General features: G+C 63.3%; 49 protein-coding genes and 5 tRNA genes (2 of these 54 only partly in view). 35 read left to right on the top strand and 19 right to left on the bottom strand.

From position 1 onward, the window contains the following. The 6 genes from C8J36_RS05090 to exoR form a co-directional block, all read left to right on the top strand. On the top strand, positions 1 to 90 hold the final stretch of the coding sequence (locus C8J36_RS05090; RefSeq protein WP_132533205.1) for a protein-L-isoaspartate O-methyltransferase. 570 nt of this gene lie to the left of the window's left edge; the window shows 90 of its 660 coding nt (coding positions 571-660); its start codon lies beyond the left edge, outside the window; its stop codon occupies positions 88 to 90. Between the two features lie 317 nt (positions 91 to 407). After that, entirely contained in the window at positions 408 to 1766 is a 1359-nt protein-coding gene (locus tag C8J36_RS05085) for a TolC family outer membrane protein (protein WP_132533203.1), read from the top strand. Between the two features lie 164 nt (positions 1767 to 1930). Then, positions 1931 to 2911 (top strand): DUF2497 domain-containing protein, encoded by a 981-nt coding sequence (locus C8J36_RS05080; RefSeq protein ID WP_132533201.1) that lies wholly within the window; start codon positions 1931 to 1933, stop codon positions 2909 to 2911. Between the two features lie 212 nt (positions 2912 to 3123). Then, positions 3124 to 5967 carry a valine--tRNA ligase gene (locus C8J36_RS05075; protein ID WP_132533199.1) on the top strand — a complete coding sequence of 948 codons (2844 nt, stop codon included), beginning with the start codon at positions 3124 to 3126 and terminating at the stop codon, positions 5965 to 5967. Between the two features lie 475 nt (positions 5968 to 6442). Further along, positions 6443 to 7699, top strand: a complete 1257-nt coding sequence (locus C8J36_RS05070) for an OmpP1/FadL family transporter (RefSeq protein ID WP_132533197.1) — start codon at positions 6443 to 6445, stop codon at positions 7697 to 7699. A gap of 616 nt (positions 7700 to 8315) precedes the next feature. Further along, positions 8316 to 9113 carry an exopolysaccharide production regulator ExoR gene (exoR, locus tag C8J36_RS05065; RefSeq protein WP_132533195.1) on the top strand — a complete coding sequence of 266 codons (798 nt, stop codon included), beginning with the start codon at positions 8316 to 8318 and terminating at the stop codon, positions 9111 to 9113. A 67-nt stretch (positions 9114 to 9180) separates the two neighbouring features. On the opposite strand, the gene xth is transcribed toward exoR, so the two are convergent. Beyond that, a complete protein-coding gene (gene xth / locus C8J36_RS05060; protein ID WP_132533193.1) occupies positions 9181 to 9987 on the bottom strand; it encodes an exodeoxyribonuclease III in 807 nt (268 codons plus the stop codon). A gap of 221 nt (positions 9988 to 10208) precedes the next feature. Between xth and C8J36_RS05055 the strand changes: the two genes are divergently transcribed. Then, the gene (locus tag C8J36_RS05055) at positions 10209 to 11672 is read left to right on the top strand and encodes a phospholipase D-like domain-containing protein (protein ID WP_132533191.1); all 1464 of its coding nucleotides are present in this window, start codon (positions 10209 to 10211) and stop codon (positions 11670 to 11672) included. 81 nt (positions 11673 to 11753) lie between these two features. Here C8J36_RS05055 and erpA read toward each other — a convergent pair whose 3' ends face one another. Beyond that, positions 11754 to 12086, bottom strand: coding sequence for an iron-sulfur cluster insertion protein ErpA (erpA, locus tag C8J36_RS05050; RefSeq protein ID WP_132533189.1), 333 nt, complete (start codon positions 12084 to 12086; stop codon positions 11754 to 11756). A 198-nt stretch (positions 12087 to 12284) separates the two neighbouring features. Here erpA and C8J36_RS05045 point away from each other — a divergent pair, with 198 nt between their 5' ends. The 13 genes from C8J36_RS05045 to C8J36_RS04985 all read left to right on the top strand — a co-directional run bounded on the left by C8J36_RS05045 (position 12285) and on the right by C8J36_RS04985 (position 27642). After that, positions 12285 to 13502, top strand: coding sequence for a deoxyguanosinetriphosphate triphosphohydrolase (locus C8J36_RS05045; protein ID WP_132533187.1), 1218 nt, complete (start codon positions 12285 to 12287; stop codon positions 13500 to 13502). Positions 13503 to 13607: 105 nt separating this feature from the next. After that, entirely contained in the window at positions 13608 to 15368 is a 1761-nt protein-coding gene (argS, locus tag C8J36_RS05040) for an arginine--tRNA ligase (RefSeq protein WP_132533185.1), read from the top strand. A 127-nt stretch (positions 15369 to 15495) separates the two neighbouring features. Beyond that, positions 15496 to 17982, top strand: coding sequence for an SPOR domain-containing protein (locus tag C8J36_RS05035; protein ID WP_348631350.1), 2487 nt, complete (start codon positions 15496 to 15498; stop codon positions 17980 to 17982). Positions 17983 to 18141: 159 nt separating this feature from the next. Next, positions 18142 to 19158: a beta-N-acetylhexosaminidase gene (gene nagZ, locus C8J36_RS05030; RefSeq protein ID WP_132533181.1), complete on the top strand. Its 1017-nt coding sequence runs from the start codon at positions 18142 to 18144 to the stop codon at positions 19156 to 19158. Between the two features lie 84 nt (positions 19159 to 19242). Further along, a complete protein-coding gene (locus tag C8J36_RS05025) occupies positions 19243 to 20055 on the top strand; it encodes a ScpA family protein (RefSeq protein WP_132533899.1) in 813 nt (270 codons plus the stop codon). After that, the gene (locus C8J36_RS05020) at positions 20048 to 20752 is read left to right on the top strand and encodes an SMC-Scp complex subunit ScpB (RefSeq protein ID WP_132533179.1); all 705 of its coding nucleotides are present in this window, start codon (positions 20048 to 20050) and stop codon (positions 20750 to 20752) included. Before C8J36_RS05025 ends, C8J36_RS05020 begins: the two co-directional genes overlap by 8 nt. A 253-nt stretch (positions 20753 to 21005) precedes the next feature. After that, on the top strand, positions 21006 to 21263 hold the full coding sequence (locus C8J36_RS05015; protein ID WP_062596470.1) for a twin-arginine translocase TatA/TatE family subunit: 258 nt from the start codon (positions 21006 to 21008) through the stop codon (positions 21261 to 21263). 63 nt (positions 21264 to 21326) lie between these two features. Beyond that, entirely contained in the window at positions 21327 to 22151 is an 825-nt protein-coding gene (tatB, locus tag C8J36_RS05010) for a Sec-independent protein translocase protein TatB (protein WP_132533177.1), read from the top strand. Next, complete coding sequence (gene tatC, locus C8J36_RS05005; protein WP_062596469.1) at positions 22148 to 22966, top strand: twin-arginine translocase subunit TatC; 819 nt, start codon at positions 22148 to 22150, stop codon at positions 22964 to 22966. Before tatB ends, tatC begins: the two co-directional genes overlap by 4 nt. A gap of 106 nt (positions 22967 to 23072) precedes the next feature. Beyond that, positions 23073 to 24359 (top strand): serine--tRNA ligase, encoded by a 1287-nt coding sequence (gene serS, locus C8J36_RS05000; protein ID WP_132533175.1) that lies wholly within the window; start codon positions 23073 to 23075, stop codon positions 24357 to 24359. A 60-nt stretch (positions 24360 to 24419) separates the two neighbouring features. Then, complete coding sequence (locus C8J36_RS04995; protein ID WP_062596467.1) at positions 24420 to 25073, top strand: protein-L-isoaspartate(D-aspartate) O-methyltransferase; 654 nt, start codon at positions 24420 to 24422, stop codon at positions 25071 to 25073. A gap of 207 nt (positions 25074 to 25280) precedes the next feature. Continuing rightward, complete coding sequence (locus C8J36_RS04990) at positions 25281 to 25931, top strand: biotin biosynthesis protein BioC (protein ID WP_245506464.1); 651 nt, start codon at positions 25281 to 25283, stop codon at positions 25929 to 25931. A 139-nt stretch (positions 25932 to 26070) separates the two neighbouring features. Continuing rightward, a complete protein-coding gene (locus tag C8J36_RS04985) occupies positions 26071 to 27642 on the top strand; it encodes a peptidoglycan DD-metalloendopeptidase family protein (RefSeq protein ID WP_132533173.1) in 1572 nt (523 codons plus the stop codon). Between the two features lie 102 nt (positions 27643 to 27744). Here C8J36_RS04985 and C8J36_RS04980 read toward each other — a convergent pair whose 3' ends face one another. Further along, complete coding sequence (locus tag C8J36_RS04980; protein WP_132533171.1) at positions 27745 to 28629, bottom strand: ATP-binding protein; 885 nt, start codon at positions 28627 to 28629, stop codon at positions 27745 to 27747. 245 nt (positions 28630 to 28874) lie between these two features. Between C8J36_RS04980 and yajC the strand changes: the two genes are divergently transcribed. The 5 genes from yajC (at position 28875) to C8J36_RS04955 (ending at position 33713) form a co-directional block, all read left to right on the top strand. Then, positions 28875 to 29210 (top strand): preprotein translocase subunit YajC, encoded by a 336-nt coding sequence (yajC, locus tag C8J36_RS04975; protein WP_062596464.1) that lies wholly within the window; start codon positions 28875 to 28877, stop codon positions 29208 to 29210. Positions 29211 to 29270: 60 nt separating this feature from the next. Beyond that, entirely contained in the window at positions 29271 to 31799 is a 2529-nt protein-coding gene (gene secD, locus C8J36_RS04970; RefSeq protein ID WP_132533169.1) for a protein translocase subunit SecD, read from the top strand. Further along, positions 31799 to 32185, top strand: coding sequence for an Mth938-like domain-containing protein (locus C8J36_RS04965; protein WP_132533167.1), 387 nt, complete (start codon positions 31799 to 31801; stop codon positions 32183 to 32185). Before secD ends, C8J36_RS04965 begins: the two co-directional genes overlap by 1 nt. Before the next feature lie 13 nt (positions 32186 to 32198). Continuing rightward, positions 32199 to 33077 (top strand): phytoene/squalene synthase family protein, encoded by an 879-nt coding sequence (locus C8J36_RS04960; protein ID WP_132533165.1) that lies wholly within the window; start codon positions 32199 to 32201, stop codon positions 33075 to 33077. Positions 33078 to 33299: 222 nt separating this feature from the next. Beyond that, positions 33300 to 33713 carry a hypothetical protein gene (locus tag C8J36_RS04955; protein ID WP_132533164.1) on the top strand — a complete coding sequence of 138 codons (414 nt, stop codon included), beginning with the start codon at positions 33300 to 33302 and terminating at the stop codon, positions 33711 to 33713. A 39-nt stretch (positions 33714 to 33752) separates the two neighbouring features. On the opposite strand, the gene trmFO is transcribed toward C8J36_RS04955, so the two are convergent. The 3 genes from trmFO to C8J36_RS04940 form a co-directional block, all read right to left on the bottom strand. Then, on the bottom strand, positions 33753 to 35186 hold the full coding sequence (gene trmFO, locus C8J36_RS04950) for a methylenetetrahydrofolate--tRNA-(uracil(54)-C(5))-methyltransferase (FADH(2)-oxidizing) TrmFO (protein ID WP_132533162.1): 1434 nt from the start codon (positions 35184 to 35186) through the stop codon (positions 33753 to 33755). A gap of 160 nt (positions 35187 to 35346) precedes the next feature. Next, the gene (locus C8J36_RS04945) at positions 35347 to 35490 is read right to left on the bottom strand and encodes a DUF1127 domain-containing protein (protein WP_082477357.1); all 144 of its coding nucleotides are present in this window, start codon (positions 35488 to 35490) and stop codon (positions 35347 to 35349) included. A 288-nt stretch (positions 35491 to 35778) separates the two neighbouring features. Continuing rightward, positions 35779 to 35922 (bottom strand): DUF1127 domain-containing protein, encoded by a 144-nt coding sequence (locus C8J36_RS04940; RefSeq protein WP_082477356.1) that lies wholly within the window; start codon positions 35920 to 35922, stop codon positions 35779 to 35781. A 335-nt stretch (positions 35923 to 36257) separates the two neighbouring features. Between C8J36_RS04940 and C8J36_RS04935 the strand changes: the two genes are divergently transcribed. Together C8J36_RS04935 and tig are read left to right on the top strand one after the other, a co-directional pair. Continuing rightward, positions 36258 to 36342 (top strand) — tRNA-Leu (locus C8J36_RS04935). 150 nt (positions 36343 to 36492) lie between these two features. Continuing rightward, on the top strand, positions 36493 to 37977 hold the full coding sequence (gene tig / locus C8J36_RS04930; RefSeq protein WP_132533160.1) for a trigger factor: 1485 nt from the start codon (positions 36493 to 36495) through the stop codon (positions 37975 to 37977). A gap of 174 nt (positions 37978 to 38151) precedes the next feature. Here the strand turns inward: tig and sthA are convergent, their stop codons facing one another. From sthA to phaC, 4 genes are all read right to left on the bottom strand, one after another. Next, positions 38152 to 39561, bottom strand: coding sequence for a Si-specific NAD(P)(+) transhydrogenase (gene sthA, locus C8J36_RS04925; RefSeq protein ID WP_062596459.1), 1410 nt, complete (start codon positions 39559 to 39561; stop codon positions 38152 to 38154). Between the two features lie 165 nt (positions 39562 to 39726). Next, the gene (radC, locus tag C8J36_RS04920) at positions 39727 to 40545 is read right to left on the bottom strand and encodes a DNA repair protein RadC (protein WP_132533159.1); all 819 of its coding nucleotides are present in this window, start codon (positions 40543 to 40545) and stop codon (positions 39727 to 39729) included. Then, positions 40545 to 41375 (bottom strand): type I methionyl aminopeptidase, encoded by an 831-nt coding sequence (map, locus tag C8J36_RS04915; RefSeq protein WP_132533157.1) that lies wholly within the window; start codon positions 41373 to 41375, stop codon positions 40545 to 40547. Before map ends, radC begins: the two co-directional genes overlap by 1 nt. Before the next feature lie 274 nt (positions 41376 to 41649). Further along, positions 41650 to 43500, bottom strand: coding sequence for a class I poly(R)-hydroxyalkanoic acid synthase (gene phaC / locus C8J36_RS04910; protein WP_245506463.1), 1851 nt, complete (start codon positions 43498 to 43500; stop codon positions 41650 to 41652). Positions 43501 to 43646: 146 nt separating this feature from the next. Between phaC and C8J36_RS04905 the strand changes: the two genes are divergently transcribed. From C8J36_RS04905 to recJ, 4 genes are all read left to right on the top strand, one after another. Then, on the top strand, positions 43647 to 43997 hold the full coding sequence (locus C8J36_RS04905; protein ID WP_244481269.1) for an SHOCT domain-containing protein: 351 nt from the start codon (positions 43647 to 43649) through the stop codon (positions 43995 to 43997). Positions 43998 to 44308: 311 nt separating this feature from the next. After that, positions 44309 to 45526 (top strand): LL-diaminopimelate aminotransferase, encoded by a 1218-nt coding sequence (locus C8J36_RS04900; RefSeq protein WP_062596454.1) that lies wholly within the window; start codon positions 44309 to 44311, stop codon positions 45524 to 45526. Positions 45527 to 45613: 87 nt separating this feature from the next. After that, positions 45614 to 46939, top strand: coding sequence for a homoserine dehydrogenase (locus C8J36_RS04895; protein WP_132533155.1), 1326 nt, complete (start codon positions 45614 to 45616; stop codon positions 46937 to 46939). A gap of 63 nt (positions 46940 to 47002) precedes the next feature. Next, on the top strand, positions 47003 to 48805 hold the full coding sequence (recJ, locus tag C8J36_RS04890) for a single-stranded-DNA-specific exonuclease RecJ (RefSeq protein ID WP_132533153.1): 1803 nt from the start codon (positions 47003 to 47005) through the stop codon (positions 48803 to 48805). Positions 48806 to 48920: 115 nt separating this feature from the next. Here recJ and C8J36_RS04885 read toward each other — a convergent pair. From C8J36_RS04885 to C8J36_RS04870, 4 genes are all read right to left on the bottom strand, one after another. Next, positions 48921 to 48995 (bottom strand) — tRNA-Glu (locus C8J36_RS04885). 175 nt (positions 48996 to 49170) lie between these two features. Further along, a tRNA-Glu gene (locus C8J36_RS04880) sits at positions 49171 to 49245 on the bottom strand. Positions 49246 to 49379: 134 nt separating this feature from the next. Continuing rightward, a complete protein-coding gene (locus C8J36_RS04875) occupies positions 49380 to 50468 on the bottom strand; it encodes a D-Ala-D-Ala carboxypeptidase family metallohydrolase (RefSeq protein WP_245506462.1) in 1089 nt (362 codons plus the stop codon). 313 nt (positions 50469 to 50781) lie between these two features. Beyond that, positions 50782 to 51222, bottom strand: a complete 441-nt coding sequence (locus C8J36_RS04870; protein ID WP_062596451.1) for a VOC family protein — start codon at positions 51220 to 51222, stop codon at positions 50782 to 50784. Positions 51223 to 51418: 196 nt separating this feature from the next. Here C8J36_RS04870 and C8J36_RS04865 point away from each other — a divergent pair, with 196 nt between their 5' ends. After that, a complete protein-coding gene (locus C8J36_RS04865) occupies positions 51419 to 51997 on the top strand; it encodes a cold-shock protein (protein ID WP_062596450.1) in 579 nt (192 codons plus the stop codon). 10 nt (positions 51998 to 52007) lie between these two features. Then, positions 52008 to 52496 (top strand): DUF192 domain-containing protein, encoded by a 489-nt coding sequence (locus C8J36_RS04860; protein WP_132533149.1) that lies wholly within the window; start codon positions 52008 to 52010, stop codon positions 52494 to 52496. 113 nt (positions 52497 to 52609) lie between these two features. Here the strand turns inward: C8J36_RS04860 and C8J36_RS04855 are convergent. Beyond that, positions 52610 to 52686, bottom strand: a tRNA-Arg gene (locus tag C8J36_RS04855). Between the two features lie 45 nt (positions 52687 to 52731). Next, a complete protein-coding gene (locus C8J36_RS04850) occupies positions 52732 to 53037 on the bottom strand; it encodes an ETC complex I subunit (protein ID WP_062596449.1) in 306 nt (101 codons plus the stop codon). Between the two features lie 200 nt (positions 53038 to 53237). Here C8J36_RS04850 and C8J36_RS04845 point away from each other — a divergent pair. Then, positions 53238 to 53314: transfer RNA gene (locus C8J36_RS04845), tRNA-Pro, on the top strand. Positions 53315 to 53410: 96 nt separating this feature from the next. Here C8J36_RS04845 and C8J36_RS04840 read toward each other — a convergent pair. Beyond that, the gene (locus tag C8J36_RS04840) at positions 53411 to 53800 is read right to left on the bottom strand and encodes a response regulator (protein ID WP_132533147.1); all 390 of its coding nucleotides are present in this window, start codon (positions 53798 to 53800) and stop codon (positions 53411 to 53413) included. Continuing rightward, positions 53800 to 55260: an HWE histidine kinase domain-containing protein gene (locus tag C8J36_RS04835; protein WP_165914959.1), complete on the bottom strand. Its 1461-nt coding sequence runs from the start codon at positions 55258 to 55260 to the stop codon at positions 53800 to 53802. Before C8J36_RS04835 ends, C8J36_RS04840 begins: the two co-directional genes overlap by 1 nt. A gap of 248 nt (positions 55261 to 55508) precedes the next feature. Here C8J36_RS04835 and C8J36_RS04830 point away from each other — a divergent pair, with 248 nt between their 5' ends. Then, positions 55509 to 56603: a hypothetical protein gene (locus tag C8J36_RS04830; protein WP_132533143.1), complete on the top strand. Its 1095-nt coding sequence runs from the start codon at positions 55509 to 55511 to the stop codon at positions 56601 to 56603. A 27-nt stretch (positions 56604 to 56630) separates the two neighbouring features. Here the strand turns inward: C8J36_RS04830 and C8J36_RS04825 are convergent, their stop codons facing one another. Next, positions 56631 to 57671 carry the 3' portion of a PLP-dependent aminotransferase family protein gene (locus C8J36_RS04825; protein WP_132533893.1) on the bottom strand. It continues 345 nt past the right edge of the window, so only the last 1041 of its 1386 coding nucleotides appear in the window; its start codon lies beyond the right edge, outside the window — the gene reads right to left on this strand; the stop codon is at positions 56631 to 56633.

The following is a 57671-nucleotide window of genomic DNA, read 5'->3' as shown; positions in this document are numbered from 1 at the left end:
GAGGGCGGCAAGGCGGCCGAACGCAAGGCCTTCAATACGGCCGTCAAGCCGCTGCCGGGCTTCCGCGTTGCCAAGGAATTCGTCTTCTGAGCATTCGTCGTCCGACGAATGATCGTCTGATCTGAGGATTTTGCAGAGCCGGGCCGCTGAGATGCGGGCCGGCTTTTTCGTGTGGGCGGGCTGACCGCGCCCTCCGCTCCCGGAAAGCGTGGAAATGGTCAGCCCGGCGCCACATTGACCAATTAGACCCGTCTTGGAGACCGGGCCGGGTCCTGCGCACACTGCGATGCAGCAAGTGTGCGGCAGTGTTCGGATGTCGTGCCGATGATCGGCAGGATGTCGCGCCGGGAAGCCATATCGAAGTGCGGGTGCCGGAGTGCTGGGTCCTGTCATACTGGAGGCATCGCATGAAAATGCTGCGCACCACCGTCGTGCTCGCTCTGGCTTTGGTCTCGCCTGCCGCTGCCGATACCATCACGGACGCCATGGCGAAGGCCTACGTCAACAATCCCGACCTGAACGCCGCACGCGCCGGTCTTCGCGCCGTGGACGAATCGGTCACGATCGCCAAGTCCGGTTACCGGCCCCAGGTTTCGGCCGTGGCGACCGCGACACAGACGCGCTTCGACAGCGAATTCCAGCGGCGCCCGCAGAACTTTCACCAGGGATCCGCCGGCCTGACGATCACGCAACAGATCTTCGATGGCTTCCAGACCTTGAATGACGTGCGTGCCTCCGAATCGACCGTCCTTTCCAGTCGCGAGAACCTGAAAGCCAACGAGATTTCGATTCTCCTGTCGGCTGCGGAATCCTATGCCAATATCGTGCGCGACCAAGAGGTGGTCGGCATTCGCCGCCAGAACCTGGCCTTTCTCAAGCAGCAGCTGAAGGCCGCCAATTCCCGCCTGACGGTGGGAGAGGGCACCCGGACGGATGTGAGCCAGGCCGAGGCGGAGCTTGCAAACGCCAAGGCGCTGCTGGCCACCGCCGTCTCCCAGCTGAAACAAAGCGAGGCGGTCTACGTTCAGGTCGTCGGCGATGCGCCGCGCAACATCAAGGCGGCGTCGCCCGCCAAAAACGGCATGCCCCGCAACATGGATCAGGCCGTTGCCGCAGGCTTCAGGGATAATCCGCAGATCATCGCGGCCGAATATGCCGTGGATGCGGCAGGCTACCGGGTCAAGCAGGCCGAGGGCACCATGCTGCCCGGCGTGACGATCCAGGGCTCCGTCAGCCGCAACACCGGCGACGCCGCGAGCAATGGCGGCATCGACAATACGTCAGGCTCAATCGTCGCCCGCCTTCAGGTGCCCTTGTATCAGGGCGGCGCCGAATATGGTCAGATCCGTCAGGCCAAGGAACGGGCGGGACAGCAGCGCATTGTCGTCGACAGCGTCCGCCTCGATGTCCAGAAGACCGTCATCAGCGCCTACGCCCAGTTGGACGCCGCCCGCGCCTCCATCGCGGCGAACAAGGAGCAGATCCGCGCCGCCAACCAGGCCCTGGCCGGCGTTATCGAGGAGCGCAAGGTCGGGCAGCGCACGACGCTCGATGTGCTCGACGCCCAGCAATCCGTGCTCATCGCCCGCGAAAGCCTGGCCGCATCGCAGCGAAATGCCGTGGTCGCAAGCTACTCGCTTCTCGCTAGCATGGGCGCGCTGACGGTTCGCGGTCAGAACCTCAAGGTTGCCGAATACCGGCCGGAAGCGCACTACGAAGCCGTGAAGAACAAGTGGTTCGGCGTAAGCCCGCCTCAAAACCGCTGAACCGCGTCCTCGCCTCGATGCGTCGGACAGGATGACGGGAGAAACAAATCTGTGCATCATCCGGGGAGGATGATTCGCGGCATTCCGCCAACCGGCCAAGTCGCTTAAGGATCATCAGGCTCTGCGTGTCGCGGCGCGCGCGTTGAATGAAACGAGGATCTGCAATGGCACAATCGAACCTGGCGCGCGAACCGTCTATGGACGAAATTCTGGCTTCGATCCGCAAGATCATCGAAAGCAACGAGGCGACCGGTCCGGGGCTTCCCGCCAATGACCACGGCCCGATGTCCGACACCTATTATTCGAGCGACCGCGCCTATCTCGATGAGGAACAGGCGGAAGAGATCCAACTGACGATCGACGATACGGTATTCCCGGATTTCGACACGACGGAAGGCGGCTCCGAGCATCAGCCCGCCTCGGCATCGGTTCCGGCCTATCCGGGTGAGGAGGCCGCCCGCGCGCCCGCCTCGGCTCCGCTTTCGCTGGCCGATGTCGCGGCCCGTGTTCGTGCCGCGTCCGAGCGTCAGACGATGCCGCGCGACCCTGTCGCCGCGGCCCGTGACGTGCAGGCGAGGGCACCTCAGCCCGCATCGCGACAGGAGCGCGCGCAACCTCTGCCGCAGATCGACGCCACGACGCCCCAGCGTCCGGAGCCTGCGGCCAGCGCAAGCTATCGCGAACCCTCACCCGTCGAAGCGCCGAGCGAGCGCGATCGTGCGCATCAGGCGGAGGTCGAGGCCTCCATCCGCGCCATGGCCCGCGATGTCGTTGCGCCTCATCTCGCCGCGCCGCATATTCCTCTGGACGAACCGGCTTCAGCCGACATGTCCCATCCCGGAGCTGCCGTGACCACCCAGCCGGAAACACCCGCCGCCGCTCCTTCTGTAACGGACGCACCGTCCGAGGCGCGTGGCAAGGATGTCTCCGCGATCCTCTCGGACGCCGTGAGCGAACAGGTTTCGCGCTCGTTCGGTGAATTGGCGCTGGCGATCGACAGCAGCCCACGGCGCTCCTTCGACGAGATCGCCGAGGACATGCTGCGGCCGATGCTGCAGGAGTGGCTCGACGACAATCTTCCGACGCTGGTTGAGCGCCTCGTCCGCGAGGAAATCGAGCGTGTGGCACGCGGTCCTCGGCGCTAGGAACGCCTGCAGACAGTGGCGACAGGCCGGAGCCGCTGTTTTTCTCTCGTTCTGACGGCTGGCTGAAACGCCAGTCCACCCGCCGGGACGCACCGGTGGGCTTCGTTTGCATCCTTGAACCACGCCACCCATATTCACGGGGCGGAATGTTGCGCGCTTGCGCCGTTCCGGTTTACAAGCCTCCCACATCCACCAGCATGTTTGGCTCCGAAATGCTTGACAAAACCTATGATTCCGCTGCGGTCGAACCGCGTATCGCCAAGCTTTGGGACGATGCCGACGCATTTCGCGCCGGTGCGGGCGCCAAGCCCGGCGCCGAGCCGTTCTGCGTCGTCATTCCCCCGCCGAACGTGACCGGCTCGCTGCATATGGGCCATGCGCTCAACAACACGCTGCAAGACATCATGATCCGCTTCGAGCGGATGCGCGGCAAGGACGTGCTGTGGCAGCCCGGCATGGACCATGCCGGCATCGCGACCCAGATGGTCGTCGAGCGGCAGTTGATGGAACGGCAGCTTCCCGGCCGGCGCGACATGGGCCGCGAGGCCTTCGTCGACCGGATCTGGGAATGGAAGGGCGAATCGGGTGGGCTGATCTTCAACCAGTTGAAGCGCCTCGGCGCCTCCTGCGACTGGTCGCGCGAGCGGTTCACCATGGACGAGGGGCTCTCCGAGGCGGTCCTCGAGGTCTTCGTCACGCTCTACAAGCAGGGCCTGATCTATAAGGACAACCGCCTCGTCAACTGGGATCCGAAGCTGCTCACCGCGATCTCGGATCTTGAGGTCGAGCAGATCGAAGTGGCCGGCAATCTCTGGTACCTGCGCTACCCGCTGGAGCCGGGCGTCACCTATCAGCATCCCGTCGCCTTCAACGACGAGGGTGCGCCGACCGCGTTCGAGACGCGCGACTACCTGATCGTTGCGACAACCCGGCCTGAAACCATGCTTGGCGACACCGGCATCGCGGTCAATCCGGAAGACGAGCGGTATCGCGCCATCATCGGCAAGCACGTCGTGCTGCCGCTCGTCGGACGCCGTGTCCCGATCGTCGGCGACGATTACGCAGATCCGACCGCCGGCACCGGCGCCGTCAAGATGACGCCGGCCCACGATTTCAACGACTTCGAGGTCGCCCGTCGTCATGACCTGCGCAAGATCAACATCCTGACGACCGATGGCCATGTGACGCTGAAGGAAAACGAGGACTTCCTCGAAGGATTGCCGGCCACGGGCGAACTGGATGCCCTGATCGAGATCCTCGAGAACGTCGAGCGTTTCGCGGCCCGCAAGATCATCGTGTCGTTGTTTGAAGAGCGCGGCCTGCTGGACAAGATCGAGCCGCACAAGCACATGGTCCCCCATGGCGACCGCGGCGGCGTGCCGATCGAGCCGCGGCTGACCGAGCAATGGTATGTCGATGCGGCAACGCTCGCCAAGCCTGCCATCGCGTCCGTTCGCGAAGGTCGCACCAATTTCGTCCCGAAGAACTGGGAGAAGACCTATTACGAGTGGATGGAGAATATCCAGCCGTGGTGCGTCTCCCGTCAGCTCTGGTGGGGGCACCAGATCCCGGCCTGGTACGGACCCGATGGTCAGGTCTTCGTCGAGAAGTCGGAAGAGGAGGCGCTGCACGCCGCTATCCAGCACTACCTCTCGCACGAGGGCCCGATGAAGGCGTTGGTTCAGGACCGGATCGAGAATTTTGCCGTCGGCGAGATTTTGACCCGCGACGAGGATGTTCTCGATACCTGGTTCTCGTCGGCACTCTGGCCGTTTTCGACGCTGGGCTGGCCCGACCAGACCAGGGAGCTGAAGAAATACTACCAGACGGACGTGCTGGTCACCGGCTTCGACATCATCTTCTTCTGGGTTGCCCGGATGATGATGATGGGCCTTCATTTCATGAAGGACGAGAGCGGCAATCCGGTCGAGCCGTTCCACACCGTCTATGTCCACGCCCTCGTTCGCGACAAGAACGGGCAGAAGATGTCGAAGTCGAAAGGCAACGTCATCGATCCGCTCGATTTGATCGACGAATACGGGGCCGACGCTCTGCGCTTCACGCTGGCCATCATGGCGGCGCAGGGACGCGACGTGAAACTCGATCCGGCGCGCATCGCCGGTTACCGCAACTTCGGTACCAAGCTCTGGAACGCGACGCGCTTTGCCGAGATGAACGGCGTCAAGGCCGATCCGTCCTTTCTGCCGGAAGCCTGCGTCCTGCCCGTCAACCAGTGGATCCTGACGGAACTGTCGCGCACGGTCCGGGAGGTCACGACGGCGATCGAGACCTACCGCTTCAACGAAGCGGCCGGCGGGCTGTATCGTTTCGTCTGGAACGCCGTCTGCGATTGGTATCTGGAACTGCTGAAGCCTGTCTTTGCCGGCGACGATGCGGCTGCAAAGGCTGAGTCGCAGGCCTGCGTCGCCTACGTTCTCGAAGAGGCCTACAAGCTGTTGCATCCCTTCATGCCCTTCATGACGGAAGAGCTCTGGGCGGCAACGGCCGATGAAGGCACCACGCGCGACGGTCTTCTCTGCCATGCAGCCTGGCCGTCCGCCGGGTTTGCCAACGAGCATGCGGCGGCCGAGATCAACTGGCTGATCGATCTCGTCTCGGGCATTCGCTCTGTCCGCTCCGAGATGAACGTGCCCCCGTCGGCGATCGCGCCTCTGGTGGTGGTCGATGCCGGCATGTCCACGCGCGAACGGCTGGAGCGTCATGCCGCCGCCATTCGCCGCCTTGCCCGCGTCGATGCGATCGAGGTGACGACGACGGCCCCCAAGGGAAGTGCGCAGATCGTGGTCGGAGAGGCGACGTTCTGCCTGCCGCTCGGAGCCCTGATCGATCTCGTTGCCGAAAGAGCGCGCCTTGCCAAGGCGATCGACAAGGTCGAGATCGAGCGCCAGCGCATCCTGGGAAAGCTGTCGAACGAGAAGTTCGTCGCGAATGCGCGGGCGGAGGTCGTGGAGGCGGAGCGGGAACGTCTGGTCGAACTCGACGGCCAGAAGACGGCCCTCGACGTGGCCCTCGGTCGCATCGCGGATGCTGGCTGAGCCTGCGTCTTAGGCAAAACGAGAACGACCGACAGCATTCGGAGGGCCGCGCCATTGTCGCGGCCCTTTGTCGTTCAAGGGCCTTTCAAACGGCGACGATTTTGTCGTCGCGACTCAGCGATTGGAAAGCCGGCGACGATGATCAAGGCGTTCAGGGCTGGATCTGGTCGAAAGCTCCCGTTTGACGCAGCGCAGCAATGAAACATGTCAGAAAAAGGGCAGGTTGTGACTTGTTGGTGACAGTGGAGGCACCAGAGCAAATTCATGCCAGCTGTTCGGGTTAAGAGGGCAACCTTAGAAAAAAATTTCCAAATACGCGCGTTTTTGACGTGCAGACGAAATTCTTACGTCAATTTTTGCACGTAACGAGATGTAACCATCAATTTCTGGGAATTGCATTTGTGGTCTATTCGAATATCCTCATGTTCAATCAGGGGGCATCCGAGGGTGTGCCGCCGATTGAGTGGGAGGTTACATGAATATCAGTTTTACACGATTGGCGATCACGACGGCCGTTCTCGCCGCGATGACGGCCACGTCGGCTCACGCAGGTGGCCTGGAGCGCGGTGGCTACAACATCGATCTTCTGTTCGATCCCTCCGCCTATGCGCTGGAAGCCACGACGACCTATGTCAATCCGCAGCGCGATCTCAAGAACGCCCGTGACACCAATCCTGCCAACGGTCTCGGCTCGAATGGCCTCGGCGGCGGTTCGACATCGGTGCGCGATACCGATAGCTATTGGGTCCCGCGCGTCGGCATCAAGGCAGCGCTCGGCGATAGCGGCATCGACTGCATGGCCGATTACTCGCAGCCTTTCGGCGCCGATCTCGATCCCGGCCGCAATTGGATCGGAGCCAACGACAATACCAAGACGAAGATCGAAACCGACAATTATGCGGTGACGTGTTCCTATAAGTGGGCCATGGGACCGGGCAAGATCCGGGTCATCGCCGGCGGCTTCTATCAGGAAGTCGAAGGCTACAAGGAGCGTCTGGTCGCTCCGAACTTCTATGGCACGGGCAACGGCATCGGGCGCCTCGATCTGAAAGACAATGGCTGGGGTGGCCGCGTCGGTTTGGCCTATGAGATTCCCGAATATGCCTTCCTGACGAGCCTCGTCTACAACAGCGAAGTGAAGTTCGACGACATCGAGGGAACGATCGACTTGACCGAGGTGACCGTGCCCGGTCCGCTCGGACCAGCGGTCCCGATCACGTTCGGCAAATACGCGGTAACCGGGGAAGCATCCGTACCGCAGTCGCTGGAGTACAAGATCCAGACCGGCATCGCGCCCGACTGGCTCGCCTTCGGCTCGATCAAATGGACCGATTGGAGCGTGCTGCAGTCGGTCGGCTTCTGCCCTGCAACGGCGAGCCCGCTGACACCCTGCACCAGTCTCGATCTCCTCTATCGCGACGGACTGACGGTCACCGCAGGCGTTGGGCATAAGTTCAACGATCAGTGGAGCGGCGCGCTCAGCCTCACATGGGATCGCGGCACCAGCACGGTGATCAACACGCAGAGCGACACCTGGACGCTCGGGACGGGCGTCGCCTACAAGCCGGTCGAAAACGTCGAATTCCGCCTCGCCGGTGCAGTCGGCATCCTAACGAGCGGTTCTTCCCGCTCGACCACGGTCAACGGCGTCCCGTTCGGAGACGACGTGAGCTACGATTACGGCAACGACGTCGTCACTGCCGTATCGACGTCGCTGAAAGTTCGCTTCTGATTTTTCGTACGCGATGTCCTATCCAGATGCGCCCGGTTCACAGCCGGGCGCTTTTGCATTTGGGGGTTGCTCTCGGTCGGGTGCCGATCTCAAGGCGGCGGATGTCGCGAGACGTTTCCGCAATGCTTCGGCGACGGGAAAAAGCGCCCGGACACACGCGATTTGTGATGATTCCGCAACACGCCGAGTGAATGGTTTGGCGGCCCCGGCGGGCCCTTGTTTCAGTCTATTTCCCGCCACAAACAAAGAGCATCGATCTCCCCACAGCCGGAGAATGTTCCCCCTGAAGCCTCAGTGTGCAGCAACGGGAACAATTTTTGGCGGTGGAAACGAAGTAGTGATGTTTCATGATGTTACATGGCGAACTTCGAGAATGTCAGCGGGGAAACCGGTAGGGGGAACCCCGGTTCTGCCGAGGGTTGAAGACGGGCCGCAGTGTCGCCGAAAATCGGCGCTAGGCTGGCTTTGATCGGTGAGACGACGGCAGCCGACACCGGTTGCGACGAGGGGATGCGGGCGAGGGGTCGCCGCAGCATTCCGTCAAGGCATGAAGCGAGTGGGGAAGCGCCGGATCGAACATGAAGCGAGCCGGGTTGAACGGAAGATTTTGACGAATATGCTACGCGAATGCAGGTCGTTGACGTTGGTGGTATTGAGTTTGGCGGCTGCGCTTGGGGCGTCTTGCGGCGCGGTTCGCGCCTTCGATCCAAATGCGGGCGTGACGAAGGAATCGGGTCCGTTCGCGCTCTTCAAGTTCGGCTTCTCCGCTTACAAGAACGGCCGCAAGGACGAAGCGGTCGAAGCCTATCGCTACGCCGCGGAGAAGGGCCATACGGCCTCCCGCTGGGCTCTGGCGAATATGTATGCCGATGGCGACGGCGTGACCGAAAACGACCTCGAAGCTTTCAAGATCTATAGCGAAATCGCCGAAAACGGTGTCGAGCCAGGGTCGCAGGACACCGGCTATTTCGTCAACGCTTTGATCTCGCTCGCCGGCTATTATCGCCGCGGAATTCCCGATACCCCCGTGTCCGCCGATCTCAGCCAGGCGCGCCAGCTCTATTTCCAGGCCGCCTCGACCTTCGGCGTCGCAGAAGCCCAGTTCCAGCTGGCAAAGATGCTGCTCTCGGGCGATGGCGGAAGCGTCAACGTTCAGCAGGCGAAGAAGTGGCTCAACCGCGCCCGCAAGAAGGGGCACGCCGGTGCCATGGGCGTCTTTGGAAACGTCATCTTCCAGGAAGGCCAGACTGTCCGTGGTCTTGCCTATATGACCGCCGCGCTCGACCAGTGCTCGCCGAAGGATCGGCAGTGGCTGCAGCCGATGCAGGAACAGGCGTTCTCTCTGGCCACCGAAACCGACCGCCGCGTCGCGATCAACATGTCCCACACGATCCGATCCGGCGAAGCCGACTAAACCGGCCTTCGCTTTCGAGACGCGCGGGCCGCCGCGCATTCTCTCAGACGACGGCAGGCGCTGCCCTTTACGCCGCCACGACCTCTTTCGGCCTGAAATCGAAATGCGCAATGACCGGGACATGGTCGGACGGCTTTTCCCAGGCGCGGACGTGCTTCTCGATATCGGTCGATATCAGGCAATCGGTCGCTTCGGGTGACAGCATCAGGTGGTCGATGCGAATGCCATGGTTCTTGGGCCAGGCGCCGGCCTGGTAATCCCAGAAGGAATAATGCGAGGCCGCGTCGGTCGTGGCACGCACCGCATCGGTCAGGCCAAGCTGCTCAAGCCGGCGGAACGCCGCCCGCGTGCGCGGCAGGAAAAGCGCATCGTTCTCCCAGACGCGCGGATCCCAGCAGTCATGCGGCTCCGCAATCACGTTATAGTCGCCGGCAAGGATCAGCGGTTCCTCGAGCATCAGCCGTGCCGCGGCAAAGGACTGGAGCCGCTCCATCCAGGCCAGCTTGTAGGTGTATTTTTCGGTTTCCGGCGGGTTGCCGTTCGGCAGATAGAGCGAGCAGACCCGGATCACGCCGCTCTCGATCGAGAAGACGCCCTCGATGAAACGAGACTGAGCGTCCTCATCATCGCCGGCAAGCCCATTGGTGATTTCGTCCGGTTTGATCCGGGTCAGCAGGGCGACGCCGTTGAAGCCTTTCTGACCGTGGGTGAACACGTGGTAGCCGAGCGCCTCGATCTCGGCTTTGGGAAAGCCCTCGTCCACTGTCTTGATCTCCTGCAGGCAGGCGATGTCGGGCCGCGACTCCTGCAGCCAGGCGAGGAGAGCGTCGATACGGGCCCTGACGCCGTTGATGTTCCAGGTCGCGATCTTCATGGTCTCTGTCTCCCGTGGCTGCCCCGTCGTCTTAAAGCGCACCGGCCGAATTGACAAACGCAGCTAAAGGAAATTCGGCGTCGCCGTGCGCTCGCGCGCGTCGCAGGGTGAGCGCCGGCGGGCAAAGAATCGCCGCTCTGCGATACACCTTTGCGCCTGTCTGCGCTAAGTCAGCACGGCACGTCACGCCATTGTCGATGAGAAGGGATAAGTCGGGGAGCATGATCCAGACGCTTGCCACCTACTGGCCGCATATTCTTGCCGTTCTCTCGGTGCTTCTCGGCGTTCCCGCCGCCATCCACGCCACCATGACGAAGGATGAGGTGCGGGCGGCGCTGGGCTGGGTCGGCGTGATCGTCCTGTCGCCCGTCCTCGGCGCCATCATCTATGCCGTCGCGGGGATCAATCGCATCCGGCGCAGCTCCATCGGCCTGCAGCGGTCGCTCCTGAAAGACAGGACGGCCGACGCGCTTCGGCGTTTCGATGTCACCGATGCCCTGATTGCCGAACGTTTCGGTCAACGCTTCTGCTCCATGAAAGTCCTCGGCGACAAGGTCAGCCGGCACCACATGTCGGCCGGCAACCAGATCGTCATGCTGGAAGGCGGCGACATCGCCTATGCGCGCATGCTGGAGGCGATCGCAGGCGCGCGCCGCTCGATCCTGCTGGAAACCTATATCTTCGACCGGGACCCGGTCGGCCTGCGCTTTGCCGACGCGCTGATCGCTGCCGCAGAGCGGGGTGTCGCGGTGCGCGTGCTGATCGACGCGGTCGGCGCCCGCTATTCCGTGCCCAGCATCGTCGGCTACCTGCGAAAGGGCGGCGTCACCACACGAACCTTCAACGGCAATATCGTCATGGGCCTGCGGCTGCCCTATGCCAATCTGCGGACCCACCGCAAGATCCTCGTGGTCGATGGCGGCGTGGCCTTTACCGGGGGCATGAACATCCGGGCGGGCTTCACCGCGGAGTTCGCGACGGGCGAGGAAGCCCGCGACACGCATTTCGAGGTTCGGGGACCCGTGGTCGCCGATCTTCTGCACGTCGCCTGCGAAGACTGGCAATTCGCCAATGCCGAAGTGCTGGAAGGCGACGTCTGGGGCGTCACGCCGCCGCCGGACAGCGAGCGAAAATCGCCGATGATCATGCGCGTCATACCCACAGGCCCGGACCGGGCGAACGAAGCCAATCACAAGATGATTATGGGAGCGATCTCGGTCGCCCGGAAGAGCATCCGGATCATGTCGCCGTACTTCCTGCCGGACCGGGAACTGGTGAGCGCGCTGGTCACGGCGGCGCTGCGGGGCGTCCACGTCGATATCGTCGTACCTGCCGTCAACAACCTGACCCTCGTCGATCGCGCCATGACGGCGCAGTTCGATCAGGTGCTGAAGGGCGGCTGCCGTGTGTGGCGGGCGCAAGGCGCCTTCAACCATTCCAAGCTGCTGACGATCGATGGACGCTGGTCCTATATCGGCTCATCGAACATCGATCCCCGATCGCTGCGTCTGAACTTCGAGATCGACCTCGAAGTGCTCGATCCGACCTTCGCCGCCGACCTCGATCGGCGTTTCGAAGATGTCCGCAGCGCGTCGCGCGAGGTGACCCTTGCGGCGCTCCGCGCGCGACCGTTTTTCACGCGTCTGCTCGATCGGGTCTTCTGGCTGGGCTCGCCCTACCTCTGAAACTGCGTATGTAATTAAATAATTACAAGACCTTGCGGTCCTTTTCGGATCCGACACGTTCAGTCGGATCCACAGAAGGCGTCAGATCGAGAAGCTTGTCCCGCAGCCGCAGCTCGCGACGGCATTCGGGTTGCGGATCTGGAAGGACTGGCCGAGCAGATTGTCGACGAAGTCGATCTCGGACCCTTCCATATAGACGAGCGACAGGCTGTCGATCAGAACCTTGGCCTCTCCTTTTTCCAGAACGAGATCGTCCGCCGAGCCGTCATCGACCAGATCGAACTTGTAGGAGAAGCCTGAGCAGCCGCCACCTTCGACGGAGACGCGCATGGCGTGCTTGTCGCTATCCGCCCTGAGGATCGTGGCGATGCGCTTGGCGGCGGAATCGGAGAGCGTTACGGTGATATCGGTCATTTGTTGTCTCCTGCCGGGGTCAAGATCCGGAGAGTTTGTCGTCGGTTACGAAGAAATCCGTATCCATGGTCTGCGCTGCGGCCGCCAACGTCATGATTCTGAACGGATCATCGCGTAGGATTGCAGTCCATGCTTTCATGCGGCCGACACTATAGGTATGAAGGCTTTAAAACCGCGTCAATGGGATGCTGCATGCAAATGGCTTTGGATAAGGATGCACTAGGTTTCGGCACGGGCCAGCGGGCAATTTTCGCGTCCGATCCCTGGACGAGCAGGGGAAGACTGTACCCGGAGGGCACCAGCACGACCCGCTCGGATTTCCAGCGCGACCGCGACCGCATCGTCCACACCACGGCGTTTCGCCGGCTGAAGCACAAGACCCAGGTTTTCATCGCGGCCGATGGCGATCATTACCGGACCCGGCTGACGCACACGATCGAGGTCGCGCAGATCGCGCGTGCGCTGGCGCGCGCCATGCGCCTCGATGAGGATCTGGCGGAGGGCGTGGCGCTTGTCCATGATTTCGGCCACACGCCGTTCGGCCACACGGGCGAAGACGCGCTTCAGGAGGTGCTCGCGGCTTATGGCGGGTTCGATCACAACGCCCAGTCGCTTCGCATCGTCACCAAGCTGGAGAGGCGCTATGCCGAGTTCGACGGCCTGAACCTGACATGGGAGAGCCTCGAGGGCCTGGTCAAGCACAACGGACCTCTCACGGGCCCGTCCGCCGATCCTCGCCATCCCGTCGTGCCCCAGCCGATCCTCGACTACTGCGCCCTGTACGACCTCGAGCTCGGCACGTTTGCAAGCCTCGAGGCGCAGGTGGCCGCCATCGCCGACGATATCGCCTACAACACACATGACATCGACGATGGCCTGCGCTCGGGCTATCTGACCTTCGACATGCTGGAGGAAATCCCGTTCCTTGCCGGTCTCATGCAGGAGGTTCGCGCCAAGTATCCCGGCCTGGAGGCAGCCCGCTTCACCCATGAGATCATGCGGCGGCAGATCACCGCCATGGTCGAGGACGTCATCGGCGTCGCACAGGAAAACCTCCGCGATCTGCGCCCCGAGAGCGCGACGGATGTCCGGAACGCCGGTCGCGTCGTTGCGACCTTTTCGCCTGCGATGGCCGAGACCGACCGGCAGATCAAGCGCATGCTGATGACCCGCATCTACCGGCACACCGACGTGATGCGGGTCCGCGAGAACGCCGCCCGGATCGTGGTCGATCTCTATCACGCGTTCATGGCCGAGCCGCGCGAGATGCAGACGCACTACTGGATTGACCAGATCGCCGGCCTTGCCGAGCCTGCAAAGGCGCGCCACGTCGCGGATTACATCGCCGGAATGACCGATACCTATGCGATCTCGACGCACCGGCGCTTGTTTGACCACACCCCGGATTTGCGCTAGAGCGCCAGCCACCCGCCCGGTTGAGGATTTCGGTCCGTCGAGAGCCGGGCCACCTTGATGCGGACCGCGGCCTGATGAGGCGCGCCCTCCCGGACGATGGATATCATGAACATTTACACCGATCTCGAAGCCAGAGTGAAGAACGTCCTTGAAGCCATTGATCTGGTGAAGGAAAATCGCTCAGAGGTCGATTTCGCTCGCGTGGCGGTCGAAACCCCGCGCGATCCGAGCCATGGCGATGTCGCCACCAATGCCGCCATGGTGCTGGCCAAGCCGCTCGGCACCAATCCGCGCGCTCTGGCCGAGACGATCGCGGCCGCCCTCCGGCAGGATGCCGATATCGCCGAAGTCTCGGTCGCCGGTCCCGGCTTCATCAACCTGCGCCTGTCGGTCGGCTACTGGCAGCGTCTTCTCGCCGCCATCGTCACGGCCGGAAACGACTATGGCCGCAGCACGGTCGGCGCCGGGCGCAAGATCAATGTGGAATATGTCTCGGCCAATCCGACCGGTCCCATGCATGTCGGCCACTGCCGGGGCGCCGTTGTGGGCGATACCCTGGCGAACCTCCTCGGCTTTGCCGGCTGGAACGTGACCAAGGAATACTACATCAACGATGCGGGTTCGCAGATCGACGTGCTCGCCAAGTCCGCCATGCTGCGCTATCGCGAGGCCCTCGGCGAAACGATCGGCGAGATCCCCGCCGGTCTCTATCCCGGTGATTACCTTGTCCCGGTCGGTGAGGCGCTGGCGCAGGAATTCGGCGCGAGCCTGCTCGGCATGACCGAGGACGGCTGGATGCCGCTCGTCAAGGAGCGCACCATTGCCGCGATGATGGCGATGATCCGGGAGGATCTGGCCGCGCTCAACGTGCATCACGATGTCTTCTTCTCGGAACGCACGCTCCATGCCGATGGAGCGCAGCGTATTCGCGCCGCCATCAACGACCTGACGTTCAAGGGCCATGTCTACAAGGGTAGCCTGCCGCCGCCGAAAGGACAGGTGCCGGAAGACTGGGAGGATCGCGAGCAGACGCTGTTCCGCTCGACCGACGTCGGAGACGATATCGATCGTCCGCTGATCAAGTCGGATGGCTCTTACACCTATTTTGCCGCCGACGTCGCCTACTTCAAGGACAAGTTCGATCGTTCCTTCGAAGAGATGATCTATGTGCTGGGCGCCGATCACGGCGGCTACGTCAAGCGGCTGGAAGCGCTGGCGCGCGCCGTGTCCGGCGGCTCCGTCAAGCTCACCGTGCTCCTCTGCCAGCTCGTCAAGCTCTACCGCAACGGCGAGCCTGTGAAGATGTCGAAGCGCTCCGGCGATTTCGTCACGCTGCGCGATGTCGTGGACGAGGTCGGGCGCGATTCCGTGCGTTTCATGATGATCTACCGGAAGAATTCCGAGCCGCTCGATTTCGACTTCGCCAAGGTCACCGAGCAGTCGAAGGACAATCCGGTCTTCTATGTCCAGTACGCGCATGCGCGCTGCCGCTCGATCTTCCGGCAGGCGGCCGAAGCCTTTCCGGATCTCGACCTCGATGCCATCGACTACGCCGCGGCTTTGGGAACCCATATCGCGGATCCGAGCGAGTTGCAGTTGATCGCGAAACTGGCAGAATATCCGCGTATCGTCGAATCGGCTGCACTGGCGCAGGAGCCGCATCGCATCGCATTTTATCTGTACGATCTGGCCAGTTCGTTCCATGGGCACTGGAACAAGGGCAAAGATTTTCCGGGCTTACGCTTTATTAACGATAAAAGTAGAGAATTGAGCCTTGCCAGACTAGGACTGGTGCATGCGGTTGCCTCTGTTTTGAGGTCCGGCCTTGATATCACAGGGACGGACGCCCCGAACGAGATGCGATAGCATGTCACCATTTCCCCATATTGGACTGGCACGACCGGCCCAGTATTTGTGAGTGGAGCGAATGGCAGACAAACAGTTGGCACGAAGCGCAGATGTGGACCCGAACGCGTTCCCGGATGAAGATCCGTTGAGCGAACTGGCCCGCATTGTCGGCTACGACAATCGCCCCGCCTTGCAGCAGCTCCAGGAGCTGGAACGTCATCGGGAATCGGTTCGCTACGACCCGATCGTCGATCTGGAAGAGGAGCTGATGCGCGAGTTCGAGGCGTACGACACGCCCGCGGCACCCGAGCCCGTCGCCCCGTTGCAGGCGATCGTCGAACCCGTTCCTGTTGCCGCACAGTCGCATGCTCAGCCGGTGTTCGCTCCGCAGCCCATGCAGCAGGCGCCGCGTCATGTCGAGCCGACATTCGATGCGCAGCCGGAGCCTGCCGTCCACGCTTTTTCGGAGCCGGTTCGTTCCGAGCCCCGTCCTGCCGACGTTCGTCATTCCGAACCGGCGATCGATCTCGGCGACGAACTCGAAATGTCTCTCGGGTCTGCGGCCGAGCCGGTCCACGTGCCGCAAATGCCGGTCGCGCCTGTCCCCGCTGTTCGCGCTCACGTCGATCCGTTGCTGGACACTGTCGAATCGTTCGCTGTTCCCAATCCGCCTGTCCGTCCGGCTGTTGCCACGGAAGCGGCACGGAAGAACAATTTTCCCTTCACGCCGAACTTCAGCCGCGCAACGCCCGTGGCGCTCAGCACGGGGGCAAACCGCACCTTTGCAACGCCTCTGCCTCCCGCCCCCGCCGCTCCGGTCATGCCGGCGCCGGTTGCTGCCGCACCTGTGGTGGCTGCCCCCGTCATGAAGGCTCCTGTTGCGCAGGCTTCCAGTGCGCCGGCTGCCAATGTGCAGGCTCTAAGTGCAGCGGCGCCCCGGGCGCCAAGCGTACAGGCTCCGGCTGCAGTGGCCGCCGCCTTCGTCGCGCCTCCGATCGCCGCCGCCGCCGTGCAGCCCATGCCGGTAGCTGCCGCAGAGCCGGAGCCTGATTTCAACTTCGACGATTTCGAGATCGATCTTTCCGACATCGACATCGAACTCGATATGGCAGCCGACGAGGTTGCCGCGATCGAGGAGCCGGTCGAGGCCTTCACGGAGGCCGAGCTGCCCTTCGATCCCTCGATGATTGCCGAGGCGGATTACGGCGTTGCGGCCACCGGCGAAATCGACGTGCCCCAGCTTCCCGTGATCGAGGAGCAGAATCTGCAGCTCGATTCCGGTGACTACGATCTCGATATCGACGCCGAAATGGCGCAGATCTTCAGTGCGGGACGTCAGGAATCCGAACGCGGACATAGCGGTGCTGCCGCCGCTGCTGCGGTCGGCATTGCCGGCGCCGCTGCCCCGGCCCGGTCGTCACACGAAGAGTTTGCCGATTTCGAGCGGGCGATGGAAGAAGACTTCCGCCGTTCGATGAGCCAGCGCCAGGAAGTGATCGGGCAGGGCGACCGTTCCGCCGAGCCGGCCTATGGGAACGACAACGATGCCCGTCCGCGCGGCAAGCTGTTCCTTCTCGCAGGCGCGGCGGCCATCGTGCTGATCGCCGGCGGTGTCGGTGCCTATACCATGATGGGCAATGTCGGATCCTCTTTTGCCGGCGGCGAGCCGCAGATCATTCTTGCCGACAAGGCCCCGACCAAGATGGTTCCTCTTGAGAAGGGCGGCAAGACCGTGCCGAATCAGGACAAGGCCGTTTACGACCGGGTCGCGGGTGCACAGGAAGAAGCGCCGCAGCAGGGCACACTGGTTTCCTCGACCGAGGAGCCGATGGATGTCGTCCAGCGGACGCTGACGCCGGAAAGCCTGCCGCTCGAAGGTGCGAACGGCCTCGACGGCCTGCCGGCCGACGACGAAGGTGCCGACCGCCTGATGCCGGACGATGGCGACGCGCAGGCCAGTGCCGCAGCCGAGGATGCAGCCCCCGCCGTTGCACCACGCAAGGTCCGCACCATGATCGTGCGTCCGGACGGCACACTGGTCGCTCGCGAAGACCTGGCACCGGAAGAAGCGCCGGTCGTTGCCGCGGTCGCGCCTGCCGCCAAGACGTTGAAGGCCAGCACGCCGAATACGCCGGCTTTGGCGACCCCTGCACAGGACGAGGTCGCAGCGCTTGCTGCGGCTGCCGATGCGACGGTGTCGAACGCTTCGGCGGAAACCGCGAAGGCCCAGCCGCTTCCCGAGGCGCGCCCGCAGACGAAGCCAATCGAGACCGCCAAGGCGACGACACGCAAGCCTGTCGATACGTTCGCGACGCCGACGACCACGGCCACCACGCCCGCAAGCGTGCCCGCCGAACCATCGCCGGTCCAGACCGCATCGATCGCACCCGGCAGCTATGTGGTTCAGGTTGCCTCCCTGCCGTCGGAAGCCGAAGCGCAGAAGTCCTACAAGAGCCTGTCCGGCAAGTTCGGCAGCGTCATCGCCGGCCGCGGCGTCGACATCAAGAAGGCTGAAATCGCAGGCAAGGGCACCTACTACCGCGTCCGCATCCCGGCCGGCAGCCGCGACGAGGCGAATTCTCTCTGCTCCCGCCTGAAGAGCGCTGGCGGCAGCTGCCTGGTCACGCGTTAAGACTCAGACCGAACGGTCTCACAGGGCGCGGCTTCGGCCGCGCCCTTCGTCGTTTGAAGGCGGGGAGAAGTCGGCATGCGCGCAATAGCCTTGCTCTCCGACGCGATCCGTCCTTAAACCACAAGATAGATGTCGAATGAAAAAGCATGAGGGAACGCGATGAGCGGATCGAAAGCATTCATCTCTGGCTGCAAGGGTCTGTCGCTGACGTCGGATGAAAAGGCCTTCTTCGCGGACGAGCGCCCCTGGGGCTTCATCCTGTTCGGACGGAATATCGGCGACGCCGCGCAGATTTCGGATCTGGTCGCGAGCCTGCGCGACAGCATCGGCAATCCGAACGCGCTCGTGCTGATCGACCAGGAGGGTGGACGCGTCCAGCGCATCCGTCCCCCGCTGGCCGGTGCCTATCCGAATGCCGCCGCCATCGGCGCACAGTTTCACGCCGATTCCGCGCGGGGGCTCCGCGCTGCCTGGCTCATGTCGCGGCTGCACGCCTTCGACCTCATGCGCTACGGCATCAACGTGGATTGCCTGCCGGTTCTCGACGTGGCGGCGGATGGCATGAGCGAGGCGATCGGCAATCGTGCCTATTCGCGCGACCCGCAGGCGGTCGCCGCTCTCGGCGCCGCCGCGGCGGAAGGCCTGAAGGCCGGCGGAATGCTGCCCGTCATGAAGCACATGCCCGGCCATGGTCGCGCGCTCGTCGATTCGCATCACAAGCTGCCCGTGGTCGATCGGAGTTTCGAGGAACTGGCCGTCAGCGATTTCGTGCCCTTCGTCGCGTTGAAGTCGGAGGTCATGGCCATGTCGGCCCATATCGTCTTCACCACCATCGACCCCGAGCGCCCCGCGACGACGTCGCGGAAGGTCGTGGACGAGATCATCCGCGGGCATATCGGCTTCGACGGCCTTCTGATGTCCGACGACGTCTCGATGAATGCGCTCGCGGGCGACATGGAGACGCGGGCGAGAGGCATTGTCGAGGCCGGGCTTGATCTCGTTCTTCACTGCCACGGCATCATGGAGGAGATGCAGGCTGTGTCGCGTGTCGTGCCGGAACTTTCGGGAGCGTCGCTCCGGCGCGCCGACATCGCGGCGTCGAGCTTCCGCGAACCGGATGATTCGGATGAGGCAACCCTGCGGGCGGAGTTCCTGGAGATGTTCCCGAGTGTCTGACGTCTCTCTGTCGGAGATACGATACCGGGTCCGCGCCAGATGACCCCCGGCGACCGCCGCGACCGCGCGCGCGGCACTGTCCCCATGGAAGCCCGGTGGCAGGCCGACGAGCGGGCGCTTCACGAGGCGGAACTGGTGGTCGATCTCGCCGGCTTCGAAGGTCCGCTCGACCTCCTGCTGCATCTGGCGCGAAACCAGAAGGTGGATCTGTCGCGGATCTCGGTACTGGCGCTTGCCGAACAATATATCGCCTTCATCGAAAGCGCCCGTTCGATCCGGCTGGAGCTGGCAGCCGACTACCTCGTCATGGCGGCCTGGCTCGCTTTCCTGAAATCGCGCCTCCTCATTCCCCAACCGCACAAGGATGACGGCCCGTCGGGCGAGGAGATGGCCTCTGCTTTGGCGTTCCGGTTGAAGCGGCTCGAGGCGATGCGCGATGCCGCTACCCGGCTCGTCAACCGCAATCGGCTCGGCCGCGACGTCTTTGCGCGCGGCACACCCGAGCATATCCCGGTCGAGCGCAGTTCCGCCTATGAGGCCTCGCTCTACGACCTGCTGCAGGCCTATGCGAGCCTGCGCCAGCGCGAAGCGGTGATGCAGGTGACGATCGAGCGGCGGCAGGTCTGGTCGCTGGCGGATGCGCGGCTCATTCTCGCGCGGCTGATGGGCGGCCTGTCCGAATGGACTGCACTCGATCATTTCCTGCTGCGCTATGTCGGCGATCCCGGCCAGCGTGTCAGTGCCATCGCCAGCGCCTTTGCCGCTTCGCTCGAAATGGTTCGCGAGGGCCGGCTGGAAATTCGCCAGGACGAAGCCTTCGCCCCGATCTATGTCCGGCTAGGCGAGAACCCGATGACCGAGGGCGAGATCGCAGAACTGGAGGCGCGAAATGGCTGAGATCCAGGAGGACGACGTCCTCGTCCGGGACAGAGACGACGTTCATCGCGCCGACGAGCTCGAAAGAGTAGCCGAAGCGCTGGTCTTCGCCGCGGCTCAACCCGTGTCGGAGACCTATCTGGCGCAACGCCTGCCGCTCGGGACGGATGTTCGCAGCATCATGCTGCGCCTGAAGGCATTCTACGCGACGCGAGGCGTCAATCTCGTGCAGGTCGAAGACCACTGGGCGTTCCGAACGGCGGCGGATCTGTCCTTTGCTCTGTCGTCGGACGCGCAGGAGGTGCGCAAGTTGTCTCGGGCGGCGCTCGAAATCCTCTCCGTCATCGCCTACCATCAGCCGGTCACCCGCGCCGAGATCGAGGATATCCGCGGCGTCCAGACCTCCAAGGGCACGCTCGACGTGTTGATGGAAGCAGGCTGGGTGCGTTTTCGCGGTCGCCGGCGCACGCCCGGGCGCCCGGTGACCTTCGCGACGACCCGCGATTTCCTCGATCATTTCAGCCTCGAGGATCTCCGGGATCTGCCCGGACTGGAGGAGCTGAAGGGCGCCGGTCTGCTCGCCGGTCGCATCCCGCCCGACTTTCATGTCCCGCTGCCGTCGGGTGATGACGATCTCTCGGACGACGAAGACCCGATCACCGCCCTCGACCTCGAGGAACTCGGCCTTCTCCCGCCGAGCGGCGAAGAATCGGCTTGAACGATGCAGGCTGATGAGAGGGCCGGTGCTCGCGCTGGATTGAACAGCGTGAGCATTGCGCGCCATCGCCGTTTCCTTTAGATCTTTGTCCGAAAAGCAGGGCCGCGTTTCCATCTTGAGAATCGCGTCTGCCGACAAAGACCAAGGGCTGCGGGCAGGGCGGTAACGCCGGCCAAAGCTTTGAAAAAAACGGAACAGGGCAGGCAGGGCCATCCAGGATGGGTTTGTCGGATTTGCAGGGAGTTTTAAGAGAATGGGTTCATTCAGCATCTGGCACTGGCTCATCGTGCTCGTGGTCGTCCTGCTGCTTTTCGGTCGCGGCAAGATCCCCGAATTGATGGGCGATGTCGCCAAGGGCATCAAGAGCTTCAAGAAGGGCATGACCGACGACGAGACGGATGCCGCCGACAAACCCGGTTACGACAAGCCGGGCTACGAGAAGGGCCCGTACGACAAGGCCGCTCCGATCGATCCGCGCACCGTCGAACATAAATCCGACGAAGTACGCTGATCAGGCAGTACGGGCGCGCAGCATCTGCTGCGCGATCCCTCATGATGTGCGGAGTTCCTGAGAATGCTTGACGTCGGCTGGACCGAGCTTGTTGTCATCGCCATCGTCCTGATCATCGTCGTAGGCCCGAAAGACCTTCCGCCGATGCTCCGGACCTTCGGCAAGATGATGTCGAAGATGCGTGGTATGGCCACCGACTTCCGCCATCAGTTCGACGAGGCGCTGCGCGAGGCGGATCTCGACGACGTGCGCAAGACGCTGAGCGACGCGCAGAAACTGAACCCGGCACACAGCCTGCGCGAGGCGATGAATCCGCTCCGGCAGATGGGCAACGACATCAAGGCGGATCTGCAGAAAGCGACGCGGCCCGACGATAAACCGGCGGCCGTCATGTCGGATATTCCCCCCGCGCCGGAGATCGCAGCGTCTGTCGCAACGCCGGCCGAGCAGCCGGTTGCCGTGGCCGAGGGGCCCGCGCCGGACACGAACGCTGCACATCCGATCGCTCCAGCACCTGTCGTCTCCGCGCCCGTTGTTGCCGTAACTGCCGCACCGCTCGCCACCGTAACGCCCTTTGCGGCCGTTGTCCCTGTGGCGGCCGCAGCACCGCTTGCAGACGGTACGAGCGTCGGCCCGAAACCCCGAAAGCGGGTTGCAAAGTCTGTGGCTGCGGCGGGTGAGGGACAGCCGGTCGTCTCGTCCCGCAAGAAGCTCGTCACAGCCGAACCGGACACGGCACCGGCGAAGCCCCGCAAGCGTGCAGCGGCCCTTGCCGGCGACGCCGAGGTCGCCGAGATCGGCGCGAAGATCAGCCGGCGCAAGAAGGCGGTTAAAGCCGATGCACCGCTGGAGACACCGATCACGCCGAAGAGCGGAGACGAGGCATGAGCGCCGATATCGAAGACAAGCCCCAGCCGCTTCTCGATCATCTGATCGAGTTGCGCGCCCGACTGATCTGGGCCGTCGGCGCATTTTTCGTGGCGTTTCTGGTCTGTTTCTTCTTCGCAAAGCAGATCTTCAACGTGCTCGTCCAGCCCTATAAGTGGGCCGTGTCCTGGGCAGGGCTCGATCATCGTGCGGCCGGTCTGATCTATACCGCACCTCAGGAATTCTTCTTCACGCAGATCAAAGTCGCCATGTTCGGCGCTCTGGTCATCGCCTTTCCGATGATCGCGACGCAGCTCTATAAATTTGTGGCGCCCGGTCTCTACAAGAACGAGCGTGCCGCGTTTCTGCCCTTCCTGATCGCATCGCCGTTGCTGTTCCTTCTCGGTGCGGCCCTCGTCTACTTCTTCTTCACGCCCATGGTGATGTGGTTCTTCCTCAACATGCAGCAGGAGGGCGGGCAGGGCGAAGTTTCGATCCAGCTTCTGCCGAAGGTCTCGGAATATCTGAGCCTGATCATGTCGCTGATCTTCGCATTCGGACTGGTGTTCCAGCTTCCCGTCATCACGACGCTGCTCGCACGCGTCGGCTTCGTGACGGCCGCGACGCTGGCCGCGAAGCGCAAATATGCGATCGTCATCTCGTTCATCGCAGCGGCCATCCTGACCCCGCCGGACCCGGTCTCCCAGATCGGCCTTGCGATCCCGGCGATCCTTCTCTACGAGATTTCCATCTATACGGCCCGACTCATCGAGCGCCAGCGCGCCAAGGATGCGGCGTCGCGGGAGCTTGCGGAAGCCGACGACAAGACCGATTGATCTTCTGAAACGGAGTGAGACGGCCTTGACGCGGCCCGGCAGACCCTGGCGGCGTCGTCCGTGTTTCCTGCGGAGTGTCGGGTCTCTCACGTCCGGAGACTGATCGATGCTCGATATCAAATGGGTGCGGGACAATCCCGAAGCGCTCGACGCGGCACTGGCAAAGCGCAGTGCCCCCGCCCAGGCCGCAAGTCTCATCGCACTGGACGAAAAGCGCCGCGGCCTCGTCCAGGCACTTCAGGACATGCAATCCCGTCGCAACGCCGCCTCCAAGGAGATCGGGGCCGCGATGGCGCAGAAAAACGCCGAGCTGGCCGATCGCCTGAAAGCCGAGGTGACCGAACTCAAGACGGCGATGCCGACGCTTGAGGATCAGACGCGCGCGATCGATGCCGAGCTTCTCGACGTTCTTTCCCGTCTTCCCAACATCCCCCTCGACGATGTCCCGGTCGGCGCCGACGAGCATGCGAATATCGTCACCCGCACGATCGGCACGCGTCCCGGCTGGAACCACAAGGCGCTGGAGCACTTCGAAATCGGTGAAGCGCTCGGCTATATGGATTTCGAGCGCGCGGCCAAGCTTTCGGGCTCCCGCTTCACGGTGCTGACCGGTCCTCTTGCCCGCATGGAACGCGCGCTCGGCCAGTTCATGATCGATCTCCACACGAGCGAGCATGGCTATACCGAGGTATCCTCTCCGTTGATGGTGCGCGACGACGCCATGTTCGGGACGGGGCAGCTTCCCAAATTCGCCGAGGACCTGTTTCGGACGACCGATGGCCGCTGGCTGATCCCGACGGCCGAGGTGACGCTGACCAATCTCGTGCGGGAAGAGATCGTCGAGGCCGAAAAGCTGCCACTGCGCTATACGGCGCTGACACCGTCCTTCCGCTCCGAAGCCGGGTCCGCGGGGCGCGACACCCGCGGCATGCTGCGGCAGCACCAGTTCTGGAAATGCGAACTCGTCTCCATCACAAATGCCGAGACGGCGATCGACGAGCACGAACGCATGACCGCTTGTGCGGAGGAGGTTCTGAAGCGCCTAGGGCTTCATTATCGCGTCCTGACGCTCTGCACGGGCGATATGGGCTTCGGCGCTCGCAAGACCTACGACCTCGAAGTTTGGTTGCCGGGCCAGAACACGTTCCGCGAAGTTTCCTCCTGCTCCGTCTGCGGTGACTTTCAGGGCCGGCGCATGAACGCGCGCTACCGCTCGAAGGACGACAAGGCGCTGAAGTTCGTTCACACGCTGAACGGTTCGGGCACAGCCGTCGGTCGCGCCCTGATCGCGGTCATGGAGAATTATCTGAACGAGGATGGCTCCGTCACCGTCCCGGACGTTCTTCAGCCCTATATGGGCGGACTGACGCGGATCGAAGCCGCACGCGGATAAGCGCGCATGGCGCGGCCCGCGAAATCGGGCTGCGTGGCGAACGGGAGGGGAGGCAGGCGGATGGCGACACGATTTCTGGAGCAGGAAGGGTTTGCAGCGCTTGTCCTGCGTCTGCGTGCGGAAGGCATCACCAACAAGGGCTTGCTGAACGCCGTCGAGGAGACGCCTCGCACCCTGTTCGCCCCGGCGCCATACCAGAAGGAGGCTCTGTCTCCCCGCATCGTACCGCTGGACTGCGGGTCCTTCATGGAAGGCTTCGACTTTGCGGTGCGCACCCTCCACGCCCTCGGCGTCAAGCCCGGACAGCGCATTCTCGAGATTGGCACCGGCAGCGGCTTTACCGCTGCCGTGATGGGGCGGATCGCCGAGCGTGTGCTCAGCTACGAGCGTTACAAGACGCTGGTGACCAACGCCCAGGCAAACCTCGATAAGCTCGGACTTCGCAACGTCATCGTCCGGCAGGCGGATGGCAGTGCGGGCCTTGTGGGCGAGGGGACCTTCGACCGCATTCTCGTCACCACGGCTTTCGACAGCCTGCCGCGCGTGTTTTCCGATCACCTCGTCTCCGGCGGCGTGCTTCTCGTCCCCATTATGGTGAGCGAGACCGAGTGCCGCATGGTGCGTCTGACCCGGACCGGAAGCCGCTTCGACCGCGAGGATCTCTTCGAAGCGCCTTACCTACCGATCGTGCCGAAGATGGCGGCCTTCCTGTGAGAATCAGGATCCGCTCCGCTCGTTGGTAAGCAGAATGAAGCACTGCCTTGCCGGTTAGTCGCGGGGAACGCAGGCAAATCAAGAGGGTTAACAGCGCGTTAACCGGCTCCAGCCTGGCGCAAGCCTTGGGATCTACCCCAAGGAAGACCTCAAGGAGCTTAGCAGAGGTGCAAGCTCCCGGGGCGTGAAGGCGCAAGGAGCATGTCCATGCAGATTGCAGGCAAGACGATCATCGCCACGAACGACGCGGGCCAGCGGACGCCGCGATCTCCGGTCCGGCCCGATGTCGAAAATCGCGAGGCCTCGACGCCCGTGGTTTCTATCGGCGGCAGCTACGATCCCTCTTCCCGCGTCTCCCTCTCCGCCGAAACCCTTCTCTTCCTGTCGCGCACCAAGCGGGCCCAGGAGAAGTACCCGCCTCTGACGCGCGAGGAATGGAACAACAAGCTCTCGCCGCAGCTCGCCGCACGCGAATACCAGGCCTTCGGCAAGTATGGCGAAACCGGCGACTACAAGGCCTATTATCGCGGCTTCATCGACTATTACGACAATCTGCGTCCGGACGATCAGGACAGCCTTCGCTATTTCGGAACCCGCGATGCGGCCGTCGCGGGCCTGCGCTCCGTGGAATACGACGACGAGTCGGGTCTCGATGCGGCGGGTGGGTTCCAGACCTTGGTCGACGTCCTTCTGGATGGCGAAAAGCCTGTCTCCTCCGAGCAGGGAAGCGATGCGCAGGCCGTCATGATCACCGGCGACAAGTTCGGCTGGGATACCGGCTCGGTGTCCTACGAGGACGTTACCGAGAGCCGCGCCGAGCATTCCGAGATCGAGCGCTTTTATCGCGAAAGCTTTTGATCTGCTTGTGGATTTTCTCCGTTACAACCGAATTACGCACACGGAAAACCGGAAAGCGTGACGGGGTCTTAACCCGCCGGTAACTCTAATACGCTTTAATAAACCTACATCGGGGCTATGTTCCAAGTAGGTAAGCGTCATGCGTTTAAGTGTATCGTCATCTGTTCATAAATCGGTCGTCCGTCTGGGAGTGGCCGTTCTCCTGGCGAGCGCGGCGAGTGGCTGCAGTTCGGACTCGTCCCGCTTCGGAGGGCTGTTTTCACGCTCGTCCGACCTGACGACGACCAATTCCATTCCGAGCGCAAGCGTTCCGGGCGGGGATGTGGACGGCGGCGGCAACATGCCGCCCATGTCCAACACGCGTCAGGCCGCCGTCAATCAGGCGTATCCGGATCCGGCTGGTGCCACGCCCGTCTCCAGGACGCGGGTGGCCTCCACGCCGATGAACGTTCAGCGGACGACGCTCGCCGATCCCACGGCCGAGCCGACGCGTCGGCCGAGCGCGCAGCCTTTCCCCTCGACCGCTTCCGCCTCGCAGGGCCGTGTGCCGGCGCTGGCCGCGCCCGATCCGGTCACGACCGCGACCGTTCGGCCGACCAGCGGTTGGTCCACCGTCAACGCCCCGGCTGTCCTGATGCGTCAGGGCGACACGACGGCCTCGCTGGCCACCCGATTTGGCGTGCCGGAAAAGGAAATCCTGAAGGCGAACGGCCTGAAGCGCGGCTCCGACGCCGAGCCGGGTCAGCGCATCCTGATCCCCACATACGGCGCAGCCGGAAGCGCGGCCAAGGCCTCCGCATCGCAGGCCGCCACCGCCCTCGATGTCGACAAGCAGAAGAACAAGCCGGTTCTCCCCGAGAACCGCGACGTTGCCATCCTGCCGACGCAGACGCAGAGCCGCGAAAAGGGTTCGCTCGCCAATGGTGCGACCACCGGCAAGCAGCCGATGACGGGCGAAGGCGACACGGCGGGCACCTACACCGTCAAGGCCGGCGATTCGCTCAACCGTATCGCCAAGGCCAACGGTGTTTCGGTCGATCAGTTGCGCGCCGAGAACGGCCTGACGAACGGCTCGATCCGCGTCGGCCAGGCTCTGAAGCTGCCGAAGACGACATCGGTTGCCCGAAACGCGGCCCAGCCCGGGACGGACGAGGTCACCACCGCATCGGTCGCCCCGAAAGCTTCCGCGCCGAAGCTCGAGCCGAAATCGGCCAAGGTGGAGCAGGCGAAGGCCGATGCCTCCAAGCCGACCGAGTACACGCCGGCCGTCGCCAAGCAGTCGGTCAACGAGGTCGCGGCCAAGGACGATGGCTCCGATGCCCCGAAGGCAACCGGCATCAGCAAGTATCGCTGGCCGGTGCGCGGCGCGGTCGTCGCCGGTTACGGCGCCAATGTCGAAGGCAACCGCAATGACGGGATCAACATCTCGGTCCCCGAGGGCACCCCGATCAAGGCAGCCGAAAACGGCGTGGTCATCTATTCCGGCAGCAGCCTGAAGGAACTCGGAAACGCCGTCCTGGTTCGCCACGACGACGGCACCGTCACGGTCTACGGCAACGCCTCGGAACTGAAGGTCCAGCGCGGCCAGAAGATCCAGCGCGGCCAGACGCTCGCAGCCTCCGGCATGAGCGGCACGGCAACGCAGCCGCAGGTCCACTTCGAAGTCCGCAAGAATGCGACTGCGGTGAACCCGGCAACCTACCTCGAATAGGCGTCATCCGCGACACCATCATCCGATCTTCCGAGACGACAGACAAATCCCCGGCACGTCCGGGGATTTTGCTTGGATTGCGGGCAGGGCGCTTCACGGTCCTCAGGAACGGCTGTCCGTGTCCAGGATTCGCGTTCGCGTCCGGCCCGCCAGATCCTGAATGAACTGCCACGCCACCCGCCCCGATCGGCCGCCGCGCGTCGTGCTCCATTCGAGCGCCTGCGCGTGCAGCGTCTCTCTGGCCAGCGGGAGCGCGAAATGCTCTGCATAGGCGTCGATCATCGCGAGATAGTCGTCCTGGCTGCACTTGTAAAAACCGAGCCAGAGGCCGAAGCGATCCGACAGCGACACCTTCTCTTCGACGGCTTCGGAGGGATTGATCGCTGTCGAACGCTCGTTCTCCATCATGTCGCGCGGCAGCAGGTGGCGGCGGTTGGAGGTGGCATAGAGCAGCACATTGCCAGGTCGCCCTTCGATGCCCCCGTCGAGCACAGCCTTCAGCGATTTGTACGATGTGTCGTCATGGTCGAACGAGAGATCGTCGCAGAAGACGATGAAGGGAACCGAAGCCGCCTTCAGGATGTCCATGAGGTGGGGAAGGGTGGCGATGTCCTCGCGATGCACCTCCACGAGCTTCAGCGGCACGCCCGTGCGCTGGATCACCGCGGCGTGGACGGACTTGACCAGCGAGGACTTGCCCATGCCGCGAGCACCCCAGAGAAGGACGTTGTTTGAGGGAAACCCCTCCGCAAACCGCAACGTGTTGTCGAGCAGAATGTCGCGCACATGGTCGACGCTTTGGATCAGGGACAGCTCGATCCGGTTCGGGCGCGCGACGGGCTGCAGATGCGCCCGCGACGGTGCCCAGACGAAACAGTCCGCCACATCGAGGTCGTTGACCGCGGGTGCGGGCCCCGCGATGCGTTCCACCGCCGCAGACAGCCTGCGAACCTCCTCCATCAGCCGTTCGAGTGTCGCTTCGCTCATGCCGGTCTCCTCTTGCCTGCGATCGCGGACGGCGCGTTCGCTTGGTCTGAAGGCTGCGCTAACACGCGACCTAGCCTGGGGAAAGGTCACCGCTTCGGTGAAAAGTCCTTCTGCGCCGGGATAAACTATGCGAGAGGCATGGTTCGGCGCGTTGCAATCGCAGCGGCCATTCTTATAGTGCGGCCATTCCGCGAAAGGGCGTTCCGCCCTTCCGGCCGCTATTGTTGTTTTTTGAGGAGTGATCGATGTTCATTACGGAAGCTTTCGCGCAGACGCCAGGTGCAACCGGCGCCGGCAGCGCGGACATTCTCATGTCCATCCTGCCGTTCCTGCTGATCTTCGTCGTGATGTACTTCCTGATCATCCGTCCGCAGCGCAGCGCGCTGAAGCGCCGCGAGGAATTGCTGAAGAACATCCGTCGCGGCGATCAGGTCGTCACGGGCGGCGGCATCGTCGGCAAGGTCACGAAGGTCATCGACGACGGTGAGCTCGAAGTGGAAATTGCTGACGGCATCAAGATTCGTGTGGTACGCAGTGGTGTGACCGAAGTCCGCGTCAAGGGCGAACCCGTCAAGGAATAACGGGCCGCCTGCGGCTAAGACGACGATCCGATCGATCCACTGCGAAGCGCCGGGAGCGTCATGCCGCAAACCTCACGCTGGGGAACTGTTCTCGTCTGGCTCGTCGTTCTCGCGAGCCTCGTCGTGGCCCTGCCGAACGTCCTGCCACGTTCGCTTCTCGACCGTCTGCCGGACTGGGTTCCAGCCCGTCAGGTCGTCCTTGGGCTCGATTTGTCCGGCGGTTCGCGCATCGTGCTCAAGGTCGAGCGGGACGATGTGGCGCGCAGCCGGCTGCAGGCCGCGACGGATGCCGTTGCGGCCCAGCTGCGCAACGCCAATCTAGCCTATTCCGATCTTTCGGGCAGCGGCACGGACATCACCTTCTCCTTGCAGGACCAGGCCAAGGCCTCGGCTTTGCCACAGGTGTTTGCGCCGCTGGTCGGCGCTGTCGATCGCGGCCGCGGTGGCAAGGCCGTCAGCGAACTGCGTTTCGTCGGCACCACGGACGGCCAGTCCAGCCTGGCCCTGACACCCGAAGGCATCGATGCACGCCTGAGTGACGCGGTCGCCGACAGCATCGCCGTTCTGGAGCGACGTCTCGTGGAATTGGGCGTCGTCGCGCCGCGTCTCGGACGGCAGGGTGCCGACCGGATCGTGGTCCAGGTGCCCGGACTTTATGATTCCGAACAGCTGAAGACGGTGCTCGCGCAGGGCGGCGAGTTTTCGTTCCGCCTGGTCGATATGTCCACGACGGTCGAAGAGGCTGTCGGCAATGCGCCGCCCGCCGGCTCCGAAGTTCTTTATTCCGCGGAAGATCCGCCGGTCGCGACGCTGGTCAAGCGCCAGCCGGTCGTGACGACCGCCGATATCTCCGGCGCCACGGCAACGACGGACGGGCAGAACGGCGCGCCGGTTGTCGATCTGGCATTTACCGATGATGGTGCACGTCGCTTCGCCGAGGCTACCAAGGCTGCTGCCGGAACCACCATGGCTGTCGTGCTCGACGGCTCGGTTATCGCCACACCCCTCATTCGCCAGGCGATCACGGATGGGCGAATGCGGCTCGTGGCGGACATGACGCCGGAGGGTGCGCAGGATCTGGCCCTCGTGTTGCGTGCCGGCGCCCTGCCGGCCGCGATTACCGTTGCCGAGGAGCGCACCGTCGGCGCCGGTCGCGGCTCCGACAGTATTGAGTCCATGCTGGTCGCCGGCGCCGTCGGCACAGTCGTCATCATCGCCTTCATGGTCGGCTTTTATGGGCGATTCGGTGTCGTCGCCAGCATTGCGGTCGTCCTCAACGTCGTGATGATCGTCGCCGTTCTCACCGCCACCGGCTTGCCTTTGACGCTTCCAGGGCTCGCCGGTATCGTGCTCACGATCGGGGTGGCCGTCGATTCCAACGTGCTGATCTTCGAGCGCTTTCGCGAGGAGGCGGCCGCGGGCCGCGACTTCCGCCAAGCCATTCAGCTCGGCTTCGCCCGCGCCTTCGGCGCCATCGTGGATGCCAATATCACCACGCTGATCGCGGCGATCATTCTCCTTTATCTCGGCAGCGGCGCCATTCGTGGCTTCGCCGTCACGCTGGCCATCGGCATCGTCACCACGCTGTTCACCGCCTTCACGCTGACCCGCGTGATGCTGGAGGCATGGCAGCGGCGGCGCCCGCGCAAGCGCCTGCCGCGCGGCATCAAGACCGCCATGTTCGATCACCTGTCGTTTCGCTTCATGGCGGCACGCCGTTTCGTCTTCTCGATCACCGCCGCCCTGTCGATCCTCACCGTCGTGCTCTTCGGCCTGTTCGGCATCAATCTCGGCATCGACTTCTCCGGAGGCTCCGTCATCGAGGTCCAGGCGCGGGAGGGCAACGCCAATATCGGGGATATCCGTGCGCGTCTCGACGAACTCAATCTCGGCGACGTCTCCGTCGAACCCTATGGTTCGTCGCGCGATGCCGTCATCCGGGTGCAGTCGCGCGACGGCGGGGAAAATGCCGAGCAGACGGCCGTCATTCTCATTCGCGACGAACTGGACAGCGCCTATGATCTGCGGCGCGTCGAAGTGGTCGGCCCCACGGTGTCCGAGACGCTGACGCGGTCCGCCTCCATCGGCGTCGCCATCTCGCTGCTCGGCATCCTCCTCTACATCTGGGCGCGCTACGAGTGGCAGTTCGCCGCCGGCGCGATCGTGGCGACGCTGCACGATGTCATCCTGACGATGGGCCTCTTCGTCGTCACCGGCATGGAGTTCAACCTGACGAGCGTGGCCGCGCTTTTGACCATCGTCGGTTACTCGTTGAACGACACGGTCATCGTCTATGACCGCATTCGAGAAAATCTGAACCGATTCCCGCGCATGCCTCTGCCGATCCTGATCGACACCGCCATCAACCAGACCCTGTCGCGCACGGTTCTCACCGGTGCGACGACGCTCCTGGCTCTGGCGGCGCTCAGCCTTTTCGGCAGCGATACCATACGGCCTTTCGCGGTCGTCCTGATGTTCGGGGTGGCCGTGGCCACGTTCTCCTCCATCTATGTGGCTGGGCCGGTGCTCATCCTGTTCCGGCTGAAGCGCGCCCGCGCCCGGGCGCGCGACCTGCATGGAGCAGCGTGATGCGCCGACCGATCGAAGTTCGCAATGCCCATTTCCCCGGCCGCGCGCCCATCGATGCCTATGGCAATGGCGGATTCCGCTTTGCCGGCATGTCGCATCGCGGCTCGCTGCTCCTGCTTCCCTCCGGCATCTATGGCTGGGATAAGGAGGAAGGCGTGCCTCTGACATCGGCCGATTTCGACCGCGTCATCGCGGAAGCCGGTGATATCGAGGTCATTCTCGTGGGAACCGGCATCAACATCCGTCCCCTGTCGGCGGATGTGAAGACGGCTTTCCGAAGCCGATCGATCTCGTCCGATCCGATGAGCACGGGTGCCGCCGTGCGGACCTACAACATCATGCTGGCCGAAGAGCGCAATGTCGCCGCAGCGCTCATTGCCGTGTGATGTGACCGACCCGATGTCCGATACCAACCCGCCCTATACAGTGCCCGGCAAGTCCGTCGTCTCGCCCAGTCTCGCAGCGCTCCGCGAAAGCGATCGCGACCGCTATCTCGCCTGCCTGCTGGCGCCGCCGGAAAGCCAGGGACCGCTGGCTGCGCTTTACGCCTTTCATGCCGAGATCGCCCGTGTCCGCGACGTCGTCCGCGATCCTCTCCCGGGCGAAATCCGCCTCCAATGGTGGCGCGATGCGCTGGAGGATACCTCCGGCGCAAAGGCCGACGGAAACCCCTTGGCCGAAGCGCTGCTGCACACGGTGCGGGAGGCGCGTCTGCCGATCGGTGTGCTGCTCGACATGATCGACGCGCGCGTCTTCGATCTCTACGACGACCCGATGGAGAGCCGGAGTGCCCTCGAAGGCTATGCAGGTGAAACCGCCTCGGCCCTCATCCAGCTTGCCTGCCTCATCCTCGACCCGGAAACCGCACGCGGTTCGGCCGAAGCGGCCGGGCATGCGGGCGTGGCCCAGACGATCGCCGGTCTGCTGATGCTTGCGCCGATCCACCGCCAGCGGGGTCAGGTCTACTTCCCCGCGGATCTCCTCGGCGCCATCGGCCTCGACCGGACATCCTTCCTGAACGGCGCGGATCGCGCCGCCAACGCGCGCGCGGTGCAGGCGTTGACCGGGCTCGGTCGCGAGCATCTCGGCAAGGCGCGCGCGGTCTCCAAGACCGTCTCCCGGGGGAACCGCCCCGCTTTCGCAACCGTCGCTTTGGCGGAAGCCGTCTTCACGCGGGCCGAAAAAGCCGGCGCGGATGTGTTCGAGAGGTCGATCGTTCCGCCGCAATGGCGGCGCCAATGGTGGATGTGGCGGGCGGCCCGGAGCGGTCGCTGGTAACGGCACACTCGCGCAAGCCACGCGCGTTACATCGGCAGGCTGAAAAGGGTCGGCCGACGATCGATAATGACGGGCAGGAGTGACCGGCAGGCTGGGTTGCGCGTCTCAAATCGGACGGCATGACGATCTCTCAGGTGGCGCCGGACATTCGAGGCGTGCGCCGGTCGAGAGGCTCAATGTCGAGTGGCCCGCCCGAGGCGCTGCGCGAAATGGAAAGTTCCGATGATATCCTGGATTGCCATCGCCGCATCATTGTTCGCTGCGGCCTATCTTTACCAGCGTATGAAGCGGCAGGAAGCCGAGGACCTGTCCGAACCGGACGAGGGGCAGGCGATTCTCGATTTCGGACGAGCGTTTCCCGAGGAAGCGATCCGGGCCATTCATCCCACCGCCGATGGCAACGCCTTCTTCGTCCGGCTGCATGACGGCAAGGCAGGCATCGTGCTGGCGCAGGGACGGCATTATCTCTGCCATCTCATCGTACCGGGAAAAGTGCGGATCACCCACGCCTCAAGCGGCCGTGGACTTGTCCTCTCGTTCAACGACACGGCGATCTTCGACGGAAGCTATGAATTCGCAACTGCGGAGATCGCGGCCGAGGTCTCGCTCTGGATCCTCGGCAGTTTCAGTTCCTGAACCCGACAGGTCGGCCCTCCGACAGAGCCGGCGAAAAGCTCAGGCCGACTGCAGGAGACCGTCGTCCAGCCCGAGCCATACGGCGCAATCCGCAAGTGCACGGCTCGCGACGAGGTTCTTCTTGACGATGGCCTTGTCCTTGCCGCGGAAGCGCTTAACGCCCTCGGGCTTCACGATGGCACCGGGATCGAGCGGCGGAAACAGTCCGAAATTCACGTTCATCGGCTGGAAGGACCGCTTCCCCGGCTCTTCGTCCGAAACGATATGACCACCGGTGATATGCCCGAGCAGCGCGCCGAAGGCGGTCGTCGGCGGTGGAAGGTGCAATGTCTCCCCCCGACGTTCGGCCGCAGCGAATCGTCCCGCCAGGAGACCGATGCTGGCACTTTCCACATATCCTTCGCAGCCTGTGATCTGACCCGCAAAGCGAAGTCCCGGACGGGATTTCAACGTCAGCGAACGATCGAGCAAGACAGGCGAATTCAGATAGGTGTTGCGATGCAGGCCGCCGAGACGCGCGAACTCCGCCCGTTCGAGCCCGGGAATCATGCGGATGATGTCCGCCTGCGCGCCATATTTGAGCTTCGTCTGGAAACCCACCATATTGTAGAGCGTGCCGAGCGCATTGTCCTGCCGCAACTGCACCACCGCATACGGCTTGACGGTCGGATTGTGCGCATTCGTCAGGCCCATCGGCTTCATCGGGCCGTGCCGAAGCGTCTCCCGACCGCGCTCCGCCATGACCTCGATGGGCAGGCAGCCGTCGAAATAGGGCGTGCCCTCCCATTCCTTGAAGCCGATCCGGTCGCCTGCAACCAGGGCATCGATGAAGGCATTGTACTGGGCTTCGTCCATCGGGCAGTTGATGTAGTCCTTGCCCGTGCCGCCGGGGCCGACCTTGTCGTAGCGCGACTGGAACCAGCAGACATCCATATCGATCGTCTCCGTGTGGACGATCGGAGCGATGGCGTCGAAGAAGGCGAGCGCGTCGGCGCCGGTCTGCGCCTGGATGGCTTCCGCAAGGGCCGGAGCGGTGAGCGGCCCGGTCGCGATGATGGCGAGATCCCAGTCCTCCGGCGGAAGCGCGGACACTTCCTCGCGCGTCAGGTCAATCAGCGGGTGCTCGCCGATCGCCTTCGTGACTGCAGCCGAAAAGCCTTCCCGGTCGACGGCCAGCGCGCCGCCCGCCGGCACCTGGTTCCGGTCGGCACACGCCATGATCAGCGAGCCGGCAAGGCGCATCTCCGCATGAAGGACGCCGACGGCATTGCTGGTCGCGTCGTCGGAGCGGAAGGAGTTGGAGCAGACCAGTTCCGCTAGATGATCGGTCTTGTGCGCCTCGGTCTCGCGGACCCCGCGCATCTCGTGGAGAACGACCGGAATGCCGGATTGGGCGATCTGCCAGGCAGCCTCGCTGCCGGCAAGGCCGCCGCCGATGACATGGATGGGAGAGGGGGAGCTTTGCTTCGTCATGGCGCGTTCATAAAGCAAAACGCGGTCTGCCGGAAGGGTAGGCCTGTCACGCGGGGACAGCGTTCGGGGCCCCGCGCACAAACGAAAACGGCGCCCCGAAGAGCGCCGTTGACATACAGTTCAGCCGATCCGCCGGTGAATGGACGGAAGACCCGGCCGATTAGCGATAAGAGCGCGATGCGATGTTGCGGATGTCGAAACGCGTGATGCCGATGTCCGACAGAGCGTGGTTCGAGAGGTTGCCGAGTTCGGCAACAGTGCGACGGTAGTTGATCCAGCTCTTGGCGATGCGAATGGGGTTCATGGTCTTGTCCTTGGATGTCCTGCTGAGAGGCGTTCATTTCAGCCATCTCGTTGATGCTGGTTATACGCCCAAGCTCTGGCAAGGTGGAGTGCAAAGACTATGCATCTGCCATGCATTTGTGCAGATGCCTGCTCATTTTGCACGCAGATGAGAGGTCTGACCAATTTTGTAGCTGATGGCTGACGCATCGGAAAACCGAGGAGAATCGGCGCCGAGCGGCACAAACGAAAACACCCTCCGGCGGGACCGGAGGGTGTTGATATCCATAAGCCTTGTGGCTGATATCGTTTAGCGAACGGCCTTGCGGGCAACGCTCAGGATGTCGCTGCGGCCGATGCCGAGGTCGTTCAGTTCGCGATCGCTCATGCGGCCGAGTTCCGAAACGGTCTGACGATACTTGCGCCATGTGGAGAAAGAGCGGGTGATGTTCATGTCCGGTTTCCTTTTTGGAAGTGCCGGCATTTCTCACCGGCGCGTTGTCATGACGCTGATATAGCCAATCAAATCGATTAGAGGCAGGGGGTTTGCTGCATCGCACCCATGCGGCAGATGCAAGTCTCCGGCGGCAGGACGGAAGAAACCGATCGGGCGATCCGGTTGCGCGCCCTGCGCGTCCCAGAGGCGAGGACGCCGGAAAACCGCATTTTCCCTTTGATCCCCAGGGAACGGGTGTTATAGAGACGCCGCGCTCGGGAAGGCCTGGACCCGGTTGCAGAGGGAATCTGACGTCCCGCTCGACCGTTGCGACCAGGCAGCCGCTTCTGAACGCGGGTATGGTGAAATTGGTAGACACGCCAGATTTAGGTTCTGGTGCCGTAAGGCGTGGGAGTTCAAGTCTCTCTACCCGCACCAGATAAACGAGGGGTCGTTTCGGCCCTGCGGCAACGCTGTTTTGCTTGCAAAGCGGCGTTCGATTTGCGTAAAGCCATTCCCGGCACCCGGATCGGCTCGCCTGAAGCATTCAATGGCAGAGCCCTGTCAACGTGAAATGAAGGTTGGAACATGCAGGTTATCGAAACGCTCGCGGACGGGCTGAAGCGCGAACTCAAGGTCGTCATCCCGGCAAAGGACATGCAGGCGCGCATGAACGAGCGCCTGGCCGATGCCAAGGACAAGGTCAAGATCAACGGCTTCCGCCCGGGCAAGGTACCCTTTGCACATCTCAAGAAGATGTACGGCAAGTCGATCATGGCCGAGCTCGTCAACGAGCTCGTCCGCGACAAGCCCACCGAAATCCTGTCCGAGCGCGGCGAAAAGTCTGCGACCCAGCCGGAAGTGGCGATGACCGAGGACGAGGCGGAAGCCGAAAAGATCCTCAGCGCGGAAGCCGATTTCGAATTCACGCTCGCTTATGAAGTCATCCCGGCCATCGAGCTCAAGGATGTCAGCGGCATCAAGATCACGCGCGAAGTGGTCGATATCGCCGAAGACGAAGTCACCGAGCAGATCATGCGCATCGCCGAGAGCGCCCGGACTTTCGAAGAGAAGACCGGTGCGGCCGAGAATGGCGACCGCGTCACGATCGATTACCTCGGCAAGGTCGAGGGCGAAGCCTTCGACGGCGGCAAGGACGAAGACGCAGAGCTGGTTCTCGGCTCCAACCGCTTCATCCCCGGCTTCGAAGAGCAGCTGGTCGGCGCCTCCACCGGCGACGAAAAGACGATCACGGTCACGTTCCCGGCCGAGTATCCGGCTGCGAACCTCGCCGGCAAGGAAGCCACCTTCGACATCAAGGTCAAGGCGATTGCCGCTCCCGGCGCCGTCGAGATCAACGACGAGCTCGCCACGAAGCTCGGCGTCGAATCGGCTGACAAGCTGAAGGAAATTGTCCGCGGCCAGATCGAAAGCCAGTACGGCTCGATGACGCGCCAGAAGGTCAAGCGTCAGATGCTCGACCAGCTGGACGAAATGTACCAGTTCGACACGCCGCAGCGCCTCGTCGATGCCGAGTTCGACAACATCTGGCGCCAGATCAACACCGACCTGGAGCAGGCCGGCAAGACCTTCGCCGATGAAGAGACGACGGAAGAAGAAGCCCGCGTCGAATATCGCAAGCTTGCCGAACGCCGCGTTCGCCTCGGTCTCGTTCTGTCGGAAATCGGCGAAAAGGCCGGCGTGACGGTCACGGACGAGGAAATGCAGCGGTCGCTGTTCGATCAGCTTCGCCAGTTCCCCGGCCAGGAAAAGCAGATCATCGACTACTTCCAGAAGACACCGGGTGCTGCCGCTTCGCTGCGCGCGCCTTTGTTTGAAGAAAAGGTCGTCGATCATCTCCTGTCCGAAGTCAGCGTGACCGACAAGACGGTTAGCAAGGAAGAGCTGATGGCGGAAGACGAGGACGGCGCCGAGAAGCCGGCCAAGAAGTCTGCCAAGAAGAAGTCTGCTGCAAAGGCTGAAGCTGCCGAAGGCGAAGAAACCGCCGAAGCCGCTGCGCCGAAGAAGAAGGCCGCCAAGAAGAAGGCCGCCGACGACACCGCTGCCGAGTAATCGCAGCGAAATCCGGACAAACGAAAAACCCCGCCGGTTCCGCCGGCGGGGTTTTTCGTTTGTCAGGGATGTTTCGAAGAGCGTCGCCGGTTAGATCGGTCCGAAAATCCGGATGACGCGGTCGCCGCCCGGAATCGGAGGCCGCGGACGCTTATCTGCAGAGCCGGCCGTTGATCAGCGCTGGCTGCCCTGCAGGTCGCCCATGCGGTTCCAGGCGTCGAGACCGGCTATCTTGTAGGCTTCGGCCAGCGTCGGATAGTTGAAGGTATTCTCAACAAAATACTCGACGGTGCCCTTCAGGTTGAGCACGGCCTGGCCGATATGCACGAGTTCGGTCGCGCCTTCGCCCACGATATGGATGCCGAGGAGGCGTCGGGTCTTCAGCGAGAAGATCAGCTTCAAGAGGCCCGAATCAAGGCCCATGATGTGCCCGCGCGAGGTCTCGCGGAAACGCGCGATGCCGCATTCGTAGGGAATGCCGCGCGTCTTCACCTCTTCCTCGGTGAGGCCGCAGGTCGAGATTTCAGGCACGGCGTAGATGCCGTAGGGGAAGAATTTCGGGGGCTCTTTGGCGATGGCACCGACGGCGACGCGGGCCGCAATCCGCCCCTGTTCCATGGATGTGGAGGCAAGGCTGGGGAACCCGATGACGTCGCCGGCCGCATAGATGTTGGGAACCGACGTCTGGAACGTCTCGGGATTGACGCTCAGCCGCCCGCGGCTATCGGCCTGCAGCCCGGCCGCCGCAAGGTTCAGCGTCTCCGTCGCCCCCATGCGCCCGGCGGCAAACAGCACCATTTCGCAAATAATGACGCGGCCGCTGTCGAGGGTGATCTGGCAACGCCCGTCGGGCATGCGCTCCACCTTGTCGGCCTTCTGGCCGAGATGCAGCTTCATGTTGCGGTCGCGCAGCTGATAGATGAAGTCCTCGACGATCTCCTTGTCGATGAAGTCGAGCATGGTCGATTTCGGATCGATGATCGTCACGGCCGTGTCGAGCGCGCTGAAGATCGTTGCATATTCGATGCCGATGACGCCGGCACCGATGACAGCCATCGAGCGTGGCAGCTCCTCGATGTCGAGCAGTTCGTCGCTGTCGAGAACGGTCTTGCCGTCAAAGGGAATATAGTCGGGCCGGAACGGCTTCGTCCCGACGGCCAGCAGGATGCTCCGGCCGGTGATCTGCATGACCTCGCCGTCTTCCTTGGCGATCTGCATCGTCGTGGCATCGACGAAGCTTGCCCGTCCCCGCAGATGCTGCACGCGGTTGCGGGCGAACTGGTGCTCCAGCACCTCGACCTCGTGGTCGAGGGTGATCAGCAGGCGGCGGCGAAGGTCCTCGGCGCTGATCTGTTCCTTGACCCGGTAGGCGCGTCCGTAGAAGCCGCGTTCGCGCCAGCCGGACAGGTTGAGGGCCGTCTCGCGCATCGTCTTGGAAGGGATCGTGCCGGTGTGGACGGAAACGCCACCGACGCGTTTGCCCTGTTCGATCACCACCACCTTCTTGCCGAGCTTGGCAGCCTGGATGGCGGCACGACGGCCAGCGGGGCCGCTGCCGACGACGATGAGGTCATACTGCATCATGGAATGTTTCCGATAGAACGGTGAATCATTGTGCGTTGCGGCGAATGTCGCGCTTCAACGTCCTAAAGGTCAATCATGGAGACGGTGTGAACGACTTGAAATGGCGGGAATCCGACAGCGCGGCAAGCTCGGCGCGAGCTTGAGCCGTTGTTCGCAGGTCTTGGGCTAGATCAGGCGCAGTCCCCGCAGACTCGCATGCCCATCCCGGCCGATGATGATGTGGTCATGGACCGCCACCCCGAGCGGCTTCGCCGTATCGATGATCGTCTTCGTCATGTCGATATCGGCGCGCGACGGCGTCGGATCGCCGGAGGGATGATTGTGGACGAGGATGATCGCCGTCGCGGACAGCTCCAGTGCGCGTTTGATGACTTCGCGCGGATAGACAGGGGTGTGGTCGATCGTTCCGGTCTGCTGCACCTCGTCGGCGATCAGCGCGTTGCGCTTGTCGAGAAACAGGATGCGGAACTGCTCGCGCATCTCGTTGGCCATCGCCGCATGGCAATATTCGATCACCTGAGACCAGGACGAGAGCACCTTCTTGCCGCGCAGCTCGCTTTTCAGCATCCGGTGCGCAATGGTCGAGACCAGCTTCAGGTCGAGTGCGACGGCCTCCCCGATGCCCTTGACCTCCTGCAGCAGGGCAGGCGGGGCGCCGAGCACACCGGAAAGCGTACCGAATCGGTCGAGAAGCGCCTTGGCGATCGGCTTCGTATCGCGTCTGGGGATGAGGCGGAACAACAGGAGTTCCAGCAGCTCGTAGTCCGCCAGCGCGGTATCGCCATTGTCGCGGTAGCGGCTTCTCAGCCTGTCGCGGTGTCCGTGATAATGGGCCTCGTCGTCACTTTTTGCTTCCGGCTTCGGCGCAAATCGTCCCTGCCGTGACGAAGGGGCGGAGCGGGCCGGTTGATCCGCGAAGAAGCCGCGTTCGTCCGCAGGCTCCGGCGGGTCGTCGTCGCTGTCGAAGGGCGGTCTTGCCCCCATCACAAGGCCGGCAGGCCGGGCCGGTCGAGGCCGGCGGGCGAGAGCGTGAAGATCTCGCAGCCATCGGCCGTCACGCCCACGGCATGCTCGTATTGCGCGGACAGCGACCGATCGCGCGTCACGGCCGTCCAGCCGTCCGCCAGCACCTTCACATGCGGTCGGCCGAGATTGATCATCGGCTCGATGGTGAAGATCATGCCTTCGCGCATCTCGGAACCATCGCTGGCCCGACCGTAATGCAGGATGTTCGGTGCATCGTGGAACAGCCGTCCGACGCCATGGCCGCAGAAATCCCGCACCACGGAGCAGCGCTCCGTCTCGGCGAATGTCTGGATCGCCTCGCCGATCGCGCCGATGCGGACGCCGGGCTTCACCGCCGCGATTCCGCGCATGAGACATTCATGCGTGACCTCGAGCAGCCGCTGTGCGGCACGCTTGATCTCGCCGACCGGATACATCCGGCTCGAATCGCCGTGCCAACCGTCCACGACATAGGTCACGTCGATATTGACGATGTCGCCTTCGCGCAGCGGCTTGTCGTTGGGAATGCCGTGGCAGACGACATGGTTGATCGAGGTGCAGGACGACTTGGTATAGCCGCGGTAGTTGAGGGTCGCCGGGAGGACGCCGTTTTCCATGCCGAAGTCGAACACGAAGCGGTCGATCGCATCGGTGGTGACGCCGGGCTTGACGATATCGACCAACGCATCGAGGCAGCGCGCGGTGACGAGGCAGGCGCGGCGCATGCCTTCAAAGTCCTCCGGCGTGTGCAGCCGGATGACGCCGGTGTTCCGCAGGGGCGCGGCGGCCGCTTCGATATAGTTGACCATGGCCGGACCCTTCCTGCATGCCTGTCGTGCGTCGTCTTCTGATCTGAAGTTCCCGATGAGGCGATCGCCCCGGGATGGTGTGCCGGCCCGAAGAGGCCGCGCCGCTCATGCTAGTGGCAAGCCGGGAGGTCGGCAATGAACGGTTGGGAGAAAATCACAAATCGCACCGCAGAAAATCGAGCGAATCTGCGCTCGGTCGCTGCGTCGGTCACTCGGTCGAGCAATGGCCGGCCAAGGAGCTGGCCATTCGCCCGAACACTGCCTTGAGCAGCACTCAGGCCCGAGCCCTGACGAAAGAGCCCGGAGCCTCTTCGATCGAGTTCATCGAGCCACCCGTTCGCCGTGCCTTGATCCGTTCGCCATCCAGAGACGCCACCCAGTCGTGCCAGTTCGGCCACCACGAGCCCGGCGTTTCCTCGGCGCTCGCAATCCAGTCGTCCAGTTCCCCGACCGGCGGCCCGCCGGTCCAGAACTGATACTTTCGCTTGTCTGGCGGATTGACGACGCCGGCGATGTGGCCGGAGCCCGACAGCACATAGGTAACTTCGCCGCCGAAGGCGCTGCTGCCGAGAAAGACCGACTTCGCCGGTGCGATGTGATCTTCCCGGGTCGCCAGATTGTAGATCGGGATCGTCACGTCCTTGAGAGACAGCGTCTTGCCCGCCAGCTGCATCTCGCCGCGGCTGAGCTTGTTCTCGAGATAGCAGTTGCGCAGGTAGAACGAATGGTTAGCCGCCGGCATCCGCGTCGAATCGGCGTTCCAGTAGAGAAGGTCGAAGGCCGAAGGTTCGACACCCTTCAGGTAGTTGTTGACGAAATACGGCCAGATGAGTTCGGACGCGCGCAGCATATTGAAGGCGAGCGCCATGCTCGATCCTTCGAGATAGCCTTTCTCGCTCATGCGCGATTCGATCTGCGCGATCTGGTCCTCGTCGACGAAGACCTTGAGATCGCCCGCATGGGTGAAATCGACCTGCGTCGTGAAAAGCGTCGCCGACCGGATCCGCGTGTCGCCCTCTTGCGCGTGCAGCGCCAGCGTCGCCGCAAGCAGCGTACCGCCGACGCAGTAGCCGACGGCATTGACCTCGTCTTCCCCCGTCGCCTGCTTGATCGTGTCGAGCGCAAAACCGATGCCCTCGCGGGCGTAGGATTCCCAATCCTTGGCGGCGTGGCGCTCGTCCGGATTGACCCAGGAGATGACGAAGACCGTATGGCCCTGATCCACAGCCCATTTGATGAAGGATTTCTGCGGATTGAGGTCCAGAACGTAAAATTTATTGATCCAGGGCGGGCAGATGAGGAGAGGGCGCTTCAGCACCTTTTCCGTCGTGGCATCGTACTGGATGACCTGGCAGATGTCGCTCTGCGTCAGAACCTTGCCGGGCGTGAGCGCGATGTTCTCGCCGATCTCGAACTTGCTCGTGTCGCTCTGACGAAGGCGAAGCTCGCCATTGCCGGAAAGAATGTCCTCTGCCAGCATCCGCATGCCATTGACGAGATTGGCGCCATTGGCAGCCACCGTCTCGCGGTAGAGTTGCGGGTTGGTGGCGATGAAGTTGGACGGCGAGAGCGCGTCCGTGATCTGGCGGACGTAGAAGGCGGCCTTGTGGCGGGTATGCTCGTCCAGCCCATCCGTGCGGGTCACCATCTTTTCCGCCCAGTCGGACAGGATGAGATAGGCCTGGCGCAGCATGTCGAAGAAGGGATTGGCCACCCAGTCGGGGTCGGCAAAGCGCTTGTCGCGCGGAGGCTCCGGTATTGACGACGCACCGTTCGGCGCGTCGAGGCCGCCGACCTTCTGCAGGCTTCGGGTCCACATGCCCATCATGCTGGTCATCAGATGCGTCTGCGCCTCGAACGATCGGCGCGGATCGGCCATCCAGTATTCGGTGACCTTCGACAGGGTCTTTACCAGATCCGTCATGGGATCGGCGAGCTTGTCGACCTTCTCGCCGCTTTCGCGCGGGGCGAGCCAGGCGGAAGCCGCCTTGCCCACCTGTTCAAGCGAGCGGGCCAGATTGACGGTCAGGGCCTCCGGATCCTTGATCAGGTAAGGCTCGATCGCTTTGGGATCGAAGCTCGCAAAGGCGCTCGCGCCGTTGCCGGTCGTCTTGTCGTCTCCCACCAGATCCTCCCGCCATATCTCTTGCTTTTGGCTTTTTACATTTTGCCGGAATATCACTACAAGTGCCAGCGCATGTTGCCATGCGGGGCAGGGATACGCCACGCAAATCGGCAACCGCCGGACGATCTGGGCTTTAGAGGGATAACATGAAATTGCTGTCGGGATATTCGATGCTGCGCGCTGCAGCGATCGGCGCTGTTTGCGCCGCTGCCGTCGGCTGCACGACCCCTCAGGCCGACAGCACACCGGCCTATACGTCCACGATGGCGCGCCCCGTGCCGAAGGACGTTTATCCGAACATCGAGGGCAAGCTCTCGGCGGCAGCACCGCAGATGACCAACGAAGAGGCGGCAAGCGTCTCGTCACGGCTGAGCGCGCTGTCGGCGCGCCGTGCCTCGGGCGCCATCTCCGAAGCCGAATACCGCCGCCGCCTGGCCGAACTCAACGCGCTGGCAGAGCATCACGGCGCCGACACGCTCGCCGAGATTCGCAATTAAGGCTTGCCTTTCGAGGCAATTGGACGCAAAGCCAGACCGTCGACCCAGGGGTGGATCAAGCCTTTTCCGGAAGGCGTTTCCGGTCGCGCTGCACCGTTGCAGGCCGTAGAACGAGGCCGCGACGTTTGCAGATCTCTCGATGTCGTGACGTTTCCGGTTCGCCCTCGCGAAGGCCAGCTTCGGAAAGGCTGCGACGGGCATGCTGCAGGAGAACGCGCCATCATTTTGCCGATGCGCTGTTCAAATTACATCAAGAGAACGCCCTCACGCGCATCCGGCCGGATGCAGGCGTTCTGGACAAGGTCAGAGAGATGGAAGAGTTTCATAAAGTCCGGCGTCTGCCACCCTACGTCTTCGAACAGGTCAATCGCCTGAAGGCAAGCGCGCGAGCGGGTGGCGCCGACATTATCGACCTCGGCATGGGCAATCCCGATCTTCCGACGCCCCAGGCCATCGTCGACAAACTCTGCGAAGTCGTGCGCGATCCCCGCACCCACCGCTATTCCTCGTCCAAGGGCATTCCCGGCCTGCGCCGGGCACAGGCTGCCTATTACGCACGCCGTTTCGGCGTGAAGCTCAATCCCGACACGCAGGTCGTCGCGACGCTCGGCTCCAAGGAGGGCTTCGCCAACATGGCCCAGGCCATCACGGCGCCCGGCGACGTCGTGCTCTGCCCGAATCCCACCTATCCGATCCATGCCTTCGGCTTTCTGATGACCGGCGGCGTCATTCGCTCCATCTCGGTGGAGCCGGACGACACGTTCTTCCCGCCGCTCGAGCGGGCGATCAAGCACTCGATCCCCAAGCCCATCGCGCTCATCATCAACTATCCGTCGAACCCGACGGCGCATGTGGCGACGCTCGATTTCTACAAGGAAGTCGTTGCCTTCGCCAAACGCAACGACATCGTCATCCTCTCGGACCTCGCCTATTCCGAGATCTACTTCGGCGACACGCCGCCGCCTTCGGTTCTCGAAGTGCCCGGCGCGATGGACTGCACCGTCGAATTCACCTCCATGTCGAAGACCTTCTCCATGCCCGGCTGGCGCATCGGCTTTGCGGTCGGCAACGAGCGCCTGATCTCGGCGCTGACGCGCGTGAAATCCTATCTCGACTATGGCGCGTTCACACCGATCCAGGTGGCGGCGACGCATGCTTTGAACGGTGACGGCTCCGACATCGCCGAAGTTCGCGCGGTCTACAAGCGCCGGCGCGACGTGCTGGTCGAAAGTTTTGGCAAGGCCGGCTTCGAGGTCCCGCCGCCGGAAGCGACGATGTTCGCCTGGGCCAAGATCCCGGAGAAATTCCGGCACCTCGGCTCGCTCGAGTTTTCCAAGCTGCTGGTCGAAAAGGCCGACATTGCGGTCGCCCCCGGCATCGGTTTCGGCGAGCAGGGCGATGATTATGTCCGCATCGCCCTTGTCGAAAACGAGCATCGCATTCGCCAGGCGGCGCGGAACCTGAAGAAGTTCCTGTCCACCGCGGACGACACGCTGCACAACGTGATCTCGCTCAACGCTCGCCGCTAGGCGTATCCGGCGAGCCTGACACCTGAAGACAACATCTTCCCGCCGCAGCGTCGGCGGGACATTTTTGAGACAGCAAGGATCATGAGTATGGCAGACGCGCTGAGAATCGGCATTGCGGGCTTGGGCACCGTGGGCGCCTCTCTGGTCCGCATCCTCACCGAACGCCGCGAATCGCTTGCGACAACCTGCGGTCGGCCGATCGAGGTCGTGGCCGTCACCGCCCGTGACCGCACCAAGGACCGCGGCATCACGCTTGCCGACGATCTCTGGTTTGCAGATGCGGGCACCCTTGCTGCCGAAGCGGAAATGGACGTCTTCGTCGAATTGATGGGCGGCGCAGGCGAACCGGCCTATTCTGCAGTCAAGGCAGCCCTTGCACGCGGCATCCACGTCGTCACCGCCAACAAGGCGCTGCTGGCAGCCCACGGCATCGAGCTTGCCGGCATCGCCGAGAGGAATGGCGCTCTTCTGAATTACGAGGCGGCGGTGGCGGGCGGCATTCCGGTCATCAAGGCGCTGCGCGAATCGATGACCGGCAATACGATCGCCCGCGTCTACGGCATCATGAACGGCACCTGCAACTACATCCTGACGAAGATGGAGAAGGAGGGCCTGAGCTTCGAGGCCTGCCTGAAGGAAGCCCAGCGGCTCGGCTATGCCGAGGCGGACCCGGCCTTCGACATCGAGGGCAACGACACGGCCCACAAGCTGTCGATCCTCACGAGCCTCGCCTTCGGCACCGCCATTGCGGCGGACGATATCTATCTCGAAGGCATCACCAATATCTCGATCGAAGACATCCAGGCGGCAGCCGATCTCGGCTATCGAATCAAGTTGCTCGGCGTTGCCCAGCGCACCAGCAGCGGCGGCATCGAGCAGCGCGTGCACCCGACCATGGTGCCGTTCGATTCCGTCATCGCGCAGGTCGACGGCGTCACCAATGCGGTGGCGATCGAGTCCGATATTCTCGGCGAACTTCTGATGGTCGGCCCCGGGGCAGGCGGCAATGCGACGGCGTCCGCGGTGCTCGGCGATATCGCCGACATCGCCAAGAGCCGCCCCGGCGCGCAGCATGTGCCGGCGTTCGGCCGACCGGTCGATGCGCTGATTCCCTATACACGCGCGCAGATCCAGAGCCATGAGGGCGGCTATTTCATCCGGCTGAAGGTGATCGACCGTGCCGGCGTGTTTGCCAGCATCGCATCCTGCATGGCGGAAAACGGCATCTCGCTGGAATCGATCATGCAGCATTCCAAGCATACGCAGGAAACGGGCAAGCCCCAGACGATCATTCTCGTCACGCATGCGACGGCCGAGCACTCGGTGCGCGATGCCGTCGCCACGATCAAGGGCGAGGGCTACCTCGTCGGCGAACCGCAGGTCATCCGCATCGAGCGTCCGAAGGATTACTGACATCGGCGCCGTCTTGCCCGCAGTGTCGGAAGGCCGTCCATGGTCCCATGGAAACGGCGGCTCATGAGCGAGCTTCCGGATCCGGTTCCGCGCGCGTTTCTGGGTGTCGAGACGTCGATCACGGGCCAGCGCTGGGTGTCGCGCCTGGATCAGGCAGGCCAGAACCGCGCCTTGGCGATCAGCCAGGTCCACGGCCTTCCCGATCTCATCGCGCGCGTGCTGGCCGGACGGGGAGTCCAGCAGGAAGATGCGATTGCCTTCCTCGATCCGACCATCCGCAGCCTGATGCCGGACCCCGACACGCTGACCGACTGCCGCAAGGCGGCAATCCGGATCGCCGATGCGATCGCCCGTCGGGAACGTGTCGCCATCTTCGGTGACTACGACGTCGACGGCGCCGCATCGTCCGCCATCCTCTATCGTCTGCTCACCCATTTCGACGTGACGGCGGAGATTTACATTCCCGACCGGATTTTTGAAGGCTACGGCCCGAACCCGTCCGCCATCGACAAGCTGATCGACAATGGCGCCGGCCTGATCGTCACCGTCGATTGCGGCTCCACCAGCCATGAGTCGCTGCGGCGGGCGCAGGAGCGCGGCGTGGACGTCGTCGTCATCGACCACCATCAGGTCTCCGGCGAACTGCCGCCGGCCGTCGCGCTGGTCAATCCCAACCGCGAGGACGATCTGTCGGGGCAGGGCCATCTCTGTGCGGCCGGTGTCGTCATGCTGGTGCTCGTCAACCTGCTGCGTGTGCTGCGCGAGCGCGGGGATCTGCGGGCCGGGAGCTTCGATCTTCTCTCCCATCTCGACATCGTCGCGCTCGCGACGGTCTGCGACGTCGTGCCCTTGAAGGGGCTGAACCGGGCCTATGTCGTCAAGGGATTGATCGCCGCCCGCCACATGAAGAACCCCGGGCTGGCCGCGCTCTTCCGCAAGGCCGGCCTCAGCGGGCCCGTCACGCCCTATCACTTCGGATTTCTCGTCGGACCCCGCATCAATGCCGGCGGCCGCATCGGCGATGCCGCGCTCGGCAGCCGGCTCTTGACGCTGGATGATGCCAACGAGGCCGACGCCATCGCCGCCCGGCTGGATGAACTGAACCGCGAGCGTCAGGCGATCGAGCAGGTGATGCTGATGGAGGCGCAGGCCGAGGCCCTGGCCGAATATGGCAATGGCGACGGCGCCTCCGTCATCGTCACGGCGCGCGAGAACTGGCACCCCGGAATCGTCGGCCTTCTCGCAGCCCGCCTGAAGGAAAGTTTTCGTCGCCCCGCCTTTGCCATCTCCTTCGATCTCAACGGACGCGGAACTGGCTCCGGTCGCTCCATCGCCGGCTTCGACATCGGCAAGGTCGTTCGTGCGGCTGTCGAGGAGGGACTTCTGGTCAAGGGTGGCGGCCATGCCATGGCGGCGGGCCTGACGGTCGAGCGCGCCAATCTCGGGCGCCTGCGGCATTTTCTCGAGGACCGCGCAGCCCGCACCGTGCACGATCTCGTGGCGGCCGAAACCGTCAAGATCGACGGCGCACTGGCAGCCTCCGGCGCCACGGTCGACCTGATCGATCGGCTGGAGCAGGCGGGCCCCTACGGCTCCGGTCATCCGCAGCCGATCTTCGCCATTCCCGCGCATCGGGTGCGCGACGTCCGGCAGATCGGAACGGACCATGTGAAGGTGACCGTCGAGGGGCAGGACGGCGCGCGCCTGGACGCGATCGCCTTCCGCGCCTTCCAGACGCCTCTCGGCGACTTTCTTCTTGCCGCACGCGGCATGACCGTCCACCTTGCGGGCAGCCTCTCAGCCGATATCTGGCAGGGCACGCGCCGGGTACAGCTCAGAATCATCGACGCCGCCCGCGCTTTATAGAGCGCCGGTGCTGGCAGACGACGACGGGTGGAGGGAGGTCTCAACACCCGGCAAACGGCGGATGCGACCGCGAACGGCCGGATGTGAACGAAACACAAATGGGGGAGGAGCCAGGTGGTACGCCCTAGGGGAGTCGAACCCCTCTTCCCAGAATGAAAATCTGGTGTCCTAACCGATAGACGAAGGGCGCATTCGCTGGTGGCCGGCTTATAGGCTGAGGATGAGCCGGAGGCAAGGGGAAAAACGCTTGAAGGCCAGGAAAAAACGCGGCTTTCACAAGCCCGTTTTTGGAGCCGCATCAAGGCGATGCGCCGAAACGCTAAAGCCAGATATCAGACAATGTCGGGGAGGGTTTGACCGCAAAGTGGTACGCCCTAGGGGAGTCGAACCCCTCTTCCCAGAATGAAAATCTGGTGTCCTAACCGATAGACGAAGGGCGCAGTCGCTTTGCGGTGGCCGTCTTATAGTCAGCGGTTTTCAGGACCGCAAGCAGCAAATGTCATTTTGTCGCAAAAATTTCAAACCTGTGGAGGGTGTGGACGCGGAGGAAAGAAAATGGCGTCAAATCATAGAGTTATGCATCTCTTGGCCCACACGCCCAGTTCCAGTCGCGCTGCGGTCCGATGTCGATATGAACCGACTGCGTGTGGCAATAGGTGCCGACACCGCCGCGTCCTTCCGTGCCGCGCAGGAAGGTGGCGACGTCCCACTTGCTGACGCCTGCCACCTGTATGTCGGCGGCTTCGCAGGTCAGGTGCCGCGACTGCGGTCGTCCACCGACTTTGATATTGTGGCTGAGGCTGCGCCGCCCCGACGTGACGAGCACTTTCTTGCCGAAATGCCGTTCCACCGACTTCAGGATGTTGAGCAATTTCGGCTGGAAGCAGCCGGTCTCCACGGTCTCCGTCTCGAGAAGAAGCCCGCTCGGTGCCAGGCGTGCGAGCCCGGACAGCGAGGCCATCTGGACATTGGGGCTGGCATCGTCATGATTTTCGGCCGTGTCGTCAACGGTCGCGAACATGGAGCGCGCCCGAATGCCGGGCAGGGCGGTGTAGCTGAGGGCTGCTGCCTGCTGCGGAGCCATCCCTGCCGTTGCGGAGAGAGCCGTTTTGTTAGCCGGCTTGCCTTTGTCGCCGGGCGCGACTGCAGCAGCGGCTGCCCGCGCCGGTCCAAAGAGCCCGATCAGCGATGCAGTTGTTTCCGGGTTGCCTGCGGGCTGCGGCGTCGCTGAAGGCTTCAGGCTTGCCAGGGCCACTTCGGCCGGCCTCTCGCCCGCAGCCGCAGGTGCGATCTTGCCTTGAGCCGGGTAGCCCGCATCCGAGGACTGGAGCGGCAGCGTCTGCTCGGCCAGAGGCAACGGCGTGCTTTGATTTTGAGGAGCGGCACGGAAAAGGCTCGCCGGCGAAGATCCCCCGCCCGATATTGGCGAAGTGCCTGCCGCTGCGCCGCCTGCACCTCCGACCGAGAAAATGCTGCTCGACGTCGCCTGCAGGCCTGTGCCCTGCATGACGATCGCGCCCGGCTCCGCGGCGGCGGCCTGCGCCTGAGATTCGGGTTGCTGTGCAGCGGATGCGCCTGCGACTTGAGTGGGGGGCACAGATTCGGACGCCGGTCCCGAGGCGACGACGGGAACATCCGTTTCACCGATTTCGGGCGGCGTCACGCCCTCAACGAGTTGATCTGCGACAGGCTTGCCCGTGACGCAGCCTGCCAGAAGGCCGGCGGCGAGAACAGCGGACGCCACGCTGACGAAAAGAGGTTTGGACGAGGGGCCGTATCGCAACGCTGTATCTCCCGATCGACGGCAAGGGGCAGGGCCGCGCCATCATGGCCGATTCCCGGCGACACTTGCCTGGGCCGATCTTTGTGGGAAATCTATGCGCCAGCCCCGTTGCGTGGAGCTTGCGCAATTACCCTGCACCCGCCGCTGACGACGGCCGCAGGGTCTCGCTTCTCGATGATGTCTGGGCGCGCCGTTACCAGGCGCCGGTATTCTCCATGGACGACCAGGGCTCTTGCGGTGCGAGCGCTGCCCCCTTCTGCAGGATTTCGATGGAAATCCCGTCCGGCGAGCGCACGAAAGCCATGTTGCCGTCGCGGGGCGGGCGGTTGATCGTGACACCGGAATCCATCAGCTTCTGGCAGAGGGCGTAGATATCGTCGACCTCGTAGGCAAGATGCCCGAAATTGCGTCCGCCCGTATAGTCCTCGGTATCCCAGTTGTAGGTCAGTTCCAGACAGGGCGAAAGGCGGGCCTGCGCATGGTCGATGTCACCCGGCGCGGCCAGGAAGACGAGCGTGAAACGCCCCTTTTCATTTTCCGTCCGGCGCACCTCTTGCAGTCCGAACAGTGTGCCGTAAAAATGCAGTGCCTGATCAAGGTCCTTAACCCGAACCATGGTGTGCAGATAACGCATGATAGCCCTCTCTCCTGTTGTTGAGCCTCCTATCTAGCGCTGCGACAGCCAGACACAAGGCTGGAGCCGTAGCTTACCGATAGCGGCAAATTTCGTCCCAGGGACTTGCCCAAAGGCAGCGGGACGATGTTAATCTGATGCTCAAGAATCAGTTAACCGCAGCAATCGTGATGCGTATTCGAGGGGCTGGCAGATTATGGTGGACAGGATTTCGGCGAAAGATGTCGCACCAGAAGAGGATTTTGGCGGGGACGCACTCGATCTGGTCGAGATCACCGGTGTCATCAAGTGGTTCGACGTCGCCAAGGGCTTCGGCTTCATTATTCCCGATAATGGCATGCAGGATGTTCTGCTGCACGTGACCTGCCTGCGCCGCGACGGCTACCAGACGGTCCTCGAAGGCGCCCGCATCGTCGCGCTGATCCAGAAGCGCGATCGCGGCTACCAAGCGTTCCGTATCCTCTCGATGGACCAGTCCACGGCCATTCACCCGTCGCAGCTGCCTCCGGTGAAGACGCATGTCCAGGTGACGCCGACCAGTGGGCTCGAGCGCGTGCTCGTCAAATGGTTCAACCGCACCAAGGGCTTCGGCTTCCTGACGCGCGGCGACGGCACGGAAGACATTTTCATCCACATGGAAACCCTGCGCCGCTTCGGCCTGACGGAGCTCCGCCCCGGCCAGACCGTCCTCGTGCGCTTCGGCGATGGCGACAAGGGCCTGATGGCCGCGGAAATCCACCCCGACGTGCCCGCACCCACAGGCCGCGCACATTGATGGTCGAGCGATGCTGAGCCTGCGTCGGGCTGCGCGCAGCGTCCTCGTTGCCGCCGCCATCCTCGGTGCCGCCCTTCCAGCGCGGGCGGCAGACGTCGCCTTCGAAAAGGCGCCGCTCACCATCAGGACGCTCGATGGCAAAACACACGCCTTCACAGTGGAGCTGGCCGTCAACAGCGACCAGCGTGCACAGGGCCTGATGTATCGACGCGAGATGGCGGCCGATCACGGCATGCTGTTCGATTTCGCTCAGACGCGTCCCGTGATGATGTGGATGAAGAACACGTTCCTGCCGCTCGACATGCTCTTTCTGTCGAAAAGCGGCAAGGTCGAAACCGTCCACCAGAACGCCGTCCCCCAATCCGAAGCCATCATCGATTCTCGCGTGCCCGTCGCCTACGTCGTCGAACTCAACGCCGGCACGGCGAAAGAACTGGCGATCACGCCCGGAGCGCAGGTAAACCTGCCGGCAACGCTGCCCGCCGCCAAGCCCGACTGACAAGTCCGACAGCCAAGCCCGACTGAGGGCCGGCCCACGCACCCCTGATGTGATGAAATTTTAACGTGCTCGCCGCTCAGCGGCGCGATGCGTGCAAACGCAGGTGGAAAGTCTGGCGACCCCTGCAGGGCTCGAACCTGCGACAACCTGCTTAGAAGGCAGGTGCTCTATCCAGCTGAGCTAAGGGGCCGTTGGCGCTGCGTGTGCGGCGCGGGTAATTTAGGTGTGTCCCGTGTCAATGCGTCCAGGGCTGCATGCGGCTGTAGCGGAAGTTGTCGCTGTAGGAGACGTTCTTCCGGGTTGGGTCCTTCGGTGCGATGACACGATACTCGATGCCGTTGCGTTCGGCATAGGCGACGGCCGCCTCTGCGCTTTCGAAGGTCAGCTTGACCTGCTGGCGCGTATCGACCGAACTCGTATAGCCCATCATCGGATCGATCGTGCGCGGCGTTTCCTGATCGAATTCGAGCACCCAAAGATTGGTCTTGGCCTTGCCAGACTGCATCGCGGTCTTGGCGGGACGGTAAATCTTGGCGGACATTCCTCAGACTCCAAGCATGACAAAGGGCCGGCTCTGCCGGCTTTTCAGTGGCATAACGCACAAATGCCGAAAACGGAATGACCTTGATGCAAGCGCGCCGCATTTTTCCGTCCTTGGCAGCATTGCACAATAAACAATGACCATGCGGCTTTCTCCCTTGCGACACCGCTATGGAGCGTGTATTGCCCCACCTATTGGCACGGAGTGTAGCGCAGCCTGGTAGCGCATCTGGTTTGGGACCAGAGGGTCGGGAGTTCGAATCTCTCCACTCCGACCATCGAACCCTTGGAAATCATTTCGATTTCAGGTTTCACGCCGCAGGACGCATGTTTCCCTGTGGATGCATTGCGAGCCGGTCGTCTTCGACGCCTCTCTACCAATCCACCGCCCCGATCAGCCCCATCTCTACCAACGCCCGGCGCAGCGCCGACTCGGAAATTGGCTTGGACAGGAAGACTGCACCGTCCGGCAGGGTTCCGTCTGCCGGATTGTAGCGGCCGGAGATGATCAGCAGAGGGCAGGTGGGGCTGCGAAGCGCTGTCCGGTGGGCGAGTGCGATGCCGTTCATGGAGCCGGGCATGTCGATATCGGTCATCAGCGCAGAGATGGCCGGAAGCGTGTCCATCACCTTCAGCGCCTGATCCGCATTTGCGGCCTCGACGGTGGAAAGGCCCATGTCGGCGAGGATATCGGCCAGATCCATCCGGATCAGGCCATCATCCTCGACGACGAGGACGGGCGCCTGGCGCGTTTGCTCGGCCATCAATGCTCTTTCTGGAAGCTCTCGAGGTCCGCCGTCACGACGCAACGCAGGCCTTCGGGCAAAAAGGTCATCTCGACATGGCCGTCGTTGGTGCCGTTCAAGCCCGCCGAGATCAGTCGCGATCCCGAGCCTCGCATGCGCGGTTCCGCGACCACAGGCCCGCCTCGTTCCGCCCAGATCATCTCGAACCGATCGGCACCCGGCAGAACGACCCGCCAGTGCAATTCGACGCTTCCGCCCGGCACTGAGAGGGCCCCGTGCTTGACCGCGTTCGTGGCCAGCTCGTGCAGGATGAGCGAGAGGGACAGGGACGGGCGGGAGCCGATCTTGAGGTTCGGGCCGGACGTGACGAAGCGCGGCGCGACCGGATCGTCGTGGAGATCCGTCATCTGCTGGACGAGCTGGCGGACGGTCGAGGTGCCGCGCCCGCCTTCGAGAATCGTATCGTGGGCAGCACTCAGCACGGCGAGGCGTTCCGAAAGCCGCTGGCGCGCCGACGCGATGTCGGGCGCGTTGCGCAGGGTCTGGGAAGCGATCGCCTGGACCATGGCGAGCTGGTTCTTCAGCCTGTGCCCCAGCTCGTGAGACAGAAGCTCGCGGCTTGCCTCTTCGGCCCGAAGCTCGGTCACGTCGCGGGCCTGGACGAGGATGCCGGAAATCGTGCCATCTTCGTGCCGCATCGCCTGATAGACGAGGTCGATGAGCCGGCGCTGCATCTCGCCATCGGGGCCCCGGTTGAGCTGGATCGGCAGGCCACGCGCGATGAAGCTCTCACCCGTCCGGTAGACGCCGTCGAGAATGTCGATGAAGCCTTGGCGAACGACCTCGCTCACGGCCTCCGCCACCGTCTTGCCGATGATGTCGCGGCCGACGCCGATCATCGCATCGTATTCCTCGTTGGCATAGTCGAAGACGTGGTCCGGGCCCACCAGCATGGCGATGCCGCCGGGGCTGAGCTCGAACACCTGCCGGAAGCGCTCGCGTTGCGTCCGCTCCGCGCGACGAACCATGACCTGCGAGGTGATTTCGGTACAGGCGCAGAACATGCCGAGCACCGTGCCCCACGGGTCGCGCACGGGCGTGTAGGAAAAGGCGAAATGCGTTTCTTCCGGGTAGCCGTTTCTGTGCATGGTGAATTCGATGTCGTCCATCGATGTTCCCCGGCCCTGATAGGCATCGGTGATGATCGGCTCCACGGCATCCCAGATATCGTGCCACAGCGCGTGAAACGACCCGCCGAAGGCGGCGGGGTGGCGCTGCCCGCACATGGCGGCATAGCCGTCATTGTAGAGAGTCGTCTGCTTCGGTCCCCAGACGATGAGCATCGGTTGCAGCGACCCGAGCATGACGCTGGTGAGTGTCTTCAGCTCGACGCTCCAGTCTTCGCGCTGCCCGAGCGGTGTCGACGACCAGTCCATCTCGGCGAAAAGTTTCCCGCAGTCGGGATTGGCAGGAAACATAACGGGACCTCGTGTCGGCAAATGCCGGTCGCTGACGGCGCGGGCTGGCAACCGTCGATGTAGGGCCAGATGGCTTGAGCTTCCAGTCATATGTTTCGTTCCGTCAAGGGAGACCGCGCCGGCCGAATCACGCCATAAGCCTCTCTGAACGAACCTCAACGCTTCCAACCTCCGCGTGTGGTGCTTTGTACGGTGCCCTGTGCGCCCGAACGTGGAGCCTGGAAGCGTCCATCGGAAAGGTCCTCGATTTGCCTGAGCTCCTGCTTCCCCGCCGGCCGCTGCAGCTGGCGCCCGACGTCATTTCCACGCCGCGGCCCTATTACTGGTCGACGCCGATCATTCTGGCGCTGGCGATCTTCCTGCTCGTCTGGGAAGGGCCGGGGGTCGTGCGGGATTTCACCATCAGCCAGAATCCCGTCCTCATCGAGGATGGCGACCTCCAGAACGGTCGCTGCACCACGCGCAAAGGTTTCTTCACCGACTGCGAAGCCCGTCTCGTCTACAGCTATGGCGGACGGGACTACGCGACGGATGTGGAGATCATGTTCGTCGATTTTCATGTCGGCGATTACGAGACTGGCCTCGTCATTTCCGGTGATCGTCCGGAACTCGCGACCATGAGTCTCGGTCTCGACAAGCTCTGGAACAGGATCATCACGCTCTCTCTGCTCACCCTTGCTCTGGGCGGCCTCGGTGTCGGCATGATCTTCCTGGGTCTCCGGATCTGGCGTGTGCGCCGCCAGCTCCGGCATCCCGCAATGCTGGTGCCGGTGCCCGTCGAAGTCACGGCGTTCGATCGCAAACGCGATGTCCTCTCCGTCGCCTATAACGACACCAGTGCCAACGACCGGACCAAGCGCTCCGGCTACACGAAGATGCGGAACGGCGAAGAGCCTTTGATCGTCGGCGACAAGGGTGGCAAAGCCGTCGCGCTCGCCGTCCGGCATGGGAAGACGGCGCTGCCGGTCCTGCTCGATGACCGCCTGATGCGGATCGAGCTCACCGATGCGGAGCGTGCGCAGGCGCTGTTGCCATTCCGGCAGGCGGACGAGGCGCAAGAGCATCGCCCCATGCTGGTCGATGCCCCGCGCAAGACGGTGTCGATCTGGCGCCGGCTGCAGATTGCCCTCGGCGTGCCGCTTTTGATTGTCGTCGGTTTGATCGGCTTCTGGTTCTGGTATGTGCTGGCTTCCGACACGCAGTTCCAGTCGCCGGGCATGGACATCAACAATATGATGCCGGGGCCGGTGAACCGATGGGGTTGCGACCAGCTGAAGAAGCGGTTCGGCGACCAGCGTGCTCCGTTCGGCTGCACGGCCAGCGATTACATGAGCTGGAAGTAACGCGGGACGAGCGCCGCCCTCAATCCCTCACGCACCGTCTTTCTGTCCGCGTTGCGCGGCAAGGATATCGCGCAGCAGGTCGAAGACCTGCGGCTCCTGCATCTGCGAAACGTTGAAGCGCATGAAGCCGGTCGCCGTCTGGGAGAGACTGAAGGCGTTGCCCGGGGCGAGCACAAGCCCCTGGCGGAGCGCCGTCCGGGCCACCTCGGTCGCATCGATCTCATCGGGCAGCCTGCACCAGAGGAACATGCCGGCCTGCGGATCGAGCCAGGGCGTGACGCCGAGGTTTCGAAGCCGGGTAGAGACGGTCTGCATCGTCTTCGACAGCCTTTGCCGCAGCGCTTCCAGATGCTTGCGATAGGTCCCGTCGCTGAGGACGCCATAGACGAGTTCGGCGGTCAGCCGGCCGCCGCCGAAGGTCGTCGCGATCTTCAGATCGGTCAGGCTGTCGATCCATTCCGCCCTTGCGGCGATGAAGCCGCAGCGGCCGGAGGCGGAGAGGGTTTTCGAGAAGCTGCCGATGTGGATCACCCGGTCGAGCCCGTCGAAGGCCGCCAGTCGCGGGGCAGGGCTGTGTTCGAGATCGGCGAAGATATCGTCCTCGATGATGATGACGTCGTTGGCTTCGGCGATTTTCAGAACCCGATGCGCCGAGACCGGCGAAAGCACGGCGCCGGTCGGATTGTGGATCGCGGAATTGGTGATGTAGAGCCGCGGCCGGTGATCGGCGACCGCTTTTGCAAACGCATCGGTATCCGGGCCCGACGGGGTATAGGGGACACCGACGATGCGGGCGCGGTGTGCGCGCAACAAAGCATGGAAATTGAAATAGCAGGGATCGTCCACCAGCACGGTATCGCCAGGCTCCAGCAGCAGGCGGCAGAGGATGTCGATCGCCTGCGTTCCTGACTCCATCAGCAGAATCTGGTCGGGAGAGGCCTCGATACCGCGCTCGGCCATGCGCCGGCCGATGAGCTGGCGAAGGGGCGTGAGGCCGAGGGGCGAGCCGTATTCGGCGAGGATCGGGTTCTGGGCACGCGAGAGGGTCCTCAGCGTTCGCCTTATGCT

This window comes from Rhizobium sp. PP-F2F-G48, assembly GCF_004342335.1.
Classification (GTDB): Bacteria; Pseudomonadota; Alphaproteobacteria; order Rhizobiales; family Rhizobiaceae; genus Ferranicluibacter.
Note: the sequence above shows the minus strand (reverse complement) of the source record. Positions and strands in the feature narration are given on the sequence as shown.

Coding starts and splice junctions, on each gene's coding strand:
- C8J36_RS05080 (WP_132533201.1), top strand. CDS start 1,931: ATGGCACAATCGAACCTGGCGCGCGAACCGTCTATGGACGAAATTCTG.
- nagZ (WP_132533181.1), top strand. CDS start 18,142: ATGAGCGGATCGAAAGCATTCATCTCTGGCTGCAAGGGTCTGTCGCTG.
- erpA (WP_132533189.1), bottom strand. CDS start 12,086: ATGACCGATATCACCGTAACGCTCTCCGATTCCGCCGCCAAGCGCATC.
- C8J36_RS05045 (WP_132533187.1), top strand. CDS start 12,285: ATGGCTTTGGATAAGGATGCACTAGGTTTCGGCACGGGCCAGCGGGCA.
- C8J36_RS04990 (WP_245506464.1), top strand. CDS start 25,281: ATGCAGATTGCAGGCAAGACGATCATCGCCACGAACGACGCGGGCCAG.
- C8J36_RS04945 (WP_082477357.1), bottom strand. CDS start 35,490: ATGAACCCCATTCGCATCGCCAAGAGCTGGATCAACTACCGTCGCACT.
- serS (WP_132533175.1), top strand. CDS start 23,073: ATGCTCGATATCAAATGGGTGCGGGACAATCCCGAAGCGCTCGACGCG.
- C8J36_RS05070 (WP_132533197.1), top strand. CDS start 6,443: ATGAATATCAGTTTTACACGATTGGCGATCACGACGGCCGTTCTCGCC.
- C8J36_RS04895 (WP_132533155.1), top strand. CDS start 45,614: ATGGCAGACGCGCTGAGAATCGGCATTGCGGGCTTGGGCACCGTGGGC.
- C8J36_RS05015 (WP_062596470.1), top strand. CDS start 21,006: ATGGGTTCATTCAGCATCTGGCACTGGCTCATCGTGCTCGTGGTCGTC.
- C8J36_RS04905 (WP_244481269.1), top strand. CDS start 43,647: ATGAAATTGCTGTCGGGATATTCGATGCTGCGCGCTGCAGCGATCGGC.
- secD (WP_132533169.1), top strand. CDS start 29,271: ATGCCGCAAACCTCACGCTGGGGAACTGTTCTCGTCTGGCTCGTCGTT.
- C8J36_RS05025 (WP_132533899.1), top strand. CDS start 19,243: ATGGAAGCCCGGTGGCAGGCCGACGAGCGGGCGCTTCACGAGGCGGAA.
- C8J36_RS04955 (WP_132533164.1), top strand. CDS start 33,300: ATGATATCCTGGATTGCCATCGCCGCATCATTGTTCGCTGCGGCCTAT.
- C8J36_RS04995 (WP_062596467.1), top strand. CDS start 24,420: ATGGCGACACGATTTCTGGAGCAGGAAGGGTTTGCAGCGCTTGTCCTG.
- tatB (WP_132533177.1), top strand. CDS start 21,327: ATGCTTGACGTCGGCTGGACCGAGCTTGTTGTCATCGCCATCGTCCTG.
- radC (WP_132533159.1), bottom strand. CDS start 40,545: ATGGGGGCAAGACCGCCCTTCGACAGCGACGACGACCCGCCGGAGCCT.
- trmFO (WP_132533162.1), bottom strand. CDS start 35,186: ATGACGAAGCAAAGCTCCCCCTCTCCCATCCATGTCATCGGCGGCGGC.
- C8J36_RS05075 (WP_132533199.1), top strand. CDS start 3,124: ATGCTTGACAAAACCTATGATTCCGCTGCGGTCGAACCGCGTATCGCC.
- C8J36_RS04840 (WP_132533147.1), bottom strand. CDS start 53,800: ATGGCCGAGCAAACGCGCCAGGCGCCCGTCCTCGTCGTCGAGGATGAT.
- C8J36_RS04865 (WP_062596450.1), top strand. CDS start 51,419: ATGGTGGACAGGATTTCGGCGAAAGATGTCGCACCAGAAGAGGATTTT.
- C8J36_RS04835 (WP_165914959.1), bottom strand. CDS start 55,260: ATGTTTCCTGCCAATCCCGACTGCGGGAAACTTTTCGCCGAGATGGAC.
- sthA (WP_062596459.1), bottom strand. CDS start 39,561: ATGATGCAGTATGACCTCATCGTCGTCGGCAGCGGCCCCGCTGGCCGT.
- C8J36_RS04960 (WP_132533165.1), top strand. CDS start 32,199: ATGTCCGATACCAACCCGCCCTATACAGTGCCCGGCAAGTCCGTCGTC.
- exoR (WP_132533195.1), top strand. CDS start 8,316: ATGCTACGCGAATGCAGGTCGTTGACGTTGGTGGTATTGAGTTTGGCG.
- C8J36_RS04985 (WP_132533173.1), top strand. CDS start 26,071: ATGCGTTTAAGTGTATCGTCATCTGTTCATAAATCGGTCGTCCGTCTG.
- xth (WP_132533193.1), bottom strand. CDS start 9,987: ATGAAGATCGCGACCTGGAACATCAACGGCGTCAGGGCCCGTATCGAC.
- C8J36_RS04900 (WP_062596454.1), top strand. CDS start 44,309: ATGGAAGAGTTTCATAAAGTCCGGCGTCTGCCACCCTACGTCTTCGAA.
- C8J36_RS05055 (WP_132533191.1), top strand. CDS start 10,209: ATGATCCAGACGCTTGCCACCTACTGGCCGCATATTCTTGCCGTTCTC.
- map (WP_132533157.1), bottom strand. CDS start 41,375: ATGGTCAACTATATCGAAGCGGCCGCCGCGCCCCTGCGGAACACCGGC.
- C8J36_RS04980 (WP_132533171.1), bottom strand. CDS start 28,629: ATGAGCGAAGCGACACTCGAACGGCTGATGGAGGAGGTTCGCAGGCTG.
- C8J36_RS05020 (WP_132533179.1), top strand. CDS start 20,048: ATGGCTGAGATCCAGGAGGACGACGTCCTCGTCCGGGACAGAGACGAC.
- C8J36_RS04940 (WP_082477356.1), bottom strand. CDS start 35,922: ATGAACATCACCCGCTCTTTCTCCACATGGCGCAAGTATCGTCAGACC.
- C8J36_RS05085 (WP_132533203.1), top strand. CDS start 408: ATGAAAATGCTGCGCACCACCGTCGTGCTCGCTCTGGCTTTGGTCTCG.
- yajC (WP_062596464.1), top strand. CDS start 28,875: ATGTTCATTACGGAAGCTTTCGCGCAGACGCCAGGTGCAACCGGCGCC.
- C8J36_RS04850 (WP_062596449.1), bottom strand. CDS start 53,037: ATGTCCGCCAAGATTTACCGTCCCGCCAAGACCGCGATGCAGTCTGGC.
- recJ (WP_132533153.1), top strand. CDS start 47,003: ATGAGCGAGCTTCCGGATCCGGTTCCGCGCGCGTTTCTGGGTGTCGAG.
- argS (WP_132533185.1), top strand. CDS start 13,608: ATGAACATTTACACCGATCTCGAAGCCAGAGTGAAGAACGTCCTTGAA.
- C8J36_RS04965 (WP_132533167.1), top strand. CDS start 31,799: ATGCGCCGACCGATCGAAGTTCGCAATGCCCATTTCCCCGGCCGCGCG.
- C8J36_RS04870 (WP_062596451.1), bottom strand. CDS start 51,222: ATGCGTTATCTGCACACCATGGTTCGGGTTAAGGACCTTGATCAGGCA.
- tatC (WP_062596469.1), top strand. CDS start 22,148: ATGAGCGCCGATATCGAAGACAAGCCCCAGCCGCTTCTCGATCATCTG.
- C8J36_RS04860 (WP_132533149.1), top strand. CDS start 52,008: ATGCTGAGCCTGCGTCGGGCTGCGCGCAGCGTCCTCGTTGCCGCCGCC.
- tig (WP_132533160.1), top strand. CDS start 36,493: ATGCAGGTTATCGAAACGCTCGCGGACGGGCTGAAGCGCGAACTCAAG.